Genomic DNA, 57,671 nt, shown 5'->3' with positions numbered 1-57,671 from the left:
ACCTGGAGCGCTACATGCGCGAGGCCGTGAAGGTCAGCAATGACTCGCCCGTGCTGCTGGACCGCTTCCTGAACAACGCCACCGAAGTGGACGTGGACTGCCTGGCCGACGGCGAAACCGTCTTCATCGGCGGCGTCATGGAACACATCGAGCAGGCCGGCGTGCACTCGGGCGATTCGGCTTGCAGCCTGCCCCCGTACTCGCTGTCGGCGGAAGTCATCGCCGAGATCAAGCGCCAGACCACGATGATGGCCAAGGCCCTGAACGTGAGCGGCCTGATGAACGTGCAGTTCGCGATCCAGGGCGGCGACGTCTACGTGCTGGAAGTGAACCCGCGCGCCTCGCGCACGGTGCCCTACGTGTCCAAGGCTACCGGCCTGCAGCTGGCCAAGATCGCCGCGCGCGCCATGGCCGGCCAGACGCTGGCGGCCCAGGGCATCACCAAGGAAGTCGTGCCGCCTTACTTCTCGGTCAAGGAAGCCGTGTTCCCGTTCGTGAAGTTCCCGGGCGTGGACACCATCCTGGGCCCGGAAATGAAGTCGACCGGCGAAGTGATGGGCGTGGGCATGAGCTTCGGCGAAGCCTTCGTGAAGTCGCAGCTGGCCGCGGGCGTGCGCCTGCCGGATTCCGGCACGGTGTTCATCAGCGTGAAGAACCAGGACAAGCCCCTCGCCGTGGAAGTGGCGCGCGGCCTGCACCTGCTGGGCTTCAAGCTGGTCGCCACGCGCGGCACGGCGGCCGAGATCGAAGCCGCCGGCATTCCGGTGCAGCTGGTGAACAAGGTCACCGAAGGCCGTCCGCACATCGTCGACATGGTGAAGAACGGCGAAATCTCGCTGGTCATCAACACCGTCGAAGAGCGCCGCAACGCCATCGCCGACTCGCGCACCATCCGTACCCAGGCGCTGGCCGCCCGCGTGACCTTCTTCACGACCATCGCCGGCGCCCGCGCCGCGGTCGAGGGCATGCAGTTCATGCGCCAAGGCCTGGGCTTGCAGGTTTACCCGCTGCAGGAGCTGCACGCTTCTTTGCGCGGATAAGCCGGCAACCGGTATAAGGGTAGGGCACGCGAGAGCGTGCCCTATTTTTTTCAACGCAACAAAGGGCTTCGGGCAGACATGGATAGAGTCTTTATCACGGGCGCGAGCAGCGGCCTGGGGCGCGCGCTGGCGCAGCGGTATGCCGCCGCGGGCGCGACGCTGGGCCTGCTGGGACGCCGCGAGGAGGCGCTGCGCGAGCTGGCCGAGAGCCTGCCGGGGGAGCACCGCTGCTATGCGGTGGACGTGCGCGACCGCGAGGCTCTGCATGCGGCGGCCCGGGATTTCATTGCGTTCTGCCAGGGGCGGGTGGATGTCGTGATCGCCAGCGCGGGCATCAGCGCCGGGACCTTGACGGAGCACGGCGAGGATTACGAGGTGTTCAAGGCTATCGTCGATACGAATCTGCTGGCGACGGTGTCGACCTTTGAGCCGTTTATCGAGTCGATGCGGGCGGCGAAGTCGGGGCGGCTGGTGGGCATCGCGAGCGTGGCGGGGGTGCGTGGGTTGCCGGGTGCGGGGGCCTACAGCGCTTCGAAGTCGGCGGTGGTGACGTACTGCGAGAGCCTGCGCCTGGAGTTGGCGGGCGAGGGCGTGCGGGTGGTGACGATTGCGCCGGGGTATATCAAGACGGCGATGACGGCGCACAATCCGTATTCGATGCCGTTTCTGATGGAGGCGGACGCCTTTGCGCAGCGCGCGCATGCGGCGATCGGGCGGGGGACTTCGTATACGGTGATTCCGTGGCAGATGGGAGTGGTGGCGAAGTTGATGCGGCTGCTGCCCAATGCCGTTTATGACCGGTTGGCGCGGAATGCGCCGCGTAAGCCGCGCAAGCAGGGCTGAACGTTTGCCTTGCTGGGCTTATTGAAAGGACTCTGGTTCTTTAGACGCCGGCGGCTTCGGGGGCCTGGGGCGAGCGGGTCAACGATTGCGGTCCGGCGCGCCGGCGCCGGACTTCCCCTTCGTCATCTTCGTCCAGGCCTTCGGCCTTCCCTTCAGATTCCCCCGGGCTTATCGACTCCCCGCTCGCCCCAGGCCCCCGAAGCCGCCGGCTCGTGAAGCGCAAGTTTCCTGGCCGCCGTGGCGGGCAGGGTGCTTGGCATTTTTTGCCGCGAGTCTTTGCGGTTCTGAAGATCTTGCGGGGTCGCCCCCAAACCGGCCGCGCGGGCGGCCTTTTGGGGCTTATGGGTGTCTTGCGGTGTCGGGCGTTGGCGGGTGTTACGGCACTACGTCGTTGCCGACTTCGGCGTCCACGTGGCTCACGTCGCCCCAATTCAGGACTTCCCACTTGCGGCCCTGCACGCCGACGCGGTTAATGCTGACGTTGAGCAGCGCGGCGTCGCGCGGGGCGTTCAGCGGGACGCCGGAGGCGTGGCGCCAGATGATGTCGAGCACGCCGCCGTGCGTGAACATCAGGATGCGCTCGTCATCGTGGCGGCTGGCGATGTCATCGACGGTGGAGATCACGCGGGACTGGAACTGGCCCAGGGTTTCGCCGCCGTCCAGCGGGCGCAGCGGGTCACGGCTTTTCCAGGCGGCGGCGGCTTCGGGGGCGAGGACATCGATACGGTCGTGGTCCAGGCCTTCGAGCACGCCGAAGCCGCGCTCGCGGATGCCGGGTTCCACCCGGACGCGCAGGCCCAGCTGTTCGGAGACGGGCACGGCGGTGGCGTGGGCGCGCTGCAGGTCGCTGCTGTAGATCGCGTGGATCGGGGTCTGGCGGGCTTCCTCGCGCATGCGCGAGGCCAGGAGGCTGGCCTGGTTGACGCCGAATTCGTTCAGGGGGATGTCTTGCCAGCCTTGCAGGCGCCGCTGGCGGTTCCAGTCGGTTTCGCCGTGGCGGATGAACCAGATTTCAGTCATTACGGTCTTGATGCGGGGGAATAAGGCTAGATCTGGGCGGACGCCATGGGCGTGCGCGGTTTCCAGATGGTTTGAATGATCGAGCTTAACGCGACCAGCGCGGGTTCGCTAGCGCGTTCGTAGGGCAGGATGAACGCCAGCACCGCGTCGACCCGCGCCTGGCCCCAGACGATGAAGTCGTTGGAGGCGGCGCCGGCCAGCGCGTTTTCCTCGCGCAGCAGCGCGCAGCCCGCGCCAGCGCGCACCAGCGTGTCCAGGTTGGCCTGGTCGTCGTTCTGCATCACGACGCGCGGCGCCAGGCCGTGGCGCTCGAACATGTCGCGCAGCAGCAGGTGGGTGTGGCTGCCGGAGGGGCCGTCCAGCCAGGGCAGTTGCGCCACTTCCTTCCAGCCGCCGCGCTTGAGCACGGCGGCGTGTTCCTTGGGCAGGGCGATGCGGTAGCGCACGCTGCGCAGGGGCTGCCACAGCACGCCGCGCGGCGGGTTGGAGGCGATGGTCAGGGCGGCAGGCAGGCGCCCCGTGCTGACCTGTTCCGCCAGGGTGGCGGCAGGCAGCGTCTGGGTCTTGAGCTCGACCAGGGGCAGACGCTGCGTGACCGCCGAGGCCAGTTCGCCCAGCCGCAGGAAGTCGGGTTTTTCGCTGGGCACGCCCAGCTCCACCGCGCCGTGCAGGCTGCCCTGCAATTGCTGGGCCTCGGACTTGAACTGCGCGCCCAGCACCAGTAGCGATTCCGCCGTGGGCAGCAGCACCTCGCCGGCCTTGGCCAGCGCCAGCCGGCCGCCGCTGCGGTCGAACAGCGCCACTCCCAGGCTCTGCTCCAGCGCCTTGATCTGCGCGGTGACGGCGGGCTGGGTCAGGGAGAGCGCCTCGGCGGCCTTCGTGAGGTTGCCCAGGCGGGCCACGGTCACGAAGGCGCGGATTTGATAGATTTCCATGGCGGCGGATTCAGGCCGCCAGCAAGCGCACCTGGGTAGGCTCCAGGCCTATCGATACCGGCGCGCCCACGGGAAAGGGCGACAGCCCGGCCAGGTGCGACTGGTCGGCCGTCAGGCGCTGTTCGCCGATCTGGACCTGGTAGCGGGTGAATTCACCCAGGAATTCGCTGCTTTCCACGGTGCCCGGCAGCCAGACGTAGCGCGCGTCGCCCAGGCCGTCGGCCATTTCGATCTGCACCGTGTGCGGGCGGAAGCTGGCCGCCAGCCGGGAGGCGGACGGCGCGTCGCCGGAGATCGGCAGGCGCAGGTCGCCCACGCCTTCCACCGCCAGCACCACGCTGCCGCTGGTGCGCTCGCGCACTTCGCCTTCCAGCACGTTCATCGTGCCGACGAAGTTGGCCACGAAACGGTTCACCGGGTAGTCGAACAGCGTGCTGGGCGCGCCGATCTGTTGCACCACGCCGTGGTCCAGCACCGCCATGCGGTCGGCGGTGGTCATGGCTTCTTCCTGGTCGTGCGTGACGAAGATGGTGGTGATGCCCAGCCGGCGTTGCAGGCTGAGCAGGTCCTGGCGCATCTGAACGCGCAGTTTCTTGTCCAGGTTGGACAGGGGTTCGTCCAGCAGTAGCACCTGCGGCTCGATGACGATGGTGCGGGCCAGCGCCACGCGTTGCTGCTGGCCGCCGGACAGTTGGTTGGGACGGCGCTTGGCGTACTGGGACAGGCCCACCAGGTCCAGGGCGGCCTCGACCTTGGCGTGGATCTCGGCGCGCGGCAGCTTGCGCTCCACCAGCCCGAAAGCCACGTTGTCCCAGACCGTCATGTGCGGCCACAGCGCGTAGTTCTGGAACACCATGCCGATGTTGCGGTTCCACGGAGGCGTGGCGCTGATGTCCTTGCCGTCGACCAGGAGCTGGCCCGCGCTATGGCGGTTGAAGCCGGCGATCAGGCGCAGCAGCGTGGACTTTCCCGAGCCCGAGGGGCCGAGCAGGGCGAAGAACTCGCCCGGCTCGATGTGGATGTTCACGTCCTTCAGCACTTCGGTCTTGCCGTAGGACAGCCGGATATTGCGGCATTCGACGCTGACCTTCTTCATTCCGTTTCCCCTTCGTGGCGCGCCGGCCGCTGGCGCGTCTGCGCGCGTTCCACCAGCAGGTGCGAGATATAAGTGCCGATGGCGACCGCGGCCACCGCCAGGACGCCGAGCGCGGCGCCGGGGCCACGGCCCGCGGCGCTCTGCATGTACAGGTAAATGCCGTAGCTCATGGGGGCCTGGCTGTCCTTCGTCACGAGCATGATGGTGGCCGACAGTTCGACGGCCGCCGTCACGAAGCTGGTGACGAAGCCCGCCAGCATGCCGCCGGCCATCAGCGGCACCACCACGCGCCGTATGGTGCTCATGCGGGTTGCGCCCAGCGATTGCGCGGCTTCCTCCAGCGATATGTTTATCTGCTGCAGCGACGCCACGCAAGAGCGCAGGGCATAGGGCAGCCGGCGCACCGAGTAGGCGATCATGATGATGATCCACGACGAGGTCAACAAGGTGCCGGTGCCCGGCAGCTCGATGCCGCGGAACGTGCGCAGGAAACCGATGGCCAGCACGATGCCCGGGATCGCCAGCGCCGCGGAGGCCAGGAAGTCCAGCCACTGGCGGGCGGGCAGCCGGGTGCGCAGCATGAGATAGGCGATGGCGGTGCCCAGGATCACGTCCACGCCCGCGGCCAGGCCGCAGTAGAGCAGGGTGTTGGCAATCATGCCCTGGGATTCGGAGAACACGGCCGAATAGTGCGCCAGGGTGTAGCCGTCGGGCAGCGGCGCGAAGCTCCAGACGCTGGCCAGGGACAGCAGCAGCACGCCCATGTGCGGCGACAGCACCAGCAGCAGCACCAGGATGATCCAGCCGTAGGCCAGCACGCTTTCCGCGGGCCGCAGGCTGCGTTTGTGGATGGAGCTGCCGCCCTTTTGCAGGGTGGAATAGTCCTTGCCCTTGAGCACCCGGGCCGACAGCCACAGCGCCAGGATCGAGAACCCGACCATGATCACGCTGATGACGTAGCCCAGCGGATCCTCCAGGCCCACCTGCGTGATGCGCAGGTAGGCCTGCGGCGCCAGCATGTTGGTGGTGCCCAGGACCAGCGGCGTGCCCAGGTCGTCGAAGACCTTCACGAACACCAGCGAGGCGCCCGCCACGTAGCCCGGCAGCGCCAGCGGGAAGATCACCCGGCGGAACAGGCGGAAGCCGCGCGATCCCAGGTTGAGCGCCGCTTCTTCCATTGCGCCGTCGATATTGCGCAACGCCACCACCAGGTTCATCAGGATGAACGGAAAGTAGTGCAGCGCTTCCACGAAGATCACGCCGTTCAGGCCCTCCATGAAGGGCAGCGTGAAGCCGAACCAGTCCTGCAGCAGCAGGTTGACGCTGCCCGAGCGGCCGAAGATCAGCTGCATGGCGACCGCGCCGACGAAGGGCGGCATGATCAGCGGCAGCACGCCCAGCGTCTGGATCAGGAGCGCGCCGCGGAAGTCGAAGCGCACGGTGAGATAGGCCAGCGGCACCGCGATCAGCGAGGCCAGCAGGGCCGACCAGCCCGCCACGTACAGGCTGTTGAAGAAGGCCTCCTGCATCAGCGGCTGCTTGAAGAAGGCGCCGAAATGGCCCATCGTGAAACTGCCGTCGGCGTTCACGAAGGCACTGTAGAACACCGTTCCGACCGGAATGGCCAGGAACAGCAGCAGAAAGCCGAACACCAGGAGCGCCGTCAGCACAGGGCCGGCGTGCAGGCGCGAATGGCCCGAATAATTCATCGAGAATCCCGAAATCGTCCAGGGAGCAGCCGGCGGCGGGCGGACCAGGTCCGCCCGCCGCCGGCCTGGGGGCTTGCCGTTCAGAGCGCCGCGGCCTGCTTGGCCAGCTTCACGGCTTCTTCATAGTTGGCGCGGGCGCGCCCGTTCCACTCGCCTTCCAGCTGCGTGATCTGCTGGTTTACGGCGGCGTCCTTCTTGTTGCCGGCGAAGATCGCCAGGAAGGCCGGGTCGGCGGCTTTCTTGCCGTCCACCAGCGGCGCCCAGGCCAGCTTGCGAGCCTGGTCCAGCAGTTCCGCCGGCTTGCCGCTCTTGGCCTTGTCGCCCAGCTTGGCTTCGGCGTCGTAGATCGCCTTGGTGGCCGCCTGCAGTTCCTTCAGGCGGAACGTGACGGTCTGGTCGTACAGCGACTGCACCACGTAGTAGCGCGTCTGGGACAGGTCGGCGTTGAACTGCACCTTGCTGCGCTTGGCGATTTCGGCCGGGTCCGGATAGCCCGGCGGGATCTTGCCGGCCAGCGCGGAGTAGGGCAGCACCGGCAGGCGCGAGATCTTGGGCTCCAGCAGCAGTTCCTGGCCCGCCTGGCTGAGCGTGAAGGCGATGAACTTCTTGCCTTCCTCGGTGTTCTTCGCGCCTTCGATCAGGGCGATGTTGGCGGGCACGATGGCGGTTTCGGACGGATAGACGAAATCGACCGGGAACTTGGAGTACTTGCTGGAGAGGCCGAAGAAGTCGATGACCGGGCCGGCGCCGAACTGGCCGTTGTTCACGCCGTCGGGCACGCCGAAGGAGCGCTCGGTGACGGCGCTGCTGTTGCCGGACATGCGCAGCAGCGTGCGCCAGCCTTCGTCCCAGCCCTCGCCCTGGAGGATGGTTTCGACGGTCAGGTGCATCGTGCCGGAGCGCGACGGCGAGGTGATGCCGACGTGGCCGAACCAGTGCGGCGCCAGCAGGTCCTTCCATTCGACCGGCGCGGGAAGCTTGTGCGCGGCGATGTAGCGCGTGTTGTAGATGATGCCGTAGCCGGCCAGCGCCTGCCCCAGGTACATGCCGCCGGGATCGTTGATGGGGTAGTTGCCGATCTTGTCCGGCACGTCCTTGTTCGCCACGTCGGCCGACTTGGCCAGCAGCTTGTCGCGGCCCAGCACCTCGAAGGCGTCGGGCGCGCTGGCCCAGAACACTTCGGGACGCTGGCCGGCGGGCGTTTCGCGCACATAGGCGATGCCCGACACGGTGTTCTTGTTCAGGATTTCCAGCGTAATGCCGGGATTGGCCTTTTCGAACGCGGTCTTGTAGGCCTGGGTCAGGTCCTTGGGGAACGACGTGATCACCGTCACCGTGCCGGCCAGGGCCGGCGCGGCGCAAACGGCCAGCAGCGCCCCTGCGAGGGCTGTGCGCATTGCGTGCATGGTTTGTCTCCGTGGTTTTAGATTTGTCCGGAGACAGTAATGTCTGGTCCGCGATGCGTCCAATCAGAAATTTTGATGCGGCCTATCAGCGGGGCCGGCCGCGGCGTTCGGCGCTAGGCCGTGGCGGACACGCCGCCCTTCATGGCGCGGGCCTGCTGCGCCATGACCTGCGCGATCTGCGCCTGGATCTGCAGGGCCTGCGCATTGAGCGCCTGCAACTGCTGGGCTTTCATTTCGGCAGACATGCCGCTGGCCTTGACCCTGGCGATCTGCTCCATGACGCGCTTGAGCTGCTTCTGCAACTCCTTGATCTGGCGGGTGAATTCGTCGTCGTTGTCGGTTTCTTCGGCCGCCTGCGCGCCGCCCACTTTCATGCCGCCGGGGTTGCTGACGCGGATCCTGCCGTCCTCGTTCGAGACGGACGCTTCCGAGGACTGCCCGTTCCTGGCTTCCTTGTTGGCCTGGATCTTCTCGGCCCAGAGGTCGGCCAGGCTGTTGATCCGGGAGGTGCCGCTGATGGAATTGATCGCCATGGTTGCTCCTGCTGCCTGTAAGGATTTCGGGGTTTCTACCAATACGGCATTCCTGCGCGGAACTTAAGCATTGCCCGCCCTTCGCAGCCCCCTTTACACTGGCGCCCGCTCGCAATCCGTATCCTCCATTCGAATCACATCCCGGGGAATCCATGTCCAATTCCTATTTTCCGCGCTGGCGCCTGGCCGATGACGCCGAGCCCGGCGTCATCATCGCGCCCGACGAAAGGCTGTCCTGGCCCAAGAACGTGGCCATGGGCGCCCAGCACGTGGTCGCCATGTTCGGGTCCACCGTGCTGGCGCCGCTGCTCATGGGCTTCGACCCGAACGTCGCGATCCTGATGTCGGGCATCGGCACGCTGATCTTCTTCCTGTTCGTGGGCGGCCGGGTGCCGAGCTACCTGGGCTCCAGCTTCGCCTTCATCGGCGGCGTGATCGCGGTGACCGGCTACGCCGGCGCCGGCCCGAACGCCAACATCGGCGTGGCGCTGGGCGCCATCATCGCCTGCGGCCTGGCCTACACGCTGATCGGCCTGATCGTATGGTTCGCGAACGCGCGGGCCGGCGGCGGCGCGAACTGGATCGATACGCTGATGCCGCCCGTCGTCACGGGCGCAGTGGTCGCCGTGATCGGCCTGAACCTGGCGCCCATCGCCGCCAAGGGCGCCATGGGGGCGTCGGGCTTCGACAGCGTCATGGCGATGGTCACCATCCTCTGCGTGGGCGGCATCGCCGTGTTTACCAAGGGCATGGTGCAGCGCCTGCTGATTCTCGTGGGCATGATCCTGGCCTGCGTGGTGTACGGCGTCTTCGCCAACGGCCTGGGCATGGGCAAGCCCATCGACTTCGCCGCGGTCTCGGCGGCCGCCTGGTTCGGCCTGCCGCATTTCGCCGCGCCGGTCTTCAAGGCCGAAGCCATGGGCCTGATCGTGCCCGTCGCGATCATCCTGGTGGCCGAGAACCTGGGCCACGTGAAGGCCGTCAGCGCCATGACCGGCCAGGACCTGGACCGCTACCTGGGCCGCGCCTTCGTGGGCGACGGCGTCGCGACCATGGTGTCCGGCGCCGTGGGCGGCACGGGCGTCACCACCTACGCGGAGAACATCGGCGTGATGGCGGTTACCCGCATCTATTCCACGCTGGTGTTCGTGGTGGCCGCCCTGATCGCCATCGTCCTGGGCTTCTCGCCCAAGTTCGGCGCGCTGATCCAGACCATCCCGGGGCCCGTGCTGGGCGGGATGTCGGTCGTGGTGTTCGGCCTGATCGCCATCGCCGGCGCCCGCATCTGGGTGGTGAACCAGGTGGATTTCAGCGACAACCGCAACCTGATCGTGGCCGCGGTCACGCTGGTGCTGGGCGCGGGTGACTTCACCGTCAAGCTGGGCTCGTTCACGCTGGGCGGCATCGGTACCGCGACCTTCGGCGCCATCATCCTCTACGCCTTGCTGCGTCGCAGGAAGTCATAGGCGCGGCGGGGGGAACGCGCCCGCGTTCCCCCCGGCCACGTCCGCGGGCCTAGCCGCGGGTCAGCCGCGAGGCTTGCGGCATGCGGGCCAAGGGCGCCGGCGCCGCCTCGATGACCTGCCCGGACTGCGTCTTGAACACGGCCGTGGCGTCGGCCAGGCGCCGCGCCTGTTCCTCCATCGCCGCCGCGGCGGCGGACGCCTCTTCCACCAGCGCCGCGTTCTGCTGCGTCACTTCGTCCATCTGCGTGATCGCCAGGCTGACCTGGTCGATGCCGCCGGCCTGCTGGGCGGAGGCGGCCGATATCTCGCCCATGATGCCGGCCACGCGCTGCACCGAGGTCACGATCTCCTCCATGGTGCGGCCGGCGGCGGCAACCTGTTCCGAGCCGGCCGCGACGGTATCCACCGAGGTCTCGATCAAGCCCTTGATCTCCTTGGCCGCCTGCGCGGCGCGTTGGGCCAGGGAGCGGACCTCGCCCGCGACCACCGCGAAGCCCTTGCCCTGCTCGCCGGCCCTGGCTGCCTCGACGGCCGCGTTCAGCGCCAGGATGTTGGTCTGGAAGGCGATCCCGTCTATCACCGACACGATGTCGGCGATGCGGCGCGAGCTGTCCGAGATGCCCTGCATGGTGGCCACCACCTGGTCCACGGTCTGGCCGCCGCGCTGCGCCACGTCCATGCTGGCCGCGGCCAGCTGGTTGGCCTGTATGGCGTTCTCCGCGTTCTGCTTGACCGTGACGGCCAGCTCTTCCATGGTCGACGCGGTTTCCTCCAGCGCCGCGGCCTGCTCTTCGGTGCGCGTGGAGAGGTTGGCATTGCCCGCCGCGATCTCCGCCGCGCCCACGTTGATTTCCTCCACGCCCTGGCGCACGGACGTCACGGTGCGGGTCAGCCCCTCCTGCATGCGTCGCAGGGCGGCGAATAGGGCGCCGATCTCGTTGCCCGAGCGGCTTTCCACGCGCGCCGTCAGGTCGCCCGCCGCGATGCGGTCGAAGTGCCGGCCGGCTTCCTGCAGGGGCAGCAGCACCCCGCGGCGGATGAACGTCCAGCACAGGGCCGTCAGCAGCAGCGCGGCCGACATCAGGGCGATCGCCGAGATCCGCGCGGTGGCGTAGGTCCGTTCGGAACTGGCCAGCACGCTGCTGCTGCGTTCCTCGACTCGCGCGAGGAAGGCCTGCATGTCCTTCACGAACAAGGCGTCCGCCTGCGGAATCCGGCTCTCGTCCTGCTGATAGCGGGCCGGGGAGCGCTCTGTCAGGGCCGCGCCCAGCGCGTCCAGTACCGCCCCGTACTCCGTGAAGCGGCCTTGCAGCGCCTGCGCCAGCACCTGGCCGCGCTCGGTCTTGGGCACAGCCATGTAGCGGGTGAAGCGCTCGCGGGCCGTGGCCAGATGGCTGGCGGCGTCCTGCGCGGCCTGGGCGGCGCGGTCCATGGCGCCGGACTGCATGGCCGCCATGCCCGCGCCAAGCGCCAAGCGCGTGCGAAGCAGCGCGGCGTTCGCGTCGTACAAGGGGTCGACCTGCTGCGCCGCGACGTTGTTCAAGTCCTTGATCTCGGTGACGCTGCTTTGGGCGTTCATCCAGCCCACTCCGCTGGCCAGCGTCAGGGCAAGCACGAAGCAGCCCAGCACCAGCAGCATTCCCGTGCGGACTTTCAGTTTTTCCAGCATGAGCATTTCTCCTTACTCAACGCACTCCGTCGCGAGCAGGGCCGGCCCCGGGCTGCCCTCCGCGCGCAGGAGCGGCGGGCGTCGCGCCGGGTGGTTGTGCGATGCGCCCGCCAGAACCGCCAAGATCGCCAGCAACCCGTCCCGCGCAGTCCGCCGTCGCGGGCGGGGATGCCTTTATGAGGGGCGGGAGAAACCGTTCGAGAATAATGTTTTGTATTAATTAGTCATTAATTGAACTATTTTGTTTTTATACCGGTTTTGCGGATTTGCTTCAGGGTTTTTTCTCGGGTCGATGCGATGTCGGGCGGCGATAGAGGTTATCCCCGAGTAGTTTTCCCGCAACAAAAAGGCGCGTGAAATCTTCGGGCGACCGCGATTGCCGCCGCATCTTGCGTGAAAGCAAGGACAGTTGATGGAAATGACGGGTTTTAGCGTGTTACAGCGGCGAAATCCGCCGAAAACGACGTTTTCTCCGGCAGCTTGCAATTCCCGTGGACTTTGCCCACAATATGACCTTGATTGCCCCGGTTCCGACCCGAGCCGGGGTTTTGTTTTGGTCGTCCGCGCCGCACCGTCATTATCGAAGTACCCGGCGGCATCCGCGCGCGGGCCTTTGCGACCTTCACCGAGAACGCTCCGTCGGGGGCGTTTTCTACTTTTGTTTGGGAAACGACATGTCTGCCATTCCTTTGACCGTGCGCGGGGCCGAGCGCTTGCAAGAAGAGCTCCAGCGGCTGAAAACCGTGGAACGTCCCGCCGTGATTAACGCCATCGCCGAGGCGCGCGCGCAGGGCGATCTGTCGGAAAACGCCGAGTACGATGCTGCTCGCGAGCGCCAAGGCTTCATCGAGGGCCGGATTGCTGAGCTTGAAGGCACGCTTTCCAATGCCCACCTGATCGACCCCACCGCCCTTGAGGCCGAAGGCCGCGCCGTGTTTGGCGCAACCGTCGAGATCGAGGACCTGGATTCGGGCGATCGCGTGACGTACCAGATCGTCGGCGACGTTGAAGCCGACATCAAATCGAACCTGATCTCCGTGTCGAGCCCGGTGGCCCGCGCATTGATCGGCAAGAGCGAAGGCGACGTAGTCGAGGTCAAGGCCCCGGCTGGTGTTCGCGAGTATGAAGTCCTGGGCGTTCGTTACATCTGACGCCGAAGTAGTCTGCTGGAAACTGTCAAAACACCATAGTCCGAACCGCGCGTAGCGCGGAATCCGCGGATCAATGCGGGCAGCTGTGGTGGGCCGGGCGCGTAAAGCGCCCGTTTTTGTGCCTGGCGTTTACGGTTTACTATTGCCGGCCCCCTGGGGCCAGCAAGCCGCAGGCGCAGCGTGGGGGCAATATTGCCGCCGTATTTTTTTATTTCGACCGGCGGCTGGTGCCGCTGCGGGCTCCGGCCCGCAGGCTGAGGGCGCTGCCGGCGCGGCGAGGGATGCCGTGGCCGCTGCCGGAGGCCTTCTTGGTGCTGGGGCGCATGGGCTTGCCGTTCTTGTTGAGCTGGTCCGCGGGAACGAAGCGCGTCTTGGGCTTGGGTTCCTCGGTTTCGCTGCGGCGCGGGCGCTTGGCGAGGGTCTTGCCTTCGGCGGCCAGCTTCTTGGGCGTATGGGGCTCGGAAGCGCGGCGTTTGGCCGGGCGTTCGGGTTCCAGGGCGGCCAGCGAGGCGGGCTTGATGTTGCCGGCCAGCGGGCGGAACAGGATCAGGATCTTGCCCAGGTGGTGGACCGGCGCGCACGAGAGCGTGTCGCAGATGGTCGACAGCATGGCTTCGCGGGCTTCGCGGTCGTCGCCGCCGGCGCGCACCTTGATGAGGCCGTGCGAAGTCAGCGCCAGGTCGATTTCCTTGAGCACGGCTTCGGTCAGGCCGTTGTCGCCGATCAGGACGACGGGGCGCAGAGGGTGAGCGGCGGACCGAAGGTCGCTGCGCTCACGAGAGGTAAGTTCTAATATAGGCATGCGTGGAATTGTACGGTAATGGCCAAGAATAAATTCTCCAAAGACTGGATTCACCAGCACATCAATGATCCCTATGTGAAGCTGGCGCAACAGAAGGGCTACCGGGCCCGCGCCGCCTTCAAATTGATCGAGATCCTCGACGCCGAAAAACTGATGCGCCGGGGTGACCTGGTCGTGGACCTGGGCTCGGCGCCCGGCAGCTGGTCCCAGGTCGCGCGCGAGCGCCTGGCGGGGCCGGGCGGCGTCGTGGACGGCCGCATCATCGCGCTGGATCTCCTGCCCATGGAGCCGGTGGCGGGGGTCGAATTCATCCAGGGCGACTTCCGTGAGGATGACGTTTTGAAACAATTGGAAGACATGGTCGGATCGCGCGCGGTAGACCTTGTTATTTCCGACATGGCCCCCAACTTGTCAGGCGTGGGTAGCGCCGATTCGGCGCGTATCCAGCATGTGTGCGAGTTGGCGATGGAATTCGCCTGCGCCCACCTGAAGCCCAACGGGGCGCTGATCGTCAAGGCCTTCCACGGCAGCGGCTTTTCGCAGATCGTGCAGTCCTACAAACAGCGCTTCAAGCGGGTGGTCGAACGCAAGCCGAAGGCGTCTCGGGACAAATCCTCCGAAACCTTTTTGGTTGCGCGCGATCTGAAATAGCCCGGGCCCGCCCGGGCAAGAAAAACCTATCGCCTGCCGAGACAACGACCAGAAAACTTACGAATCAGACGAAATCTAGAGGGGCCCAGGGATGCCAGGACGCAATCTCGCCTGACAGGGTAGAATGGGCTATTGACATACTTGTGACTGTGCCATATGCGGGTGCGCGGTCGCCGGTCGGAATCGAAAGCAGGAGATCGACCTTGAATAATTCATTTTCGAAAGTCGCTGTCTGGATGGTGATAGCCCTCGTGCTATTCACCGTCTTCAAACAGTTCGACGGACGCGCTCAGACGCAGGACGGCGTGACCTACACGCAGTTCATGGACGACGCCAAAGCGGGACGCATCCGCAAGGTCGACGTCCAGGGCGACGTGCTGTACGTCACCCCTGACGCGGGCCGCGCCTACACGCTGACCTCCCCGGGCGACCTCTGGATGGTCTCCGATCTGCTGAAGTACGGCGTCCAGGTGTCGGGCAAGCCGCGCGAAGAGCAATCGCTGCTGATGAGCATCTTCGTCTCGTGGTTCCCCATGCTGCTGCTGATCGGCGTGTGGGTCTTCTTCATGCGGCAGATGCAGGGCGGCGGCAGGGGCGGGGCGTTCAGCTTCGGCAAGTCGCGCGCCCGCATGCTCGACGAGAACACCAACCAGATCACGTTCGCCGACGTCGCCGGCTGCGACGAGGCCAAGGAAGACGTCCAGGAACTGGTCGACTTCCTGCGCGACCCGAGCAAGTTCCAGAAGCTGGGCGGACGCATTCCGCGCGGCGTGCTGATGGTCGGCTCGCCGGGTACCGGCAAGACGCTGCTGGCCAAGGCCATCGCGGGCGAAGCCAAGGTGCCGTTCTTCAGCATCTCCGGCTCGGACTTCGTTGAAATGTTCGTCGGCGTGGGCGCGGCCCGCGTGCGCGACATGTTCGAGAACGCCAAGAAGCATGCTCCCTGCATCATCTTCATCGACGAAATCGACGCCGTCGGTCGCCAGCGCGGCGCCGGCCTGGGCGGCGGCAACGACGAGCGCGAACAGACGCTGAACCAGATGCTGGTGGAAATGGACGGCTTCGAATCCGGCCAGGGCGTCATCGTGATCGCCGCCACCAACCGTCCCGACGTGCTGGATCCGGCGCTGCTGCGTCCGGGCCGCTTCGACCGCCAGGTCGTGGTGCCGCTGCCCGACATCCGCGGCCGCGAGCAGATCCTGAAGGTCCACATGCGCAAGGTGCCGCTCTCGCCCAACGTCGACGCGACCATCCTGGCGCGCGGCTGCCCGGGCTTCTCGGGCGCCGACCTGGCCAACCTGGTCAACGAAGCCGCGCTGTTCGCCGCCCGCCGCAATGGCCGCACGGTGGATATGTCCGACTTCGAGAAGGCCAAGGACAAGATCATCATGGGCGCCGAGCGCCGCTCCATCGTCATGCCCGAAGAGGAACGCAAGAACACCGCGTACCACGAATCCGGCCATGCGATCGTCGCGCGCATGCTGCCCAAGACCGACCCGGTCCACAAGGTCACCATCATCCCGCGCGGCCGCGCGCTGGGCGTGACCATGCAGCTGCCGGAAACCGACCGCTACAGCATGGACAAGGGCCGCCTGCTGTCCACCATCGCCGTGCTGTTCGGCGGCCGCATCGCCGAAGAACTCTTCATGGACCAGATGACGACGGGCGCCTCGAACGACTTCGAACGCGCCACCGCCATCGCCCGCGACATCGTCACGCGCTACGGCATGACCGACGAGCTGGGCCCCATGGTCTACGCCGAGAACGAAGGCGAAGTGTTCCTGGGCCGCAGCGTCACCAAGACGACCCACATGTCGGAAGCCACCATGCAGAAGGTGGACACCGAGATCCGCCGCATCATCGACGAGCAATACGGCGTGGCGCGCAAGATCCTGGAAGACAACCGCGACAAGGTCGAAGTCATGACCGCCGCGCTGCTGGAATGGGAAACCATCGACGCCGACCAGATCAACGACATCATCGAGGGCCGTCCGCCGCGTCCCCCGAAGACGCCTTCGGGGCCGTCGGACACCTCCGACACGCCCCCGACCGGCCTGGCGACAGGTGGCAACACGGCGGCTGCGGTCTGAGGGCTTTCGTCCTGAGTTATGGCAAATAACTTTCTTTGCGGGCGCTTCGAGTTTGATCTCGAGCGCCCGCTTGTCATGGGTATCGTCAATGTCACGCCGGACTCGTTTTCCGACGGCGGCCAGCACGACGATACGGATTCCGCGGTGGCGCATGCGCGCCAGTTGATCGAAGAGGGCGCCCAGATCCTGGACCTGGGCGGCGAATCCACGCGGCCCGGCGCCGATCCCGTCTCCGTGGGCGACGAACTGGCCCGGCTGCTGCCGGTGATCGAGGCGCTGCGCGACTGCGGCGTGCCGCTGTCGATCGACACTTTCAAGCCGGAAGTCATGCGGGCCGTGCTGGACGCGGGCGCCGACATGATCAACGATATCTACGGCTTTCGTCAGCCTGGCGCCGTCGAGGCGGTGGCGCAATCGCGCTGCGGGCTGTGCGTGATGCACATGAAGGGCGAGCCTCGCACCATGCAGGCGACCCCGCCCGAATACACCGACCTGATCGGTGAAATCGGGATTTTTCTGGGAGCTCGCGCGCACAAGCTGCGCGCCGCCTGGGTCGATCCCCGCCGCATCGTGCTCGATCCGGGCTTCGGCTTCGGCAAGACTGGCGACCAGAACTTCCAACTGTTGCGCCGGCTGTCCGGCCTGCGCAGCATCGGCTATCCATTGCTGATCGGCCTGTCGCGCAAAACCATGATCGGCCAGGCGACTGGCCGGCCGGTGAACGACAGGTTGCCCGGCAGCATCGCCGCGGCGCTGGCCTGCGTGGCGCGGGGCGCCTCCATCGTGCGCGTGCACGATGTGGCCGCCACCGTCGACGCACTCAAGGTCTGGCACGCGGCAGAACAAGGAGCAATCACTTCATGATTCGACGCAAGTATTTCGGCACCGATGGCGTGCGCGGCGAGGTTGGCGGTCCGGTGATCAACGCCGAATTCGCCCTGCGCCTGGGCTACGCGGCCGGGCGCGTGCTGGCGCGCGAGCACGCCGTGCGCGGCGGCAGCCGTCCCCAGGTCGTGATCGGCAAGGACACGCGGATCTCCGGCTACATGCTGGAGTCGGCCCTGGAGGCCGGCCTGTCGGCCGCGGGCATCGACGTGCTGCTGGCCGGGCCGGTCCCGACGCCGGCGGTGGCCTACCTGACGCGCGCCTTGCGCCTGGTGGCGGGCATCGTCATCAGCGCCTCGCACAATCCGTACCACGACAACGGCATCAAATTCTTCTCGGCGCAGGGCATGAAGCTGCCCGACGAGATCGAGGCCGACATCGAAGCCGCGCTGGACGAGCCGCTGGGCTGCGTGGCCTCGGAAGGCCTGGGCCGCGCCCGCCGCATGGGCGACGCGCAGGGCCGCTACATCGAGTTCTGCAAGAGCACCTTTCCCAACGACCTGGACCTCAACGGGATGTCCATCGTGGTCGACGCCGCCCACGGCGCCGCCTACAACATCGCGCCGCACGTCTTCCGCGAGCTGGGCGCCGAGGTGCATGCCATCGGCGTGCATCCCGACGGCTTCAACATCAACAAGGGCGTGGGCGCGCTGCATCCCGAGCTGCTGGCCAAGGAAGTGAGCGCGCGCGGCGCCCAGCTGGGCATCGCGCTCGACGGCGACGCGGACCGCCTGCAGATGGTGGACGGCGACGGCCGCATCTACAACGGCGACGAGCTCATGTACGCCATCGTCCGCGAGCGCATGCAGCGCGGCAAGGTGGACGGCGTGGTGGGCACGCTCATGACCAACTTCGGCTTCGAGCGCGAAATGAAGCGCCTGGGCGTGGGCTTCGAACGCGCCAACGTGGGCGACCGCTACGTGCTGGAGCAGATGCAGGCGCGCGGCTGGCTCTACGGCGGCGAAAGCTCCGGCCACCTGCTGTGCCTGGACTGCCACTCCACCGGCGACGGCATCGTGGCCGCGCTGCAGGTCCTGACCGCGCTGCGCCGCAATGCGGTGGGCCTGTCGGAGTGGGTGAGCGACCTGCGCATGTACCCGCAGAAAATGATCAACGTGCCGCTGGCGCCGGGCCTGGACTGGAAAACCCACGCCGGGCTGACCGCGGCGCGCAAGGCCGTCGAGGCGGATCTGGACGGCCGCGGCCGCATCCTCATCCGCGCCTCCGGCACCGAACCGAAGCTGCGCCTGATGGTGGAAGCCGAAGACGAGGCGCTCGCCGTCGCGTCGGCGGAGAAGCTGGCGGCCAGCCTGGGATAAATGGACGCGTCTTGCGTTGAGACAAAGGCCACCCGTCGCCTGATGGGTGGCCTTTCTTTGTCATCAATTAGCATTGGTTTGTAAAGAATTGTCGATATCTGCCCAAAATGAAGGGTTCTTCGCCGAACTAAACTTCATAGTCACGTAACATATTGGTCAAGTCTTTGACATACAGGGCGTCCACACTGACTGGACTCTCTAGGAGCTTCGCGCAATGCTGGAATTAGCACGCATCAATCCGAGCCGTAATGCCGCAGAACCTTGGACCGGCGCCGCCGCCAAGGTGCTGGTGGTGGGCTTGGCGCGCACCGCTGAAGAAATCGAGCAGATTCAACGCCTGCGCTACGAGGTCTTCACGGAGGATATGGGGGCGGTGTTTCCCGATGCGCAGGATGGCGTCGAGCACGACCGCTTCGACCCGTTTTGCGAACACCTGATGGTCCGCGAGCTGGATAGCGGCCGCGTCGTGGGCACGTACCGCATCCTGACGCCCGAGAAGGCGCGGGAGGCGGGCGGATACTATTCGGAGTCCGAGTTCGACCTGTCCGGCCTGGGCCCGATCCGGGACGAGGTGGTCGAAGTCGGCCGCTCCTGCACGCACGCCGACTACCGCGGCGGCGGCGTCATCATGCTGCTGTGGTCCGGCCTGGCCGAATACCTGCGCCGCGGCGGTTACGAATATGTGCTGGGCTGCGCCAGCGTGAGCCTGCGCGACGACGGCGTCACTGCCGCCGAAGTCTGGCGCACGATCTCCAAGCACCTGCCGCAGGGCGACGAGCCGCGGGTCACGCCGCTGCACCGCTACCCCGTGGAAAAGCTGAACAGCACCCTGCCGGCCCGCGTGCCGCCGCTGATCAAGGGCTACCTGAAGCTGGGCGCCAAGGTCTGTGGCGAGCCCGCCTGGGATCCGGACTTCAATGCCGCGGATTTCCCGGTGCTGCTCAAGATGGAACGCATGGACGAGCGTTACCGCCGTCATTTCGGCCTGGATCAGCCGGCCGCCGCGACCGCCCAGCGCTGAGACCGCCATGCGCCGCCTCTTCCGCCGCATGAAGATCAGGCTGATACGGCGGGCGACGCGGCCCCTGCGCATGGAACTCAAGCGGCTCGACCGCGAAACGGATCTTTCACCCTTCTAGCGCTGGCGTGCAAGGCACGGCCGGCCGCGCGGCGGGCGGCTTTGCCGCCCGCGCCGCTTCCTAGAACTCCAGCAGTTCGAACGAAAATCCCACCTTGTTCCATTCGGCTTCTTCGGCGCGCAGCGTGAAGTCGCTCAGGGGGTGCTGGGCCAGCCAGTCGCGGTTGACGCGCACGACGATGGACGTGTCGCGCACGGAGGCGGTCAGCGGCAGCGGTTCGATCTCGTTGCGGCGGCGGAACAGCAGCACCGCCAGGCGCAGGCTCAGAATGGCCTTCCATTGGGGGCGCGAGCGCACCAGCGGTTCAAGCTTGGTCAGCTTGCCCTGATGGCCGAGGGCCAGCAACGCCAGCAGTTGCTGGTCGGCCCGTGAAAAGCCCGGCATGTCGGCGTTTTCCAGCACGTAGGCGGTGTGCTTGTGATACGCGTTGTGGGCGATGGACAGGCCCACTTCGTGCAGGTCCGCGGCCCAGCCCAGCGCCGGACGCAGTTCGGCGCGCTCCGGACCGTCCGGGAACATCGCGTCGAACAACGTGAGGGCCGCGTGGCGCACGCGGCGCGCCTGGTTGAGGTCCACGTGGTAGCGCTTCATGAACTGGCGCACCGATTCGTCGCGCTTGTCGTGCTCGTCGTCGCGGCCGAGCAGGTCGTACAGCACGCCCAGGCGCAGCGCGCCGTCGCCGGTGTGCATGACCTCGATGCCCAATTCGTCGAAGAGGGCGCTCATGATGGCCAGGCCGCCTGGCAGCACGTCCGCGCGTTCGATCTTGATGCCGGGCAGCTCGGAGGGAATGACGCGGCCCGAGCGCACGATGCGGTCTTTCAGCTTGGTCAGGCCGGCGCGCGTGATGCCGCGGTCGGAGAAGCGGCTTTCGGTCAGGATGGCGAACAGCGCCTTGGCCGTGCCGGACGACCCGTAGGCCTCTTTCCAGCCCATCTTGCGGTATTGCTTGGCGATGACTTCGATTTCGCGCCGGGCGGCCAGTTCCGCCTGCTTCATCTGGTGCGCGTCCACCACGCCGTCCGAGAAGAACTGGCGGCTGAAGCTGACGCAGCCCATGTAGAGCGAGGACATCAGCGAGGGTTCGTGCCCCTTGCCGATGATGACCTCGGTGGATCCGCCGCCGATGTCGATGACCAGCCGCTTATTGGGCGAGGGGGGCAGGGTGTGCACCACCCCCGAGAAGATCAGGCGGGCCTCTTCGCGGCCGGCGATGACTTCGATGGGGAAGCCCAGCGCGGCCTCGGCCCGAGGCAGGAAGTCGCGGGTGTTGCGCGCCACGCGGAAGGTGTTGGTGGCGACGGCGCGCACGCGGTTCGGGTGGAAGCTGCGCAGGCGGTCGCCGAAGCGCTCCAGCACCGCGATCGCGCGGTCGATGGCGTCGTCGCCCAGCCGTTTTTCGGCGTCCAGCCCGGCGGCGAGCCGGACGGTTTCCTTGAGGCGATCGATCTGGTAGATCTGGGGCGTACCGTCCTGCTGAACGATGCGTCCGATGGAGAGGCGAAAGCTGTTGGACCCGAGGTCCACCGCGGCCAGAAGTTGATCCATGCGGCTCGTGAAATATTGGCTGTGAGGTGGCCTGATTATAGAGACCCCATGTGACAGCGTTCCGAACCCCGTGTTTTTTCTTACGGAACAGGGGGTTGGGAGAATATATCGGACCGTTATACGTCCCGGTTTTGGCGTACGCTACGTTTTTGGCGTTGTGTCATGGAACCGTCACTTTTTTGCAGTAAAACTCCACGCTCCCCCTACGTATGGAACCCGGTATGCCCTCACGCCCTCCCGCCGAGCCCTTGCTCATGAATCGCGAGCTGTCGCTGCTGAAATTCAATGAACGTGTGCTGGCGATGGCGGAGGATCCGAAAACGCCCCTGCTCGAACGATTGCGCTATGTGTGCATCGTCAGTTCCAACCTGGACGAATTCTTCGAGATCCGGATTTCCAGCCTGAAGGAGCAGCAGCGCCAGTCGCCGAACCTGGTGGGGCCCGACGGCATGACCCCGGACGTGGCGTTCGAGCACGTCCAGCAGGCCGTGCACGAACTGGTCGGGCGCCAATACAACCTGCTGAACGACGAGATCCTTCCCGCCATGCACGCGGAGGGCATCACCCTGCATCACGCGTCCGAATGGAATCCGCAGCAGCAGGAATGGGCGCGCGAAGTGTTCAACCGCGACGTGATGCCGCTGCTGACCCCCATCGGGCTGGATCCGGCGCATCCCTTTCCGCGCGTCTATAACAAAAGCCTGAATTTCATCGTGTCGCTGTCGGGGGCGGACGCGTTCGGCCGCCAGGCCTCGATCGCCGTGGTGCAGGCACCGCGCGCGCTGCCGCGCCTGATCAAGATGCCGCAGGAGCTCTCCGGCCACCCCGAGGGCTACATTCTGCTGACTTCGCTTTTGCGCGCCTTCGTCGGCGAGCTGTTCCCCGGCCTGGAGATGCTGGGTTGTTACCAATGGCGGGTGACGCGCAACAGCGACCTGTTCGTGGACGAAGAGGAAGTCACCAACCTGCGCCACGCCCTGCAGGGCGAACTGTCGCAGCGCAATTTCGGCGCCGCCGTCCGGCTGGAGATCGACAAGCTGACGCCGGTCGAGCTCGAAACCTTCCTGCAGCGCGAGTTCTCCCTGAAGGCCGAGGACACCTACCGCGTGCCCGGCCCGGTGAACCTGTCGCGCCTGATGCAGCTGTGCAATTCGGATTCGCGGCCGGATCTGCTGTTTCCCGACTACCGCGCGCCCGTGCCGGCGCCGTTCGACAAGGTGGGCGACAAGCCCTCCGAGCTGTTCGAGGCCGTGGCCGAGCGGGACCGGCTGCTGCATCACCCCTACCAGTCGTTCCAGCCCGTCATCGATTTCCTGACCGCCGCCGCGCTGGATCCGGACGTCATGGCCATCAAGCAGACCATCTACCGCACCGGCGAGGACTCCGAGCTGATGAAGATCCTGCTGGCCGCGGCGCGCGCCGGCAAGGAAGTGACGGTGGTGGTGGAACTGATGGCGCGGTTCGACGAGCAGACCAACATCAACTGGGCTTCCAAGCTGGAAGAGGTGGGCGCCCACGTGGTGTACGGCGTGGTGGCGCACAAGACGCACGCCAAGATGGCCGTGGTACTGCGCCGCGAGAAAGGGCGCCTGCGCCGCTACGCCCACCTGGGCACCGGCAACTACCATCCGCGCACGGCGCGCCTTTACACCGATTTCGGCCTGCTGACCGCCGATCCCCGGCTGTGCGAGGACATGGACAAGGTGTTCGCGCAACTGACCGGCCTGGGCGCGCGCCGCTCGCTCAAGGCGCTGATGCAGTCGCCATTCACCATGCACGACGGCATGGTCGCCCTGATCCGCGCCGAGGCCCGGGCGGCCAAGGCGGGCAAGCGTTCCCGCATCATGGCCAAAATGAACTCCCTGCTGGAAGAGCAGGTCATCGAAGAGCTCTACAAGGCCGGGCAGGCCGGCGTGAAGATCGACCTGATCGTGCGCGGCGTGTGCGCCCTGCGGGCGGGCGTGCCGGGGCTGTCCGAGAACATCCGGGTGCGCTCCATCGTGGGCCGCTTCCTGGAACATTCCCGGGTCTTCTACTTCTATGCCGACGGCGAGGAAACCGTCTACCTGTCCTCGGCCGACTGGATGGACCGCAATTTCTTCCGCCGCGTGGAAATCGCCTTCCCGATCTACGACAAGACCCTGAAAAAACGAGTGATCGACGAGGCCTTCACCTACGCCCTGCGCGACAACCAGCTCGCCTGGCAGCAGCAGCCCGACGGCGACTACGCCCGCGTCAAGAGCCGCCGCGAACCCTTCAACGTGCATCAGTACCTGATGCAGAAGCTCGGCGTGTAACTCCCGCCGCCCGAAAGGGGCGGCGTTTCGACGCAACGCCCCGATCCACACCAGCTGATCCGTCCCCGCGGATCCGCCTCCGGTGCCCCCCACTCGCCTCCAGCGCCCCGCACACCCATGGCCGACATCCGAGGCAAGGTGCCCCAAAGCCAGGCCGCGCGGATCCGGCTCCGCCGGTCCGCCACCGGCGCCCCCCTGGGGGGGAAGGCGCGCAGCGCCTGCGGGGGGGGGATCATGACTGTCACTATCCTGTCATCTTGGACTTCTAAGATGCGAGGGTCGCTGAAAGACAGGCAGTTCCCAAGCCTGCCAAGACTCCTCCAACGAGCACAGAAGGAACCCAGATGTTCAAACGTGTCTTCAAACAAGTTTCCCTGGGCGTCGCGCTGAGCGCCGCCGTCTTCGCCGTCCAGGCCGCCGATGTGACCGGCGCCGGCGCATCGTTCCCGTACCCGATCTACGCCAAGTGGGCGTCGGACTACAAGGCTGCCACCAACAACGCCGTGAACTACCAGTCGATCGGTTCGGGCGGCGGCCAGCAGCAGATCATCGCCAAGACCGTCGATTTCGGTGCTTCGGATGACCCGATGAAGGCAGCCGACCTGGAAAAGAACGGCCTGCTGCAGTTCCCCGCCGTGATCGGCGGCACCGTTGCCGTGGTCAACATCGACGGCGTGGAGCCGGGCAAGCTGAAGCTGTCGGGCACCGTGCTGGCCGACATCTTCCTGGGCAAGATCAAGAAGTGGGACGACGCCGCCATCAAGGCGCTGAACCCCGACCTCAAGCTGCCGTCGGCCGACATCATCGTCGTGCACCGTTCGGACGGCTCGGGCACCACCTTCGGCTGGACCAACTACCTGTCCAAGGTGTCGGCCGACTGGAAGTCGCAGGTCGGTGAAGGCAAGGCCGTCAAGTGGCCCACCGGCCAGGGCGGCAAGGGCAACGAAGGCGTCGCCGCCTACGTCGGCCAACTGAAGAACTCGATCGGCTACGTCGAATACGCCTACGCCAAGCAGAACAAGCTGGCCTGGACGCAGTTGCAGAACAAGGACGGCAAGTTCGTCCAGCCCGAGCAGAAGGCCTTCGCCGCCGCGGCCGCCAACGCCGACTGGAAGAGCGCGCCCGGCATGGGCGTGGTCCTGACCGACGAGCCGGGCGCCGATTCGTGGCCCGTGACCGCCGCCACCTTCATCCTGGTGCACAAGTCGCAAGACAAGCCGGCCCAGGGCAAGGCTGTGCTGGAGTTCTTCGACTGGGCGTTCAAGAACGGCGCCAAGTCGGCCGAAGCGATGGACTACGTGCCGCTGCCGGAAGCCGTGACCAAGGAAATCCGCGCCGCTTGGGGCGAGGTCAAGGCCGCCGACGGCAAGGCCGTCTGGTAGGATGGGTGTAGCGCGGCAAAGACTCGGCAAGAATGCCGGCCCGGAGCGCGCGCAACCCATCACGACCGCCCTGGCCTTCCCTCCAAGGAAGCCAGGGCCGGCCCGCCCCAACCCCCCGAAGTCTCTCCCTCAGATTTTCCAAGGAAAGTCCATCCATGAGCGCGGTAATGGATAATAGTGTGCCGCTTCCGCCCAGCGTGGCGGACTCCGTGACTACCGGCACGCCTTCGCCTATGAAGCAAAACAACAACGCGCTGATGGATGCGCTATTCAAGAATCTGACACGGCTGTTCGCCTTCCTGGTGTTCATCCTGTTGGCGGCGATCCTGGTGTCCCTGATTTATGGCAGTCGGGAATCGCTGGCCAAATACGGCCTGTCGTTCCTCTGGCTCAACGACTGGGACCCCGTCAACCAGAACTACGGCGCGGTCGTGCCCATCATCGGCACGCTCCTGACCTCGGCCATCGCCCTGATCATCGCCGTGCCCGTGTCGTTCGGCATCGCCATCTTCCTGACCGAACTGTCGCCCACCTGGCTGCGTCGCCCATTGGGCACCGCCATCGAAATGCTGGCGGCCATTCCGTCCATCATCTACGGCATGTGGGGCCTGTTCGTCTTCGTCCCCGTGTTCCAGCAATACGTGCAGCCCTTCCTGATCGCCACGCTGGGCAGCGTGCCCGTGATCGGCGGCATCTTCGCGGGGCCGCCCTTCGGCATCGGCATCTTCACGGCGGGCCTGATTCTCTCGATCATGATCATCCCGTTCATCGCCGCGGTCATGCGCGACGTGTTCGAACTCGTGCCGACGATGCTCAAGGAATCGGCCTACGGCCTGGGCAGCACGACCTGGGAAGTGATGTGGCGCGTGGTCCTGCCGTTCACGAAGTCCGGCGTCATCGGCGGCATCATGCTCGGCCTGGGGCGCGCGCTGGGCGAGACCATGGCCGTCACCTTCGTCATCGGCAACGCCTTCAAGTGGTCCGGCTCGCTGTTCTCGCCCGGCAACTCGATTGCCTCCGCGCTGGCCAATGAATTCAACGAAGCGGGCGGGATCCAGAAAGCGGCGCTCCTGGAACTGGGCCTGATCCTGTTCCTGATCACGACGATCGTGCTGGCGCTGGCCAAGGTGCTGTTGATTCGCCTCTCCGCCAACGAAGGCAAGAAGTCCTGACGCGCCGCGAGCACAAGGAAAAAACATGGCTGTATCCGTACTCAATATGCAGAACGGCATCTACCGCCGGCGCCGCGTGGTCAACCGCATCATGTTGACCGTCTCGCTGGGCACGCTGGCGTTCGGGCTGTTCTGGCTGTTCTGGATCATTCTGACCCTGCTGGTCAAGGGCGCGCCCGCCCTGTCGCTGACCCTGTTCACCGAGATCACCCCGCCGCCCGGACAGGCCGGCGGCCTGATCAACGCCATCTTCGGCAGCGTGGTCATGGCTGGCGTCGGCACGCTGATCGGCACGCCGGTCGGCATCCTGGCCGGCACCTACCTGGCCGAATACGGCCACCGCGGCTGGCTGGCGCCGGCCACGCGCTTCCTGAACGACGTGCTGCTGTCGGCTCCTTCCATCATCATCGGCCTCTTCATCTACGCCGTGTACGTGGCGCAGGTGGGGCACTACTCGGGCTGGGCCGGCGCGCTGGCGCTCTCCATCCTGGTGATCCCGGTGGTGGTGCGCACCACCGACAACATGCTGCTGCTGGTTCCCAACAGCCTGCGCGAAGCCGCCGCGGCGCTGGGCTGCCCCAAGTGGCGCATGATCACCCTGGTGTGCTATCGCGCCGCCAAGACCGGCATCATCACCGGCGTGCTGCTGGCCATCGCCCGCATCTCCGGCGAGACCGCGCCGCTGCTGTTCACCGCGCTGTCCAACCAGTTCATGTCGTTCAACATGAACGCGCCGATGGCCAACCTGCCGGTCGTGATCTACCAATACGCCGCCAGCCCCTTCAAGGACTGGAACAACCTGGCCTGGGCCGGGGCCACGCTGATTACGTTGCTGGTGCTGGGCATCAACATCATTGCCCGCAACATGTTCCGCAAGTAAAGATCGCTATACCGGCGCGCAAGGCGCGCCGGCGCCAAGGGAAACCAAATGGAAAACACCGTTACCGCCGTCAAGAACAAGATCGAGGTCAAGAACCTGAACTTCTACTACGGCAAGTTCCATGCGATCCGCAATGTGAACATGTCGATCCAGGAGAAGAAGGTCACCGCCTTCATCGGCCCGTCGGGCTGCGGCAAGTCCACGCTGCTGCGCACGTTCAACCGCATGTTCGAGCTGTATCCCGGCCAGCGCGCCGAGGGCGAGATCATCCTGGACGGCGAAAACCTGTTGACCGCCAAGACCGACATCTCCCTGATCCGGGCCAAGGTCGGCATGGTGTTCCAGAAGCCCACGCCGTTCCCCATGAGCATCTACGACAACATCGCCTTCGGCGTGCGCCTGTTCGAGCGCTTGTCCAAGGGCGAGATGGACGAGCGCGTGGAATGGGCGCTGAGCAAGGCCGCGCTGTGGAACGAAGTGAAGGACAAGCTGCACCAGAACGGCAACAGCCTGTCGGGCGGCCAGCAGCAGCGCCTGTGCATCGCGCGCGGCGTCGCCATCAAGCCCGAGGTGCTGCTGCTGGACGAGCCGTGCTCCGCGCTGGACCCGATTTCCACCGCCAAGATCGAAGAACTGATCGCCGAACTGAAGAACGACTACACCGTCGTCATCGTGACGCACAACATGCAGCAGGCGGCCCGCTGCTCGGACTTCACCGCCTACATGTACCTGGGCGAGCTGATGGAATTCGGCCAGACCGACCAGATCTTCGTGAAGCCGTCGCGCAAGGAAACGGAAGACTACATCACGGGCCGCTTCGGCTGAGTGGCTGCGGACGTCCGCGGACCGGAAACGGCGCGCCCAGGCGCGCCGTTTGCATTTCAAATACAGGGTAGGCAGCCAGGTGACAGCCTGTGGGCGGGCCCCGGGCGGGACCGCCACGATGACGCTGGCGGGCCAGTATCTGGTATAGTTGCCACCCTTCGGGGCGTAGCGCAGCCTGGTAGCGCATCTGCTTTGGGAGCAGAGGGTCGCGAGTTCGAATCCCGCCGCCCCGACCAATAAAATCAAGGCCTTACAGAGATTGCTCTGTAAGGCCTTTGTTTTACCCTCTTGGCTGCGGCTTACGCTTCAGCGGTGCACTCGATTTCCAGCAGGAACAGCGGGTTGCCCATCGAGGCCTCGATCGTGGTGCGGGCCGGGTAGTTGCCGTCAGGGAAGTAGCTGCGGTAGATCTCGTTCATGCGGGCGAAATCGCTGGCGTTCTTCAGGATGACGTTGGCCTTCACGATTTTGTCCAGGCTCGATCCCGCCGCTTCCAGCAGGGCCTTCACGTTGGCCATCACCTGGTGCATCTGGGCATCGAAGTCGTTCTCGGCGATCTGGCGATCGTCGAAGAAGGCCGGTTGGCCCGACACGAACACGAACCCGTTCGAGCGCACTGCCGGCGACAGGGGCGCGAGAGGGGGCGTCACTTTGTCGGAACGAATGATTTCCTTGGCCATGATTGTCTCCTTAGAGGTAGTTTGGGGGCTGATTGCCCTGAACGTGGCGTTGCCGCGCCGTGGCGGCTACAGGTCGAGCACGAGGCGGTTCGATTTGGCCCCGGAGCAGCAAATCATCATGCGGTCGTTTTTCTGCCGCTCTTCCTTGCTGAGGATGAGATCGCGGTGATCGGGCGTGCCTTCGAGCACGCGGACTTCGCAGCTGCCGCAGACGCCTTCCATGCAGGAATACGGGACGTCGACGCCCAGTTTCATGATGGTGTCGAGTATGGTCGCGCCGGGCGGGACGGTGACGCACTTTTGGGTACGGTTCAGGACGATCTCGAATCCGCCTTCGACGGCGGGGGCCTCGACCGCGCTGAAGTATTCCGCGTGGACGCGTTCGGGCGCGAGATGAGCGGCGGCGGCCTCGAAATCCGCCAGCATGCCTTGCGGGCCGCAGCAATAGAAGTCGGCGTCCTTCCGGCTGTCGGCAATGAGTTGCCGCAAGTCGAGCGGAGGGCGGCCGTGCTGTTCCGCGGCGAAATAGAAGCGCACCCGGGGTTGCAGCGCCTGCAGGCGCGCGGCGAATGCGGCATGTTCGCGGTCGAGGGCGGCGTAGTGCAGTTCCCAGGAGCATCCGAGCTGTTCCAGTCGGCGAACCATGCTGTAGATCGGCGTGATGCCGATGCCGCCGGCGATCAGGACGGAGTGCCTGGCGTCTTCGCGCAGGCTGAAATTGTTGCGGGGGCCGCCGATGGCGATGTCCTGGCCGACCCGCAGTTCCGCGTGGATGTAGCGGGAGCCCCCGCGGCCTGAGGCTTCGTGCTTGACCGCGACGAGATAGCGGCCCTGGTCGCCAGGCGCGTTCACGGTGGAGTAGCTGCGCGTCAATCCGTTGGGCAGGTGGAGATCGATGTGGGCGCCGGGCTCGACGGCGGGAAACTGCTGCTCCCGGACGGGGCGGATATCCAGGAGATAGATGCCTTCGGCTTCCAGCGCGATCGAATGGATGCGCGCCTGGAGCTTGGCGGCCGATGCGGCCTGCGGCGGCGGGTTGCTCATAGCCATGGGAGCGTCTCCTGTTGCCTCGCTGAGAATCGTTGGGGAATGTTGCATGGGCGTGGCCGTAAGGCGTGATTGCCGGCGGTGCAGGCGCATGCCCGCACCGCCGTGGGGATCCGCGTTCCGGGGATCAGGTCGCGGTTGTCGACAGGGGCGTCATGTAGTCGGCATGCTGCTGCATGAATTCGTCGAAGTCGGCGATCGGCGACAGCTTGGCGATCCCGCGCACGCCATAGCTGTCGGCATTGGCCACCGCAGCGGGTTCAACGCCCTGATCCAGTTCCTTGACCAGGCGCATCAGCATGCGCCGCGCCGCCATGATGGGCAGGTCGGACTTGACCAGCCGTTCTTCGGAGCGGTCGACGATGCCGGCGTGGCCGGCCACGCTGAGCATCGATTCCTGGAGGGCGCGGTCCTGTTCGTTGACGCCGAGAATGCCGGTGAAACTGGTGGTCCGTTGCAGGTCTCGATCGATGAGGAAGTCGTTTTCGATGTTGGCCTGGGGCAGATAGGTGTCGATGACGTACCCATGCGGGAGCCGGAACGTGCCTTTGTCGGAACGGGGCGGGAAGCGTTCGCCGGCCGCCACTTCCGCCAGGGTTTCGGGGGGCAGGGGACCGTCGGGCGAATAGACGTAGCCGAAGCCGGTCGTCGTGTAGTCGTCGATCGGCACCCAGGCCCGGCCCGCCAGAATGGGGTCGTTGATGGAGCGCGGCACCGCGCTCCACATGGGCAGCATCCATTGCGTTACGCGCCAGAAGTACTGCCCTTCGTAATTGCGGCGCGAGCCGTACACGAAGCCGTAGTCGGTTTCCCTCACGGTGATCTGGGGCGCGCCATCCTGCGCCAGGCGTTGCCAGTCGGGCGAGTTCTTGGTGACGTTGACCCGGCTGTGCAGAAAGCTGATGTGCGAGGTATCGATCTCGCCTTCGGCGGCCTGCAGCCAGTTGCTCCGGTGCAGCCAGCGCGAACACTTGACCTGCTCGTCGGGCAGCGACACCCATTCCATGCCGGGCAGCGCGGGCTGGCGTTCCTTGGGGCCCATGTACACCCAGACCAGTCCGCCGCTTTCCTGGACCGGATAACTCTTGATGCTGGCCTTCTGCTTGAGCGCAATGAAGTTGTCCGGCGGGACGATGTTGGGGATATCCACGCATTCGCCGTTCACGTCGAATTTCCAGCCGTGATAGACGCAGCGCAGGCCGCATTCTTCATTGCGGCCGAAGTACAGCGGCGCGCGCCGGTGGGGGCAATAGGCGTCCACGATGCCGACCCGGCCTTGGGTGTCGCGAAAGGCGATGAGGTCTTCACAGAGGATGCGGATGCGCACTGGCGCGCAGTCGGGGGCCGGCAGTTCGTCGCTGGTCAGCGCGGGCAGCCAGAAGCGGCGGAACAAGTTACCCATCGGCGTGCCGGGACCGACGGCCGTCAGGATGCGATAAGGGTCTTCGTGCTGGGTCATGACTTATCCTTGGGTTGGCGCAATGAAGGGGGCCCGGGAGTCATCGGGCCGGCGAGCAGGGGATGTCCTGCGGGGGGATGGAGATTTCGCGTCCGGTTCTCGACGATTCCAGGATGGCGAGCGAGGCCAGGACGGTATTGCGGCCGAAGGCGGCATCGCGCAGCGCCGGCTGGGCGCCGGCGATGGCGTCGTAAAGCTCGTCTATGGTGTCGCCCTGGCCATAGGCTCCCCGCCCGGCGTGGGCGGGCACGTCGCGCGGGCCATCGTTGCCATAGACGGTGACGCCGTCCGGGTTGGGGCGCAGGTCGCCCCGTTCGCAGGTGGCGATGAAGATGCCGAAATGCGGTTGCTTGCGGCTGTCTTCCGTTGCCGCATAGCTTTGCGCCACCGGGCCTCCATAACCCAGGCGCTGTGTCTTCAGGGCTGCTTCCTGCTCGGCGGAGAGTCCGGCGAGGAGCTTGCGCGAATTGCCGTGCTTCGGCTGCTTGGGGCGCCCGCTTTCGGCGATCCAGAACTGCAGTTCGTCGCTGTCGAAATGGTCGTAGCCGCTGTAGACGAGGGTGGCGAAGACGCCATTGGACAGCGTGACGAAGGCGGCGCAATGGCCTTCGGTCGGCCGCCGGGCGTCCAGTTGACCCGCCGCCGCGCGCACCGAGACGATGGTGGCGTCGGCGATGATCTTGATCATGTCCAGCTGATGCGGCAGCTGGCTGAAGAGAATGCCGCCGCCCTGCGCCGTGTCGAGCTCTTCGGGACGGCGAGGCCGATAGAGGTAGTCCGTGTAGTTCCAGGCGTTGATCATCGCCAGGCGCCCGACCTCGCCGCTCTGGACGATGTCGCGCATGGTCTTTACGACGGGATCGTGGCTGCGCGAGGTGCCGACGACGAGTTGGACCCGGCAGCGCGCGGCGGCCTCGACCATTTTCCGGGCGTCTTCGTCGTTCAGCGTCAGCGGCTTCTCGACGATGATGTGCTTGCCGCGCTCGGCGGCCAGGACGACGTGCTCGCAGTGGTATTGATGGGGCGAGGCCACGTAGACGGCATCGAGCTCCGTGCCGTCGAGCATTGCTGCCAGATTCTCGTACGTCGGAATTCCGTAGTCCTTGCCGAAGGCGGCGCGGGTCTCGGGATTGGGATCGCAAGCCGCGACGATCGCCGCTTTCGGGTGCTGCTTCATGGCGGGAGCCATGAGCACGGAACCGGCGAACCCCAGTCCGCAGATGCCAAAGCGTAGTCGTTCCATCGAGTAGTCACTCCTGTGCAAGCGCGGTGGGGAGAGGCGCCTTCCGCCCGCGGGGTTTGCGGTGTCCGTTGATCGATCCAGGCTCGCCTCGGTGACGACGGGCGCCGGATCTTTCAACCAAAGTATACTAAATGGAGATTAAGTATACTTTGATTGAAGCGGCCGTCAAGGTGTTTTGCTTACCAGGCGACGGCGTCGGCTTCGCGGCGCAGATCCGCGGCGGCCTCCAGCACGCCTTGCGGGTGCAGGCGAACGGCCTTTATCGAGCCGAAATAGAAGGGGTGCAGGGAATCTGTCACTACGCCGATTCCGGCGGCGCGCAGGCGCTCTACCACGATGGGGGAAAAGCCGGGTTCGCACATGATCTGGCCGTCGCGCGCGATGCTCCAGCGCGGCGCGTCGATGGCTTCGGGCAATCGCATGCCGTCGATCATTGCGTTCGAAATGCACTGCACGCCGGTGGTGGTCTGGCTGACGCCGCCGGGTGAAACGGCGAACAGCACCGGCCTGCCGCGATGGCAGACCAGATAGGGATTGAGGGTGTGCACAGGGCGCTTGCCGGGGGCCAGGCAGTTATGCCGCGCCGGATCTAGGCTGAATTCGCTCAGCCGATTGTTCATCAGCACGCCCGTGGCAGGGTCGACGCAACCGCTGCCGAAAGGTTGGAAGACGCTCTGCAGCATCGCCAGCCCGTTTCCCTCGCGATCGACCAGGACGATGCCCGCGGTATCGCCGGGGTCGTCCGGACGCTGGGGCGGCAATTCGCCGCCAGCCCCGAGTTCCTGCCAGGGCCAGGACGCATCCGGGTCGGCAATGCGATCGTGCAAGGCGGGCAGGATGGCGCGCGCCTGAAGGATCTGCGCCAGGAGCCTGGAATCGCGGCCCTGGTCGAAGCCATCGCGCAGGCGTTGCAGCTGGGCCAGCATGAGGGGGCCCACGGAGTTGGGCGGCATGACCGTGGCGCTGAACGGGCCGTAGTCCTGATGGATGGGCTCGCGCCAATCGGCGGTGATGCGTTGCAGATCGTCCGCCAGCAACAGGCCGCCGGTCTCGCTGGCAAAGCGGCAGAGCGCCTCGGCCACCGGCCCCATGTAGAAGCCCGCTTCGCCTTGCCCGGCAATGCGGTCCAGTGTTACGCCTAGCGCCGCCTGGCGCCAGGGGGCGCCGGCCTCGCGGTCCGCCCGGCCGATCCGGAAAGCCGCGTCGAAACCCGGTTGCTGACGCACCTGGGGATTGGCCAGATGCAGGTTGCGCGCCAGCTCGCTGGAGAAGGGAGCGCCGTCGGCCGCCAGGTCGATGGCGGGTTGCAACAGCGTCGACCAGGGCAGTCGGCCGTGGCGGCGATAGGCCTGGGCCCACAGGCGCACCAGGCCGGGCGTCATCCAGCTGCGCGGTCCCCGGGCGTCGATGGCGCCGTCGAAGCGGGCGGGCGTGGCCTGCGCCGGCGCGATGCCCGAGCCGTTGAGGGCCTGGGTGCGGCCGCTGGCGGCATCGTGGATCAGCATCATGCCGCAGCCACCCAGCGAGGTCGCGTGCGGGAGCACGACAGTGAGCACGGCGGAGGCCGAGATCATGGCGTCCACCAGGCTGCCGCCGCGCTCCAGTTGCGTGGCCGCGGCGCGCGTCGCGAGGTGGTGGCCCGTGGCGACGCCGAAGCGCTGGCCGTAGCGGCTGGCCCGCGGGCGAAGCGGCCCGCTCATGACAGCCTCCGTGATGGGTTGGCGCCGCCGGGCGGCGGCGCGTGAGTCTTGGCCAGGCGGGTATCGGGGACGGCCGGGCCGGCGGCCCGGGTAGCATCGCGGGCGGATGCGAAGGAGCCGTGGGGCACGGTGTTTCCCTGTGAAGCGAGGTTCAGGCGCGTTCGCGCAGGATGCGCAGCTGCGTGGCGGCGCCGGAGGTCAGCAAGGCATGGATGGAGAACTCGTCGCGCAGGCGCTCGGGGTTCATCTCGATCAGCGCGGCGCGCTCATCGGGGTTGAGCGCGTAGCCGTCGCACCAGGCGGCGGGGTCGGCCAGGTAGCGGCGGGCGGCGTCGGGATCGCTGCGCAGTCGATACAGGGCCTCGACCAGGGGAACGCGCTGTGGCGAAAGCTCCGGGTAGATCAGGGCCTCGGGCTGCCGGTCTTCCGTCAGGTCCCACGCCATGACGCTGTAGGTGTGATGCCACGACGGTTCGAAGGTGGCCATGAAGGGCTTCCGATTGCCCATTGCGCCGGCGGCGATCAAGGGGGCGCGCAGCTCCAGGTTGCCGCTGCGGTCCAGCGCCTGTTCGTCCAGCGCCAGCAGGCCGGTGAGATTGCCGGCGCGCATTTGCTCATACAGTTGGCGGTCCGTGTCCACGTCGGGGTGGGAGTAGTGCTCGGTGCCCGGATAATGCGACAGCCCGCCGCTGGCGATCAGCAAGGCGCGCCGCCCCATGCGCGACACCGCGCGCGCCAGCGCCTGGCCGAAGGCATGGCAGCGCAACGCGGACGGCTGCGGCGGGATGTAGGCGTTGACGAAGATCGGCGTCATCGGCACGTCGCGGCCGAAACCCATGAATTCGTACGGGATGGTGAACGCCGTGGGCAGCTTGGCCGACAGGGTATAGGCGAGATCGAAGCTCTCCTCTTCCATCGCCCGCACCAGCCGATAGCCCATGGATGGATCCAGCGTCCACTCGCCGCGGTGCTTGTGCATGCCGTCGGCGCTCGCGGCGGCATGCAGGCAGAACGCGGGGACCGAATGCGTCACGAAGTGGTCGCCGTGGTCGTTCGCAAGCACGATGATGCAATCGGGCTGCAGGGCCCGCAGGCGTTGTCCTGCCTGCTCCATGGACAGGCGCACGCGCCGGACCTGCTCCAGGTCTTCGGTGTCCGGTTGCGACAGGAACTGAGGGGCGTGAGGAACGCAGGCTACGCCCACGATGCCTGGGGTGAGGGGGGGATGCATGGGGATTACCTCGATGGGGAAGTCTGCGGCCGCTGTGTCATTGGTCCACGGTGACGTGGCCGGCCTTGATGATGGAGATCCACTTTTCGCTGTCGGCCCGCATGCGGTCTGCCAGCTGCTGCGGGGTACCTCCCGTGGGAATGAGGCCCAGCTCCAGGAATCGCTTCTGGATTTCCGGTTTGGAAAGAATGCGGTTTACCGACGCATTCAACTGGTCGACGACGCCGTCGGGCGTAGCGGCGGGCGCCATCAGCACGAACCAGCTGGCCATGTCCGTGGCGGGCAGGCCGAAGTCTTTCAGCGTAGGCACGTCGGGGAGCGTGGGGAAGCGGGTCGGTCCGGCGATTGCCAGCAAGCGCACGCGCTGGCTGGCGATCTGCGCCTGGGCAGGCGCCAGGTTCTCGAAGGAATAGTCCACGTCGCCGCTGGCCAGCGCGACCACCGCCGGGCCGCTGCCCTTGTAGGGGATATGGACGCCTTTCAGGCCCGCGACCTGGTTGAACCATTCGCCGGCCAGGTGCAGGGTGCTCGCCGTGCCGGCCGAACCGAAGGAAAGCCGGTTGTTGTTCGAGAGCGGGCCGGCGGCGGCCAGGAAATCCTTGACGTTCTTGGCCGGCACATTGGCGCCCGCCACCAGGAAGGCGGGCACGTCGACCAGGCCGATGACCGGGCGCAGCGAGCGCGCGGCGTCGTAGTTGAGATTCTTGTAGAGGTAGGCGTTGTTGACCACCGATGTCGAGGCCAGCAGCAGGGTGTAGCCGTCGGCCGGCGCGTTGATCACGAAGCGCGTGGCGATCTGCGTGCTGCCGCCCGGCTTGTTCTCGACGATGAAGGGTTGCTGGTATTCATCGTTCAACTGCTGCGCGACCAGGCGCGCGACGATGTCGGAGCCGCCGCCGGCGGCAAAAGGCACCACGATGGTGACGGGACGCGACGGGTAGGACGCCGCATTGGCGACACCCAGGGCACTGGCCAGGAGCCCTGTCGCACAGGCTGCGCGAAGGAAACAGGCTAGTTTGCTGGACTTGCTGGACTTGGTGATGTTCACACTGTCTCCTTGTATATACGAATTGGCCACTACATATACGAAATCATTAAATAGTATACGAAGTGAAAAAAGGATATATGTGGCGTGGTAGCATGTCAAGTGGAATCTGGCCTCGTTGCGCCAGCTAATTTTGGGGAATTGCATGGCACTTGCAGAACGCCTGCGCTCTGCTTCAGACAGCGCGGAAAACCACGCGTCACGTCCTGGCGGCGTCTATGAAACGCTCTTTGAACAGATCGTGACGGGCGAGCTACGCGCAGGGGAACGTCTGTTGATCGACGACCTTGCGGAGCGGTTCGGCGTCAGCAAGATCCCGGTGCGCGAAGCCTTGAAAGCCCTGGAGGCCAAGGGCTGGGTCGAATCGGCGCCGCGCCGCGGCACCTATGTGCGAGGCCTGTCGGTCGCCGAGTTGCACGAGCTCTTCGAACTGCGCCAGATCGTCGAGCCGGAAATCACGGCGATGGCCGCCCATCGGCGCCGCAGCAACCACCTGCAGCAATTGCTGGCGCTGGTGGAGGAAGGGGAGCGGGCGGTCGAGCGCAACGATTTCGTGTGCTGCTCGCGGGTCAACTCGCAATTCCATACCTTGATCGCGCAGGCCGCTGACAATGCGCTGGCGTTCTCGGTCATCCAGGAACTGGAATTTCGGCTGTGCCGTTACTTCTTCGTGGCGGAATGGGACGAGCGCAAGGAGTCGATCCACCAGCACCAGCAGCTCTATGAAGCTATCCGCGACCAGAATGCCGACGAGGCCCGGCGCCTGACGATTGCACATCTGAAGCACACCGAGGCGATGGCGACCCGTTCGATCGCCGCTTTGCCGCCCACCGAGTGGGCGAAGTAGCGCCGAGCGAAACGGGGTTGTCGATCCCGGCCGGGTGCTTGCCTGGCCGGATGAAAAAAGGCCGACATTGCGTCGGCCTTTTGCTGCGGCTTACGCTTCAGCGGTGCACTCGATTTCCAGCAGGAACAACGGGTTGCCCATCGAGGCCTCGATGGTGGTGCGGGCCGGGTAGTTGCCGTCAGGGAAGTAGCTGCGGTAGATCTCGTTCATGCGGGCGAAATCGCTGGCGTTCTTCAGGATGACGTTGGCCTTCACGATTTTGTCCAGGCTCGATCCCGCCGCTTCCAGCAGGGCCTTCACGTTGGCCATCACCTGGTGCATCTGGGCATCGAAGTCGTTCTCGGCGATCTGGCGATCGTCGAAGAAGGCCGGTTGGCCCGACACGAACACGAACCCGTTCGAGCGCACTGCGGGGGACAGGGGCGCGAGAGGGGGCGTCACTTTATCGGAACGAATGATTTCCTTGGCCATGATTATCTCCTTGGGGAATGGATAGTTGGGGTGCTGCTTGTCTTGAACGCGGCGCTATTGCGCCGTGGCGCCGGATTTCTTCACCATTTCCGAAGCATTGGCGATCTCGGCCTTGATGTGGCGCGAGAACTCCTCCGGCGTCGTGCCCAGCGGCACCAGGCCCTGCTCCGCCAGCTGCGCGCGCACGTCCGGCAAGGCGAGGATGCGAGTGAATTGGACGCTGAGTGTCTTGACGACCTCGTCCGGCGTGCCGGCGGGCGCGACCAGCCCATACCAGGAGTTGGACTTGAAGCCGTCCAGTCCGGCCTCCTTGAAGGTCGGCACGTCGGGGGCGGTGTTCAGGCGTTGATCGTTGACGACCGCGATCGCGCGCAGCTTGCCCGAGGCGATATGCGGCAGGACGTCCGGCACGTTGGCGAACATCATGTCCACGTGGCCGCCCAGCAGATCCGTGAGCGCGGCCGCCTGGCCCTTGTACGGGATGTGCAGCACGTCGATGTCGGCCTGCTTCTTCAGCATTTCGATCGCGATGTGGCTGGAGGTGCCGCTGCCGAAAGAGCCGAACGTGACTTTGCCCGGCTGCGCCTTCGCGCGGGCGATGACATCCTGCAGCGTTTTCACGGGCACGTCGGGGTTCGCGACCAGGATATGGGGCGTATACGCCAGGTAGGATACCGGCGCGAAATCCTTCTCCGTGTCGTAGCGCAAATCGGTGTGCAGGCTGGGGTTGATCGCGAAGCTGTTCGCCACCATCCCCAGCACGTAGCCGTCGGGCTGCGCTCGCGCGACGCGTTCGGTGCCGATCACGGTGCCGCCGCCCGGCTTGTTGTCGACGATCACCGATTGCTTGAGGTTGTCGCCGAGTTTTTGGCTCAGGGTCCGGGCCAGGTTGTCGAGCGTGCCGCCGGCGGGGAAGGGGACGACGATGGTGATGGGTTTGCTCGGATACGCTTGCGCGAAGCTGGCGGCAGGCGCCAGCATCAAGGAAGAGAAAGCGATCAGGGCGGTGCGAAGTATTTTCATGCGCATGGCGACATCCTTACTTGATCTGGACTACAAGTTCACCGATAGACTCGATGCGAGCCTTCACGACATCGCCGGCCTCCAGCGAGCGGGGCGGATTCAGCGAGAGCGCGACCCCCGACGGCGTGCCGGTCGCAATGATGTCGCCCGGTTCCAGCGTCATGCCCTGTGAGAGGGTCGCGATGATCGCGGAGACGTCGAACAGCATGTCGGAAGTGTTCGCCGATTGGCGGATTTCCCCGTTGACGTCGAGCTCCAGGCTCAGGTCGTTGGGATTGGGAATCGCGCGCGCCAGGGTGATGACCGGCCCGATCGGGCAGGTGCCGTCCAGCGACTTGCCCTTGAACCACTGCCCATGCAGCGCCTGCAGGTCGCGCGCCGTGATGTCGTTCACGATGGTGTAGCCGAACACGTGGTCGCGGGCATTTTCGGCGCTGATGTCGCGCCCCGCCTTGCCGATCACGATGCCCAGTTCGATCTCATAGTCCAGCAGCTTGGTGTGCTGCGCATGCCGGCTGACGTCGGCTTTGTGGCCGACGACCGCGGTAGGGGGCTTGCTGAAGAGTTCCAGCGCCTTGGGGAAATCGTCGGCGGGACGCCCGCGGGCGAGATTGCCTTCGACGATATGGGCGCGATAGTTGCGCCCGACGCAAAAGATGTTCTTGCGCGGCCGGGGAATCGGCGCCAGGAATTCAAGCTGCCCGGCGTCGAGGGGCGCAGGGCTGGCGGTGGCGGCGGCCTGCTCCAGGATCCGGTCCAGGGCGTCGATGGCGCGATCGCCCATGTCGATGACGTCGGCCACCTGGACGGGCGCGGCCAACTCTGACAGCGGATGTGGCAGAAGCGTCCACGCCTCGGTGAGATCGATCACCTTGGAATCATCGATCAGCGCGCCCAGGCGCGTCGAGCGCCCGTGGACGAATGTAAGCAGTCTCATCTTTACCGGTCCTTCGGTTCGTTGGTTTGGTTATTCATGGAAACGTGGTTCAGGAGTTCTTCAACGTGACTGCGAGCGATACGTTCGGCCTCGCGCGCGTCCCGCTTTTCGATGGCGTCAATGAGCGCCAAGTGTTCGCTGAGAGACTGGCGAGCGCGGCTGAGCCGCTTGATCGTTTTGGTTTTGAGCATGTCGCGGTGGCCGAACAGCTCCCACACTTTTTCCAGCAGTTTGTTGGACGCCAACTGGATCAAGGCCGCGTGAAAATCGACGTTCGCCGCCGAGTACTCGTCGATGAGCACATCCAGGTTTTCATCATTGAACGGCGCGAAAATTTTCCGCAGCGCGTCGACATCTCGCTGTGACGCATTCATCGCGGCCTCTCGCGAGGCAAACCCTTCCAGTTCGACACGCAGCTTCAGCCACTCCACGTACTGCTCGTGCGTCAGGGGGGAAAGCAGTGCGCCACGATGCCGCTCCATTTTCAGGAGGCCTTCCTGCCCCAGCCGGAGCAGTGCCTCCCGGACCGGCGTGCGGCTGACGCCCAGCTTTCGGGCCAACTCTTCCTCGCGCACTCTGACCGGTTCGCTGATGTCGCGGACCAGGGAAAGAACGTGCGCACGCACGGCGCGATAGACGTGGTCCGCGGAATCGGGGGAGTCGAGCATGATCAAGATGAAATTATTCCTAACGAGTTATGCATGCGATTCTATAGAATCGTATGCAATTTAACAATCTCGTATTCGGGTCTTAATTTCGACGTGACCGGTGTTGACGTCCGATATGGCGGGCGCGGCTATGGCCCTAGGGCTTTCGTCATCGATACCCTGATGGCCATCGAGGTTCTGGAAGGCGGCCATCCGCGAGGAGTGTCACGCTTTGCCGCCGATCGAGTGGGGAGTTCATTGAGTCGCGCATCCACGGAAGGTGCGGAGGCGAAATGGGGCGGGCACGCTCGTATAGCCGCTCATGCCTGGGCAGCAGAGCGGGGGCTATGCGCCGGACGCCGCTCCCCTTTGCAATGCCGCCGTGCTTGGGATGTCAATTCTGGGCTTTCAGGCCTGCTTCGTTGATCAGACCTCCCCACCGCTTGCGTTCCTGTGCAAGCAATTCGGCCAATTCCGCGGGGCTGGAACCCTTGGCCGCGGCACCTAGTTCGGCTATTTTCGATTCGACTTCCTTGTCGGCCAAGGCCTCGTTCAGCGCTGCGTTCATCTGCGCGATCACGTTGGCAGGCGTCTTGGCGGGCGCCATCAGCATGTACCACGTGTGCACCTCAAGGTCGATCCCCGACTCCTTGAAAGTCGGCACCGAAGAGAGCACGGGCAGCCGCGCTGAAGACGTCGTGGCAATGCCTTTCAGCTGGCCCGTTTTGATCTGCTGCGCCACGGCAATCGGACTGACGATGACGACGTCCAGGTGGCCGGCCATCGTGTCGGTCACGGCGGGCGCCCCTCCCTTGTAGGGAACAGCCTGCAGGCTTCCTCCTATCTTTCGATTCAGAAGTTCGCCGGCGAGGTGGCCCGTCGACCCCACACCGGAGGTGCCAAAAGAGACCGTGCCCTTCTTCGCGGCATCGATGAATTGCTGCACCCCGTCAGCCGGGAAGTCCTTGCGCGCGGCGAAGACGAGCGCCTCGCCGGCGATCAGGCTCACCGGAGCCAGATCCTTTTCCGGGCTGTATTGCAGCTTGGGATATAAAAACTCGGCATTGACCTGATCGCCGGAAACGCCCAGCAGGAAGGTGTACCCATCCCCCGCAGATCGCGCGACGTAAGAGGATCCGATCGTCCCGCCGGCTCCCGGCCGGTTTTCGACGACGACCGTAGTATGGAGCCGCCTGCCGAGATCCTGGCTCAGAATACGCGCCAAGGTGTCCGTGCTGCCGCCCGCCGCCCAAGGCACGATCAATGTGACGGGGCGCTCTGGCCAGGCGCCAGCCGCGGCCGTGGCCATGGTCATCGAAGAACAGGACAGCCCCAATGCCAGGGCCGCGAATACTTTCCGGAACATGTTTTCCCCTTGATATACGTTTCTGCCTGCGCATCGCATGGCGTGGGTCAGAATCTAGCTGATAGGGTGAGCCGCGCCTACATCGTCGTCACGACTTTCCACTGTCCGAAATTTCGATGGCCGCCGAGCCGCGCTTGCCGAGATTGGCCGAGATCTCGCGCGAAACGTCCCGCAGGGGTTCGAGGTATCGCCGAATGGCGTCTTGCACCTGCAAGGCGGACGAGATCCACGTCATGCCGATTGCGGCGGCAACCCTGCCGTCGTCATAGACCGGCACCGCGAGCGTCGAGGAGATCGGGCGAATGCCTGGCGCCCTGAGGGAATAACCCAGCGCGGCGACCTGATCGAGCTCCGCGGCGAACGTTGCTCCATCCTTGGCGGGCGCATCCTCCGGATCGGTGGAGCCCTCCAGAATTTTCAGGATCGTCGCGCGATCTTGCGGACTGCAGGCCGCGAGATAGACGCGGCCCAGAGCGCGGCTCGCCAGGCTCAAGCGCATGTTTATCGTGGACTGATGCAGCGACAAAGGGGAGTGGGGAATGGTGCTGTAACGCACCACCATTGCGTCATGATCGAATACCGCCAGCGCGACGGGCCATCGATGTTCCTCGGTGAACGCATCCAGGGGACCCGCCCCGGCGTCGACCAGGCGGGGCGTTCCGTGATAGCCGGAACAAAGGGAGGTGACCTCCGAAGCCAGCATGTACGCGCCATATTGCGGAGCGTGGCGGACGATGTTGCGCGACGCCAGCGTCTGCATCAGGCGCACGATGGTCGGCTTTGGCATTCCGGTTGCCTGGTAGAGCCAATGGATGGAGCAGACCGGCTGGCGGTTCATCGCCTGTAGCAGCTCGATGACCCGAATGGCGGCATTGACTGGCTGAACGGATGCCATGGCTGGTCCCTCCCCCTGGTTCAACGTGAGAACGCGGACAAAATACGGGCGCACGCTGCCCGCAGATCGGCGTCGTGCGTGGCAATGGAAATGCGGAACCAGCCCGGCGACCCGAACGCTTCCCCAGCAATCACCGCGACGCCATGGTCCAGCAGGAAGTCATCCACTGGCCGCCCGCCGAGCACTTCGGTGTCGCGGACGCGGACAAATACATAGAATGCGCCGCTGGGCCGGACCACATCGAGCGCCGGGGACGCCGCCAGCAGGCCGCACACCAAGTCGCGGCGCTGCTCATAGATGGCGGCCCGCTGCGCCAGGATCGCCGGATCCATCTGCAAGGCGGCCTGCGCCGCGGCCTGACTGACCGCGCTGGCCCCTCCGGTCACATGGGACTGCAACTTGGTCATGGCCGCGATGACGGCGCGCGGCCCTCCCGCATACCCGATTCTCCAGCCGGTCATGCCGAATGCCTTGGATACGCCGTTGACCACAAGCGTGCGCTCGCGCATCTCGGGCGTGATCGCTCCGAAGGAAATGAACGCCGAGCCATCGAACCGGATGTGCTCATAAATTTCATCGGACATCACCAGAATGTCCGGGTAACGCTCCAGCACTTTTGCAAGCGCGGCGTATTGCTCCCGGCTTGCGCTCGCTCCGCTGGGGTTGTTTGGGTAGTTCAACATGAGCCATCGCGTCCGAGGCGTGATCGCCGCTTCAAGCTGCGCCGCCGTGGGCACAAGGCCATGCTCCGGGCTGGCTTCGATGAAGACCGGGGTGGCGCCGGCCATCCGGGCGATGCTCGGGTAAGACACCCAATACGGGGCGACGATGATGACTTCGTCGCCTGGATTCAGCGTCGCGATCAGCGCGTCGTAAATCACCTGCTTGGCGCCGGTTCCCACCAGGATCTCCGCGCTCGGATCATAGACGAGGGCGTTTTCCTGCTGGAACTTCCGCGCGATCGCCTGGCGTAGCCCTACCGTTCCGGACACGGGCGTGTACTTCGTCTGCCCGTCGCGCGCCGCGGCGAACGCCGCCTCGATCACTTCCGGCGGCGTGGCGAAATCGGGTTCGCCCACCGTCACCGCAACGATGTCGTGACCGGCGGCCTTCAAATCGCGGGCCCGTTGTCCGGCAGCAATGCTCTGCGACGCGGGCACCCCCGCAAGCAGATGGGATTGAATGGTATGGACCATGGTCTTTCATCGTTCCTAGAGTTGGTTTACGCAAAATTATCATAAAAACGAACAAATGGGCGTTTTTAGTGCTTTCCGATTTCGTGTTACGGGATCAACTTATTGATTTATAGAAAAAAATGCGAAAAATTGAGGCTCATGATGGAGGAAAATAGTGCCCATAAAGGCTAGAAAAAGTAGACGAGACTCGCCTAGAATCGCCAAAGTAAATTCCGAACTGAACATTTGTTCGTTTTTTTGGAGATGACCATGGGTCACTATTCGCTAGGTGTCGACATCGGCGGCACCTTCACCGACATCGTCTTGTTGGACGTGCAGTCCGGCGACCACTTCAGCCATAAGGAACTGACGACGCCAGACCAGCCGGAACTGGGCGTCCTGCGAGGCGTACGGATTCTGCTCAAGCGGTGCGCCGTGCAGCCGCAGCAAGTCGTGCGAGTCGTCCACGCCACCACGTTGTTCACGAATGCCCTCATCGAGCGGCGCGGCGCTGTCACGGGCATGATCACGACCGAAGGTTTTCGCGATGTGCTGGAAATCGGCCGCGAGCGCCGCTATGACCTGTACGACAACTTCCTCGATCTCATCGAGCCTCTCGTGCCACGCGAACTCCGACTGGAAGTCGCCGAGCGCACGGAACCCGATGGATCCATATCCCGCCCCCTGGATCAAGGCCAACTCCTGGCGGCCGGGCAAAAGCTCAAGACGCTCGGCGTGGAGTCCATCGCCGTCGCCTTCCTGCACTCCTATTGCAATCCGGAGCATGAAACCGCCGCGGTCCAGATGCTCCAGGCGCAACTGCCCGGCATCGCCATTTCGAGTTCCGCCGCCGTCGTCGCCGAAATCCGGGAATACGAGCGGTTCTCCACCACGGTCGCCAACGCCTACGTCAAACCGCTGGCCGACCGCTACATCTCGTCCCTGGAGGACAGCCTTCGGCAAGAGGGCATCACGGCGCCGCTTTTCCTCATGCAATCGAACGGCGGACTCGTGCATACCAAAGAAGCGAAGCGCCTGCCGGTCCAGTTGCTCGAATCCGGGCCCGCCGCCGGCGCCTTGGTTGCCGCGCAATTCGGCCGGGATGTTTCCGAAACGAAAATCCTGGCGTTCGACATGGGCGGGACCACTGCGAAACTCAGCGTGATCGAGGACGGCGAGCCGCTGGTGGCCTACACATTCGAAGCCGCCCGTCAGAAGCGATTCCGCACGGGCAGCGGCCTGCCCATCAAGATTTCCACGATCGAACTGATCGAAATCGGCGCGGGTGGCGGCAGCATTGCCCACGTGGATCACCTGGGTTTGCTCAAGGTCGGCCCGCGCAGCGCCGGCTCGCAGCCTGGTCCGGCGTGCTATCAGAAAGGCGGCGAGCATCCGACGGTGACCGACGCGAACTTGTGCCTGGGTTACCTGAATCCGGACACGTTTGCCGGCGGCACGATGAAGATCAGCGAAGCCGCTGCCCAAAAGGCCCTCGCCACGGTCGCCAAGACACTCGATATGAATGCGGCGTCGTGCGTGCCCGGCGTCACCGACGTCGTGAACGAGAACATGGCCGCCGCCGCCCGCGTCCATATCGCCGAGCGTGGAGGGGATGCTCGTGAGTATTCTCTGCTCGTCACGGGAGGTGGAGGCCCGCTGCACGGTTACAGCGTCGCCAAGAAGCTGCGCCTTCGCCGCATGCTGTGCCCGCCGTCGGCGGGCGTGGCTTCCGCTTTGGGTCTACTGATCGCGCCGCCCAAGGTCACCCGCGTGACGACATTCTCGAACCGTCTCAGCCAGATCAAGATCGATACGCTCGAACACGCCTACCGGGAGCTGGAAGCATCGGCCATGCAGACCCTCAAGGAAAGCGGCGCATCGAGCACGGCGCTCGTCACCCGTCGGTACGCGGATCTCCGATTCGTCGGCCAAGGCTTCGAATTGGTTACCGAGCTGCCCGCGGGCCCCTACGGGGACTCGACCCCCGACCGGATCCGGGAGCTGTTCGCAGATGAGTACAAACGCGTTTTCGCGATCACTCCCCCCGTCAATGACATAGAGATCGTGAATGTGCGAATCGACGTGTCGGGTGCGGCCGATACCAAACTCGGAAAACAGCGGGACGAGGCCGCGACCGAATCCACGATGCCGGTACGCCGGAAGGCTTATTGCCCCGACCTGGCCAAAACGGTCGACATGCCTGTGCATCAGCGCGCCAATCTGGTTGCGGGCGCGACGGTTGCGGGCCCCGCCATCGTTGAGGAGTCCGTGTCCACCCTCATCGTTGGCAGCCATGGCAGCTTCGAACTACTTGAAAACGGCATCATCGCCGTGGAACTGAATACTGGAGACCGTGCATGAAATTCGATCCCATCACCCTTGAGATTCTGTGGCAGCGCTTGGTATCCGCCGCGGACGAAGCCGGTGCCGCCCTGTTGCGCTCTTCGTTTTCCACCATCGTCCGCGAATCCTATGACTTCGCGTGCATCGTCACCGACACGAAAGGCAGGTCGATTGCCCAGGCCTCGGAGAGCATCCCCTCGTTCATCGGCACGCTTCCCAGGACCGTCAAGCATTTCCTGGCGCACTTCCCGGTCGAGACCTTGAAAGCGGGCGACATCCTCATCACCAACGACCCCTGGATGGGGACGGGCCATCTCCCCGACCTCTCCCTGGCGAAACCCATGTTCGCCGAGGGGCGCTTCATCGGCATGGTGGCCACCACCGCGCACGCCCCCGACATGGGCGGCAAGACCGGCTCCGCCGACGTCCGCGACATCTTCGAGGAGGGCTTGCAAGTCCCGATGATGAAACTGATGGATGCGGGCGTCGCCAACGAAACCCTTATTGCCATGATCCGCAAGAACACGCGGGTCCCGGACCAGGTGATCGGAGACCTTTGGGCCCAGATCGCCGCCCTGCAACTGCTCGAACAGCGCTCCGTCGAGTTGGCGCGAGAGAACCGGTTCGAGACGCTCGACGAACTGGCCGACGAGATCATCGGCCGCACGGAACGGGCGATGCGCGATGCGATCGCGAAGTTTCCGGACGGGCAGTACGAGTACTCGCTCCAGGCCGATGGCCTGAGAGAACCGCTGACGCTGAAGGTCGCGATCGACGTCGACGGCGAGCGCATCAAGGTCGACTATGCGGGCTCTTCCAATCAGGTCGACCGCGGCATCAACGTTGCCCTCTGCTACACCGCCTCGCAAACGGCGTACGCGCTGAAATGCCTGTTGTCGCCGGACCTCCCCAACAACGAAGGGGCCCTGTTGCCCATCGAAGTCACAGCGCCCGAAGGCTCGATCCTCAACCATACTTATCCGCAATCGGGACAGAGTCGCACGCTGGTGGGCCACTTCCTGCCGTTCCTGATTTTCGGCGCATTCGAGACAGCGGCGCCGCACCTCATCATGTCGGGTGCCGGCTCTCCGCTGTGGAGCATGCAGGTCACCGGCCAGGACGACGGCGGACGCACTTTCGTGAACAAGATTTTCTTCAATGGCGGCGTCGGCGCTATGCACAATCGGGATGGCTACGCCTGCCTGAGCTGGCCGAGCAACGTATCGAACGTGCCCATCGAGATGACCGAGCAACAGTCGCCGCTGCGCTACGAATTCAAACGCCTGCGCGGCGGATCCGGCGGCGACGGCGAATACCGGGGCGGCTTGGGCCAGGAGGTCCAGCTGCGGCACGCCGGCGAGCGTCCCGTCGTCATCGGCTTCCATGCCGAACGCACCCAAACGCCGGCGCCGGGCGTCTGCGGCGGTCGGCACGGCAGTACCGGCGTGCTGCAGATCAACGGACGCGCGCTCACCCCCGCAGAGCAGAAGCGGCAACATCGCGTTGAGCCGGGCGACGTCGTCTATCTTGCGACACCGGGCGGAGGGGGGTTTGGAGACCCCGAAAAACGGAATCCGGAACGCCGGCGCAAGGATGAAGTGATAGGATATCTGGCCTGATCAGGCCGCCTGGAACCGCGTCGGCCCGCGCCGACGCGGTTTTCCTCACTGCGCACCTCAATACATGACTCAAGAGCAGAAGAAAACGATAGCGGCCGCCCGGCGGCCTCGCTCAAAGAAAAAACGCGACGAGATTCTGGCGCGAACGGAAGACGACCAGGTCGGTGTTCAGGCCTTTGAGCGCGGACTGGACGTGATCCGCGCATTCGCCAGTGAACAGCGGCCTCTCACCCTGTCCGAGATCGCCGAAATCACCAAGCAACCGCGAGCCTCCACCCGCCGTCTGCTGGGGTCCCTGGTGCGGCTCAAATATGCCGCGACGGATGGCCTGACGTTCCGGTTGATGCCGTCAGTCATGGAGCTCGGGTACGCCTACCTGTCGTCCAGCCAATTCTGGGACCGCGTGCAGCCGTACATGCAGGAAGTCATGTCGGAGCTGAACGAAAGCTCATCTGTCGGCGTACTGGACCTGCCCGACGTCGTGTACGTCGCTCGGGCGCAAGCGCGGCGGATCGTGCAGAACATGGCCATTGGCGTCGGGAGCCGGGTGCCGGCCGCGGTCTCGGCAATGGGGCGCCTGCTGCTCGCCTACGAGCCTCGCCACGTGGTGGAAGCGTATCTGCAAGAGCGGCCGCTTCAGGCGTTTACGGAAAAGACCATCGTCGACCGCGATGCCTTCTACGCCGCCTTGGACAAAGGACGCGAGCAGGGCTGGATATTGGTGGACGAAGAGTTGGAGATCGGCTTGCGTTCATTGGCCGTCCCCTTGCGGGACCGCTCGGGGAAGGTCATCGCAGCCATGAATGTAGGCGCAGTCTCCGCCCGCGCATCCGCAGAACAAATGATCTCGAAATTCCTGCCGGTGCTTCGGGAAGCGGCCAACAAGGCGAATCACGCCTTGTCTTTTGGCTGATTCCGCTCAAGGCGTGGCAACGCAGGCAGGCAAGGGGTAGTCTTCCGCGTTGCATACCATTCCCGGCCGGGTCGAGAAGTCCAGCCGCGGGGGCGAGAAAATGTCCAGCAGCCAGGCCTCCCCATCATTGATGTTCCGGCTCGTATGGATGACTTGCGGCGGAATGACCAGCATCGAAGGGCTGCCCACCTCGCGATGCTCATCCTCGCGCCATTCGCTCAGATTCTTGCCCCACGGATAGCGCAGATGATGTTTCCACGTGCCCAGCAACGCGAAGGACCCCTGCTCGAAATCCATATGCGAATGGGGGCTGAGCTTGGTCGTGTCGCGTGGTGCCGACCGCGGCAACATGATATTGAGCATCAGGTTGCAACTGCGGAAGATGCGCATATTGCTGTCGGGGCGGACATGGGCGGCGACGTCATAGGTTCGCAGCCGATAGCCGTCGGCCGGTTCTGGCCAGGCCATCAGCGGCGCGACGTTGGGCGCGCTCGTTGAGTAGGCGTCCGCGTTGGCCGCCCGAGCCGCCAGATCGGCCGCGCGCGACGAGAACAGCAGGAAAACGGTGCTGGGCTCCGTCAGGATCAGTTCGCTGGGCCCCGGCGGCACGATCGCCAATCGGCCCGTCGCCAGCGCGGCCGACGAATCCGCGGTCTCGATCGACCCCGCGCCATTGATCACGAATACCATGTATTCGTCGGTTTGCCTCGCGTCCCGGGCCAGGCGCGCGCCCGGAAGGGCTTGCACGTAACAGGCGACGAAGTTGGCGCCGCGGGCGATCCATTCCTTGAGCAGGGGCTCGTCGGTTTGCGGCGGGATAGCGGAAAAATCCTTCAGCGAGGGGGTTCCCAAAGTCATTGCAATCTCCGTGATGAAAGGCTTCGGCCTCACGCGCGCATGAGCGCGCGGGCTGCCTGTTTGAGGAGGGACTGATCCGATCCATGCAGGAACCAGCTCGCCCCGAGATCGCTGTAGCGGTGTCTTTCCTCCAGGCTGCTGGCGACCACGCCAACGCGTTTTCCCTGCGCCACGCCTGCCGCGATAGCGTGCTCCGTGGCTTTCAAGACATCAGGGTGTTGACTGTCCGCAAGCCCCATGGACAACGCCAGGTCCGCCCTGCCCACGAAGATGCCGTCGACCCCTTGCGTGGCGGCAATCGCCCGGGCGTTGTCGACCGCCTCTATGCTCTCGATCTGGCACATGATCTGCACGTGCTCGGCGTCCTCAATGGCCGCCAGCATGCCCTTTTCCCCATAACCGGATGACCGCGATCCCCCGCTGTAGCCGCGTACGCCAGCTTTGTAGCGACAGCGGCCCACCACGATGCTCGCATCTTCCGGCGTATCCACATGGGGCACGAGAACGCCCGTCGCCCCTAGGTCCAGCGAGCGCAGAAGCGTCGAAGGCTGGTAGTCGGGAACCCGGACAAAAAGAGGCAGGCCGGCCGCCTTGCCGGCAATCAGCATCGCGTCCAGCGTGCCGAAATCGAACGGCGCGTGTTCCGCGTCCAGCACGGCGAAATCCAGTCCCGCCACCGCGAGGATCTCAACGATATGTGCGCTTGGCGTCTTGATGAATGTGCCGACTTCGACTCTCGAATGGCCGTCGCTCCCGCGTGAAATTGTCATGGGTAGTCCCTGTCGTCGCTGTTGATCGCTGGATGATGGGCCGAGCGGAAGTGGCGGGCAAGCTCAACGCTGAAGCTTTTCGTCAGCCGAAACGTTGCCAGGGGACTAGTGCGTGCTTCGCCGCGCGACCAAGTACATAAGGGAGTAAGCCGTGGAGATGGCGAACCTTGCCACGATCCAAGTCCGCCCCGGGGCCTTGTCCCAATCGGGCAATGTCAACAACTCGTTCCCAATTTCGCGTGCCTGGATGCGGCCGGCTTGCCGGCGCTATTGACATGGGCGTGACGATTGCATCATCCATGTTGAGCGGGGCTGGCGCCACGGAATACAGTGGCGAGGCGAGACAAGGGAATTCCCTTGATCGGGCTTGATTTGTCGAGGCCCTTCAGTATTATTTCCGTAGCGTTTCACCATAAGCTCCACCGCTGGCCTTGCCGTCGACAGTGGTGGCAGAGAGGTGGACACGACGTGAAGCCCATGAAGGTATCGAGTGCCAGTTTCTGCGGGATCGCCTGCGAGACAGGGCAGGGCAAGGCGGGCCCTCTCTGCGACTACGCGGGCTAAGCACGAACAATCCCAAAACATCCCCGCACGCGTGCACGCGTAGACCCTTGGCCTCGGCTAAAGGAATGGCAGCCTTGTCAGTGATCGATCACCCGAAAATGGACGAGCCGGATCAGTAAAGTGAGATTCTCAATCGCAATATTGCGAAGGGGGCGAAAATGCTTGAACTGTGCAAAGGCTGCTATCGCGAGTATGTATACCCAGGGGGAGTCTGCCAGCGTTGTCACACCTTTAAACCGAACAAAAAGCCGGACTGGATAAAGTCACGCAGTGCAGAGGAAAGGTCGGGCGATGTCTTATCTGGCCTTTCTTTTCTCATTGGCGTGGCAGCATTTCTGTATGTCTGGTCTGTCTCGGATAATTTGCTCCTCGGCGCAATTTCAGCGCTTGTCGGCTGGCGGTTTGCTGAATCGAAATTGGGACAAACGTTATTGCGATTTCTGCTGTTCTTCGCGGGGCTGGGCATCGCATGGTTCTTCTTCGAGCTCTCAAAGACCTACAGATAAATCTTGAGGGGCGGCTAAATGAAACGCGCGCAAACTTCATTGTTCGGGCTATCAACTTTTCTGGGCCTGTTTTTTACCCCGTTTGGCCTTTCCCCTGCGTTTGCGCAAAACGAGCAGGATTGCGCCAACGCGGAGCAATTGGCGAGACTTGCCCTCGACGACTTTCCCGGCATGCACGGGAAATTATTGATGGAAATCTCTGATGAAGGAGGGCTTAGAGAGTTGTCAAAGCCTGCGCCGGGCTATAAGAGCTGCCAACTGTTCGTTCAACATTCTCTGCGTGCGGATAGCCCAACTCTCATTTGTGATCTCATGAAATCTTTCGACGTTGCGCCGTTGAAGGGTGTGCAGACGCAGGGGATTATGCAGAATTGGCGCGGCACATTGGATTCGGTGGCATCCGACCTGGGGAAGTGCTTGGGAGTGAAGCCTGTAAAAAGAATCCCATCCAAGATAAAGGATGGGTATGAGGCAGAGCGCTGGTACTTGTTCGCGGACCGTCCGCAACAGTCTCGGTTTGCCGATGTGGTCTTTATTCTTATGCTGGATCAACCCAAGGATGGCATTGCTTTTGACCGGTCCCATCAGGTGAAAGCGCAACTGTGGGTGGAGCGTAGAGATAATAAGAAAATGATAGATGCGCTCTCGAAGCAGCCTCCCAAGAATCCAACGCTCATCGATTTTTTTCAATTCGCAGGGTTGAGATTTGGCGATGGTGTTGCGGATATGAAAAATACCTACGGCGAGCCTTTGAATGTGAATGTCGATAAAGAGGGGGCTACGCATGTCTACAATTATGGCGATAAAAAGGGGGGTATCTATGTGGCCACCAATTCAACCAGCGGAAAAGTGCAATACATCTATCTACGAAGCGAAGACGCGCCATTCTGGTTGCGGCGGCGAGGTGTGGATGACATCAAGATCAATCTGCTTGGTTTGCATAGAAGCGATGTGACCGCTCGACTGGGCCCACCCAAAAGCGTCAATGACGAAGAGCTCCATTGGGACACAATAGTCGACGGGAAAGCGGTATTTCTTTCAATGCGATGCACGGACGAAGATCAAGGGCGTTGCACGCGAATGACTGTAGGGTGGGTCCACTAGGGGGCTGCTGCAAGGCAGGGAATTTCCCGGACGCACAGACCTCAAAAAGGCTACAGGCACGCGGTGTCGTGGGCGATCGCGCGGCTGATTTTTTGCGGCCGCGGCAGGATGCGGGAAGACCTTGGTGGGCCTCGAATGGCTGGAAATCCAATGAAGAGACGGACTTAGCGATTCCAGCCATATATTTCCCGAATTCGGCGGAAGGACGTTTTCTGGAAGGCAGCCGAAGGCAGCGAGTTCGAATCTCGCCGCTCTGTTCAAATCGAATCAAGGGCTTACTGAGCAGTTGCCTTGCATGGCTCCCGGTTTTCGCGGGCTCATCCCAAGCGTCGCGGAGCCTCTTCGCGCATCCGCGCAAGACACCCGTATCATTTTTCCTTTCGTCACATTCAATTTTCAGATGTAATACGGCCCTTGCATGATGTGCCGCCGGGCGGCGCGTCGTGCTGGACGGACGTGTTACTCATTCGATTTTTGGGCCAGGGGGCCGGCAGGGAGTGGTGTTGGGTCGAATAACGGATTGGATTCAGGGCAACGGCAGGCTGCCGGCGAGTCCCCCTCCTGCTGGCCGGACGCCGGCGCCGACGGCGGAATCCTCTGCGACGCCGAAACCCGTGGATCGGTCCAGCCCGCCGCGCGCGCCGCGAGGCCACTCGGAACTGCTGCGTCAGCTGACGGCCCGGTCAGGCAGCAAGCCGCGGGCCGTCGCGGCACCGGCCGAAGCACCGGAGCAAGCATCGGTTCGAGCACCGGCGGAAGAGCGGGCTCAAGCACCGGCGGCCGCAACGCTGCCCGCCGTATCGCGGCAAGCCGCCGAGCCTGGCAAGGCGTCTGCCGCCGCCTCAACGGCGCCCGCGCCCGCACCCGTACCCCCGTCCGTGTCAGCGCCGCGCGCGCCGGCCGGCGCCGGATCGGCCCGCGCGCGGGATATCTCGTCCGCCGCGCCGGCGGTGCCGGCTCCCGGAACGCCCGGCGCGATTTCGCAGCATCTGCTGGCGCGCCTGCGCCGCAATCCCTTGCCGGGCCTGTCCCGCGCGCCGGACGATCCGGACTCGGTCAACGATGCCGACGAGCCCATGGACCCCAACACCCAGGATGTGTGGGAGTTCTTCGTCATGCCGGTGGCGCAGCAGATCCAGCAGCGCTTGCAGGCCAACGCCTTGCTGCCGGTATTCATCGTCGAGAATCCGTTTCCGCGCTATGCCAGGAACCTGCGCAGCGCCCTGGCCAATCTCTGCCCGGCGCTGAACACCTATCAGCTGGATACGCGCGTCACCGCGGAGTTCCAGGACCTGGTGATACGCATGGCGGAGCAGCGCGCCTTCGGCATGATTCTGTTCTGCACGTCGCGCAACCAATTGCCGCGGGAGTTCTTGTCGCTGGTGCGCAGCGACGGCTATCTGAGCATTCCGATGATGAATGCCGAGCGGCTCGCGGAATACGCCGGACGGCGCTTCCCCGGCGCCGACCCGAGCGCGATCACGCCGTCGTGGGCGGCCGCCATCGGGCCGCAGGAACTGCTGTGCGTCAATACGCTGAAAATCGAGCGCGACTGGCTCGCCGGCCTGCGCCAGCTGGCCGACCAACGCAACCAGGTGCAGTCGGCCGGCGCTTCCATCCGCCTCGACGATCTGCAAGGCGTGGAGAGCGCCAAGCGCTGGGCGGGCCAGCTCTTCAACGATCTGCGGCTGGCGATGCGCGGAGAGATCCAGTGGAAGGAGGTGGACCGGGGCGCCTTGTTCGCCGGTCCGCCGGGCACCGGCAAGACGACGCTGGCGCGCGCGATCGCTCTCGATTGCGGCATCGCCTTCACGGCCGTGGCGCCGGTCAAGGACTGGATGGTGGGCAACGGGCTCGACGAGTGCGTCCAGCTGATGTCGGCCACTTTCGCCGCGGCGCGCCAGCAGGCGCCCAGCATCCTTTTCATCGATGAGATCGATACGCTGGGCAACCGGGAGACCTTCCAGGGGCAGAATGCCTCCTGGAACACCGCCTTCCTGAATGCGCTGCTCAGCGAACTCGACGGCTTCGACGACCGGAGCCAGGTGATCGTGATCGGCGCGACCAACCACGCCGACAACGTGGATCCCGCCTTGCAGCGGGCCGGCCGGCTGGACCGCGTGATTCCGATCAGCCGCCCCGACGTGGCGGCGCTGCAAGCCATCTACCTCGCCAAGCTCAAGCCGTACGCCTATGAGATTGCGCCCGAAGCGCTGCGCGATTGCGCCAGCCTGTCCCTGGGCCTGACCGGCGCCGACGTGGAGTTGCTGGTGCGGGGCGCGCGCCGGCGCGCGCGCCTGGACGGCAACCGCGCCATCACCGCGGAGGACCTGCAAGGCGAGATTTTCCGCATTCCGCCGCAGGCGGTCCGCAATCCGCTGCACGGTCCGCAGCTGGCCCGGACGGCATGCCACGAAGCCGGCCATGCCGTGGTCGCCCTGCTGCTGCCCAGCCTGCGCGAACATCTGCAGGTGGCGTCGGTCGTCGCGGACGACCAGGGCGCGTTGGGCTTCGTCGGCATCAAGAGCGCCGACCACAATCAGACCCGCGCCGAATTGCTGGACCGGATCTGCATGGTGCTGGCCGGCCGCGCCGCCGAGGCCCTGGTCTTCGGCGAGGACGAGGTGAGCACGGGGGCAGGCGGCACGGGCACCCACAACGACCTGGCCGTCGCGCGCCGACTGGCCGAAGCCGCGCTCGGCGTGTACGGCTTCAGCACCGCGCATCCCAACTGGCATACGACTCGGCCCGACGAGACCGAGGCGAGGGCGCTGGTGGCCGAGCAGTACGCGCGGGCGGGCGACTTGCTCCGGGCCCGGTACGGCTTGCTCGCCGCGGTGAGCGAGAAACTGCAGGCAGAGCACGTGCTCGACCGATCGGCGCTGCTGACGTTATTTGAGGACGAGGCCGAATGAACTCCGACGTTGCCGATGGCGCCGCTCCCGCGGCGAAATGGCTGGATGAACTGTCCCACTGGTACACCGGCATCGCCGAGAACAGCCATTACCAGGAGAAGGTGTACTGCTATTTCGATTCGGCCGCGGGTAAGCCGGACCTGAATTTCGCCGTCGTGCTCGAACCGACGCCGGCCGCGGCCGACAAGGCGCCCGAGAGCGAGCCGGCCGCCCCGGCAAGGCGCCTTCCGGCGGAAAACACGTCCAAGCGGACCGCCGAGCAATCCGCGACCGTCGAGCGCTCCAACCTCAAGAATCTGTTGCCCACCCGCGCGGAGGGGCGCGGGCGCGTCGCGCTGCGCGCGCTGCCGCCCGCCGTGCGCGCGCCGAAGGATGAGGCGCAGGACGCCAGGCCGGGCGACAACAAGGCCCTGCCCCAGTCGCAGTCGGCCGGCGGGGCCGAGGTCAGCGATTTCAAGAGCAGCGCGGCCCGCAGCTTCTCGATCAACAATACGCCGGTCGACTATGCGTTCCACATGGCCAGCAGTTCGGCCCTGAACGAGGACCTGCTCAAGTTGCTGGTGCGTTCGCCTCCGCCGAAGGACGCGCCCAACTGCGTTTCGCTCGCGGTGAGCCTGTCTCCCGAGACCTTCAAGCAGGATCCCTGCATGCAGACCGAGGCGGGGCGCTACGGCATCCTGCTGCGCGCCGCGCTCATGGCCAAGGTGGCGGGCAGCAAGGGCAATCTGGCGCTCTACATCAATCGCCTGGAAGACCTGCGCGAGATGTTCGGCAGGGCCGAGGAACTGCCGATGCCCGCGATCCAGCGCGCCCGCGTGGTGCGCGCCCTGTGGGACTTGCTGGAAGACGTGCGCGAGACCGCGCCCGTGATTCCCGACAAGTTGCGGCAGCTGCCCGACGAACTGCGGGCGGTGCTGACCGGCCCGGCCCGCATCACGCCGGGCGGCCTCGCCGATCTGGCCTGGTATCGCTGGAACCTGAGCCTGCCGATCTGGATCAGCAAGCACGTCACCCGCCTGACGCGGCTGGGGCACCTGTTTGCCTACGCGGCGTTCGCCTCGCTGCTGCTCCTGTCCCTGCATCCGGCGCTGGCGCCCGCCGCCGGCGGGTTCGCCGATTGGCTGGGCCAGGTCGCCGCCTGGCGCAGCCGCGCGCTGCCGGACGGCGCCACGCTGGCCATGGCGTTCGCGGCCGCGGCGGGCGCCTTCTACGCGTTGACGACGCAGCGGCTCACCATGCCCGAGCGGGTGGCCCTGTCCATCAACGACAAGATCGAGGCGGTCCTGGACAGCGCGATCGCCGACCTGATGAAAGCCAACATGGACGTGCAGATCGGGCGCCTGGGGCGCGGCGAGCCCCCCGGCCTGATTCCGGAAAGTGTGGCACGCAAGCTGGACGACGCCTTCTCCCTCAAGGAACTGGTCAATAGCTACGAGAGCACGGTGCGCGCCCGCCTGCGCCACGTCGCCCACGAGGTGCGGAAGGCCCAGAACATCCGCGTCGAAAGCCATCAACGGGTGCGCAACGCCGCGCTCGGCGTCACGGCGAGCTTCGTGCTGCTGGAGATCGGCAGCCGTATCCAGGACCATCGCGACCTGCAGGCGGGCACCGATGCCATGTCGTACGCCTACTGGCTGCACCGCCAGGGCCCGGGCGCGACCGCGGCCGGCAATCCGGCGGCCGAGGGGGCGCCCACCGCCATCCTCGACTGCGCCCGCAACGAGATCGTCCAGCACCAGCCTTCCAGCTCCGAATGCCTGGACCAGTGGCGCGAAAGCTCCCTGGCCTCGTCCTCGCAGCTGCTGTTCCTGGTATTTTTGATCGCCTTGATCATGTTCGTGGTGCGCGTCATGCGCCGCGCCAGCAATGAAGACGCGTCCTGATCGGCGCGTCCCTTATCATCACCATCCCTCAACGGAGTATTTCCCATCATGAGTCGTGAATCAGCCGAACGCATGACCCGCTATTTTCAATCCTTGCTGGAGAGCGAAGGATTCAATCGCGGCCAGATCGATTGGGACGAGCAGTCCAATACCTCGGACCTGATCTTCAAGGTCGAAGGCCGCAACTACATCCTGATCTCCGATGCGGACGACGAGGATTTCGCGCGCCTGGTGTTCCCCAACTTCTGGCCCCTGGACAGCGACGAGGAGTTCGCCGCCGCCCTGCAGGCCATTTCCCTGGTGAACGGCCGCTGCAAGGGCGTGAAGGTATACGCCTCCAGCAAGAACGACAACATCGTGGCCACCGTGGAATTCCTGATTTCGGCGAGCAATCCGCAATTGAGCGCGGCCTTGTTCATCCGCTACATCCGCATGCTCAACAGCGGCGCCGAGGAGTTCGCCCGTATCATGCGCGAGTTCGCGAACCAGCAGTCCTGATCCGGGACGCGCCAGCCGCCCGGGGACGGGCGGCGCCGCATCCTCCCGACGCCTTCGCGCCCGACATCATCGGC

At 65.0% G+C, this 57,671-nt stretch carries 48 protein-coding genes and 1 tRNA gene (1 of these 49 cut by a window edge); 24 read left to right on the top strand and 25 right to left on the bottom strand.

The annotated features are described in order from the left end of the window. Both carB and ADE01S_RS17175 read left to right on the top strand, forming a co-directional pair. On the top strand, positions 1-1,040 hold the 3' portion of the coding sequence (carB, locus tag ADE01S_RS17180) for a carbamoyl-phosphate synthase large subunit (RefSeq protein WP_062682944.1). 2,200 nt of this gene lie to the left of the window's left edge; the window shows 1,040 of its 3,240 coding nt (coding positions 2,201-3,240); the start codon falls outside the window, past its left edge; the stop codon is at positions 1,038-1,040. A 78-nt stretch (positions 1,041-1,118) separates the two neighbouring features. Continuing rightward, positions 1,119-1,883, top strand: coding sequence for an SDR family oxidoreductase (locus ADE01S_RS17175; RefSeq protein ID WP_062682943.1), 765 nt, complete (start codon positions 1,119-1,121; stop codon positions 1,881-1,883). Between the two features lie 375 nt (positions 1,884-2,258). Here the strand turns inward: ADE01S_RS17175 and ADE01S_RS17170 are convergent, their stop codons facing one another. From ADE01S_RS17170 to ADE01S_RS17145, 6 genes are all read right to left on the bottom strand, one after another. Next, complete coding sequence (locus tag ADE01S_RS17170) at positions 2,259-2,903, bottom strand: histidine phosphatase family protein (RefSeq protein ID WP_062682942.1); 645 nt, start codon at positions 2,901-2,903, stop codon at positions 2,259-2,261. Positions 2,904-2,929: 26 nt separating this feature from the next. Then, entirely contained in the window at positions 2,930-3,838 is a 909-nt protein-coding gene (locus tag ADE01S_RS17165; protein ID WP_062682941.1) for a LysR family transcriptional regulator, read from the bottom strand. Positions 3,839-3,848: 10 nt separating this feature from the next. Next, positions 3,849-4,934, bottom strand: a complete 1,086-nt coding sequence (locus ADE01S_RS17160) for an ABC transporter ATP-binding protein (protein ID WP_062682940.1) — start codon at positions 4,932-4,934, stop codon at positions 3,849-3,851. Next, entirely contained in the window at positions 4,931-6,643 is a 1,713-nt protein-coding gene (locus ADE01S_RS17155; RefSeq protein WP_062682939.1) for an ABC transporter permease, read from the bottom strand. Before ADE01S_RS17155 ends, ADE01S_RS17160 begins: the two co-directional genes overlap by 4 nt. A gap of 80 nt (positions 6,644-6,723) precedes the next feature. Then, a complete protein-coding gene (locus ADE01S_RS17150; RefSeq protein ID WP_062682938.1) occupies positions 6,724-8,049 on the bottom strand; it encodes an ABC transporter substrate-binding protein in 1,326 nt (441 codons plus the stop codon). 113 nt (positions 8,050-8,162) lie between these two features. Further along, complete coding sequence (locus ADE01S_RS17145) at positions 8,163-8,582, bottom strand: FlxA-like family protein (protein ID WP_062682937.1); 420 nt, start codon at positions 8,580-8,582, stop codon at positions 8,163-8,165. A gap of 152 nt (positions 8,583-8,734) precedes the next feature. On the opposite strand from ADE01S_RS17145, the gene ADE01S_RS17140 reads away from it, so the two are divergent. Next, entirely contained in the window at positions 8,735-10,048 is a 1,314-nt protein-coding gene (locus tag ADE01S_RS17140; RefSeq protein WP_062682936.1) for a solute carrier family 23 protein, read from the top strand. A gap of 49 nt (positions 10,049-10,097) precedes the next feature. Here ADE01S_RS17140 and ADE01S_RS17135 read toward each other — a convergent pair whose 3' ends face one another. Further along, positions 10,098-11,717 carry a methyl-accepting chemotaxis protein gene (locus ADE01S_RS17135; protein ID WP_082775829.1) on the bottom strand — a complete coding sequence of 540 codons (1,620 nt, stop codon included), beginning with the start codon at positions 11,715-11,717 and terminating at the stop codon, positions 10,098-10,100. Positions 11,718-12,391: 674 nt separating this feature from the next. Here ADE01S_RS17135 and greA point away from each other — a divergent pair. Next, entirely contained in the window at positions 12,392-12,868 is a 477-nt protein-coding gene (greA, locus tag ADE01S_RS17130; RefSeq protein WP_062682934.1) for a transcription elongation factor GreA, read from the top strand. 208 nt (positions 12,869-13,076) lie between these two features. On the opposite strand, the gene ADE01S_RS17125 is transcribed toward greA, so the two are convergent. After that, positions 13,077-13,670 carry a YhbY family RNA-binding protein gene (locus tag ADE01S_RS17125; RefSeq protein WP_062682933.1) on the bottom strand — a complete coding sequence of 198 codons (594 nt, stop codon included), beginning with the start codon at positions 13,668-13,670 and terminating at the stop codon, positions 13,077-13,079. An 18-nt stretch (positions 13,671-13,688) separates the two neighbouring features. Between ADE01S_RS17125 and ADE01S_RS17120 the strand changes: the two genes are divergently transcribed. From ADE01S_RS17120 to ADE01S_RS17100, 5 genes are all read left to right on the top strand, one after another. After that, entirely contained in the window at positions 13,689-14,321 is a 633-nt protein-coding gene (locus ADE01S_RS17120; protein ID WP_062682932.1) for an RlmE family RNA methyltransferase, read from the top strand. A gap of 203 nt (positions 14,322-14,524) precedes the next feature. Beyond that, positions 14,525-16,411, top strand: coding sequence for an ATP-dependent zinc metalloprotease FtsH (ftsH, locus tag ADE01S_RS17115; protein WP_062682931.1), 1,887 nt, complete (start codon positions 14,525-14,527; stop codon positions 16,409-16,411). 18 nt (positions 16,412-16,429) lie between these two features. After that, entirely contained in the window at positions 16,430-17,275 is an 846-nt protein-coding gene (folP, locus tag ADE01S_RS17110; protein WP_062682930.1) for a dihydropteroate synthase, read from the top strand. After that, on the top strand, positions 17,272-18,615 hold the full coding sequence (gene glmM / locus ADE01S_RS17105; protein WP_062682929.1) for a phosphoglucosamine mutase: 1,344 nt from the start codon (positions 17,272-17,274) through the stop codon (positions 18,613-18,615). Before folP ends, glmM begins: the two co-directional genes overlap by 4 nt. A 214-nt stretch (positions 18,616-18,829) precedes the next feature. Next, the gene (locus tag ADE01S_RS17100) at positions 18,830-19,636 is read left to right on the top strand and encodes a GNAT family N-acetyltransferase (protein WP_062682928.1); all 807 of its coding nucleotides are present in this window, start codon (positions 18,830-18,832) and stop codon (positions 19,634-19,636) included. A gap of 178 nt (positions 19,637-19,814) precedes the next feature. On the opposite strand, the gene ppx is transcribed toward ADE01S_RS17100, so the two are convergent. Next, a complete protein-coding gene (ppx, locus tag ADE01S_RS17095) occupies positions 19,815-21,302 on the bottom strand; it encodes an exopolyphosphatase (protein ID WP_062682927.1) in 1,488 nt (495 codons plus the stop codon). A 221-nt stretch (positions 21,303-21,523) separates the two neighbouring features. On the opposite strand from ppx, the gene ppk1 reads away from it, so the two are divergent. From ppk1 to ADE01S_RS17065, 6 genes are all read left to right on the top strand, one after another. Further along, the gene (gene ppk1, locus ADE01S_RS17090) at positions 21,524-23,599 is read left to right on the top strand and encodes a polyphosphate kinase 1 (RefSeq protein ID WP_062682926.1); all 2,076 of its coding nucleotides are present in this window, start codon (positions 21,524-21,526) and stop codon (positions 23,597-23,599) included. A gap of 344 nt (positions 23,600-23,943) precedes the next feature. Further along, positions 23,944-24,981, top strand: a complete 1,038-nt coding sequence (pstS, locus tag ADE01S_RS17085; RefSeq protein ID WP_062682925.1) for a phosphate ABC transporter substrate-binding protein PstS — start codon at positions 23,944-23,946, stop codon at positions 24,979-24,981. A 155-nt stretch (positions 24,982-25,136) separates the two neighbouring features. Further along, positions 25,137-26,153, top strand: coding sequence for a phosphate ABC transporter permease subunit PstC (gene pstC / locus ADE01S_RS17080; protein ID WP_062682924.1), 1,017 nt, complete (start codon positions 25,137-25,139; stop codon positions 26,151-26,153). 25 nt (positions 26,154-26,178) lie between these two features. Next, a complete protein-coding gene (pstA, locus tag ADE01S_RS17075; protein ID WP_075873369.1) occupies positions 26,179-27,033 on the top strand; it encodes a phosphate ABC transporter permease PstA in 855 nt (284 codons plus the stop codon). A gap of 48 nt (positions 27,034-27,081) precedes the next feature. Continuing rightward, positions 27,082-27,858 carry a phosphate ABC transporter ATP-binding protein PstB gene (gene pstB / locus ADE01S_RS17070; protein WP_062682922.1) on the top strand — a complete coding sequence of 259 codons (777 nt, stop codon included), beginning with the start codon at positions 27,082-27,084 and terminating at the stop codon, positions 27,856-27,858. Positions 27,859-28,017: 159 nt separating this feature from the next. Continuing rightward, a tRNA-Pro gene (locus ADE01S_RS17065) sits at positions 28,018-28,094 on the top strand. 63 nt (positions 28,095-28,157) lie between these two features. Here the strand turns inward: ADE01S_RS17065 and ADE01S_RS17060 are convergent. The 7 genes from ADE01S_RS17060 to ADE01S_RS17030 all read right to left on the bottom strand — a co-directional run bounded on the left by ADE01S_RS17060 (position 28,158) and on the right by ADE01S_RS17030 (position 36,266). Further along, positions 28,158-28,538: a RidA family protein gene (locus ADE01S_RS17060; protein WP_062682914.1), complete on the bottom strand. Its 381-nt coding sequence runs from the start codon at positions 28,536-28,538 to the stop codon at positions 28,158-28,160. A 66-nt stretch (positions 28,539-28,604) separates the two neighbouring features. Beyond that, on the bottom strand, positions 28,605-29,588 hold the full coding sequence (locus tag ADE01S_RS17055) for a PDR/VanB family oxidoreductase (RefSeq protein ID WP_062682921.1): 984 nt from the start codon (positions 29,586-29,588) through the stop codon (positions 28,605-28,607). Between the two features lie 124 nt (positions 29,589-29,712). Beyond that, a complete protein-coding gene (locus ADE01S_RS17050) occupies positions 29,713-31,044 on the bottom strand; it encodes a Rieske 2Fe-2S domain-containing protein (RefSeq protein WP_062682920.1) in 1,332 nt (443 codons plus the stop codon). Positions 31,045-31,084: 40 nt separating this feature from the next. Further along, the gene (locus ADE01S_RS17045; RefSeq protein WP_062682919.1) at positions 31,085-32,287 is read right to left on the bottom strand and encodes a Gfo/Idh/MocA family protein; all 1,203 of its coding nucleotides are present in this window, start codon (positions 32,285-32,287) and stop codon (positions 31,085-31,087) included. A gap of 179 nt (positions 32,288-32,466) precedes the next feature. Next, complete coding sequence (locus tag ADE01S_RS17040) at positions 32,467-33,987, bottom strand: gamma-glutamyltransferase family protein (protein ID WP_062682918.1); 1,521 nt, start codon at positions 33,985-33,987, stop codon at positions 32,467-32,469. Between the two features lie 151 nt (positions 33,988-34,138). Beyond that, positions 34,139-35,218, bottom strand: a complete 1,080-nt coding sequence (locus tag ADE01S_RS17035; RefSeq protein WP_082775828.1) for a DODA-type extradiol aromatic ring-opening family dioxygenase — start codon at positions 35,216-35,218, stop codon at positions 34,139-34,141. Between the two features lie 37 nt (positions 35,219-35,255). Next, complete coding sequence (locus tag ADE01S_RS17030) at positions 35,256-36,266, bottom strand: Bug family tripartite tricarboxylate transporter substrate binding protein (RefSeq protein WP_062682916.1); 1,011 nt, start codon at positions 36,264-36,266, stop codon at positions 35,256-35,258. Between the two features lie 142 nt (positions 36,267-36,408). Here ADE01S_RS17030 and ADE01S_RS17025 point away from each other — a divergent pair, with 142 nt between their 5' ends. Beyond that, positions 36,409-37,110: a GntR family transcriptional regulator gene (locus ADE01S_RS17025; RefSeq protein ID WP_075873368.1), complete on the top strand. Its 702-nt coding sequence runs from the start codon at positions 36,409-36,411 to the stop codon at positions 37,108-37,110. 90 nt (positions 37,111-37,200) lie between these two features. Here the strand turns inward: ADE01S_RS17025 and ADE01S_RS17020 are convergent, their stop codons facing one another. From ADE01S_RS17020 to ADE01S_RS16990, 7 genes are all read right to left on the bottom strand, one after another. Next, on the bottom strand, positions 37,201-37,581 hold the full coding sequence (locus ADE01S_RS17020; RefSeq protein WP_062682914.1) for a RidA family protein: 381 nt from the start codon (positions 37,579-37,581) through the stop codon (positions 37,201-37,203). Between the two features lie 54 nt (positions 37,582-37,635). Continuing rightward, positions 37,636-38,604: a Bug family tripartite tricarboxylate transporter substrate binding protein gene (locus tag ADE01S_RS17015; RefSeq protein ID WP_075873372.1), complete on the bottom strand. Its 969-nt coding sequence runs from the start codon at positions 38,602-38,604 to the stop codon at positions 37,636-37,638. A 16-nt stretch (positions 38,605-38,620) separates the two neighbouring features. Next, positions 38,621-39,541, bottom strand: a complete 921-nt coding sequence (locus ADE01S_RS17010; protein ID WP_062682912.1) for a fumarylacetoacetate hydrolase family protein — start codon at positions 39,539-39,541, stop codon at positions 38,621-38,623. Between the two features lie 2 nt (positions 39,542-39,543). Then, complete coding sequence (locus ADE01S_RS17005) at positions 39,544-40,209, bottom strand: GntR family transcriptional regulator (RefSeq protein WP_062682956.1); 666 nt, start codon at positions 40,207-40,209, stop codon at positions 39,544-39,546. A gap of 373 nt (positions 40,210-40,582) precedes the next feature. Continuing rightward, on the bottom strand, positions 40,583-41,554 hold the full coding sequence (locus tag ADE01S_RS17000) for a Bug family tripartite tricarboxylate transporter substrate binding protein (protein ID WP_062682911.1): 972 nt from the start codon (positions 41,552-41,554) through the stop codon (positions 40,583-40,585). A gap of 88 nt (positions 41,555-41,642) precedes the next feature. Then, a complete protein-coding gene (locus ADE01S_RS16995) occupies positions 41,643-42,449 on the bottom strand; it encodes a DNA-binding transcriptional regulator (protein WP_062682910.1) in 807 nt (268 codons plus the stop codon). Positions 42,450-42,469: 20 nt separating this feature from the next. Continuing rightward, entirely contained in the window at positions 42,470-43,645 is a 1,176-nt protein-coding gene (locus tag ADE01S_RS16990) for a pyridoxal phosphate-dependent aminotransferase (RefSeq protein WP_062682909.1), read from the bottom strand. A 249-nt stretch (positions 43,646-43,894) separates the two neighbouring features. On the opposite strand from ADE01S_RS16990, the gene ADE01S_RS16985 reads away from it, so the two are divergent. The 3 genes from ADE01S_RS16985 (at position 43,895) to ADE01S_RS16975 (ending at position 48,499) form a co-directional block, all read left to right on the top strand. Beyond that, positions 43,895-45,985 carry a hydantoinase/oxoprolinase family protein gene (locus ADE01S_RS16985; protein WP_062682908.1) on the top strand — a complete coding sequence of 697 codons (2,091 nt, stop codon included), beginning with the start codon at positions 43,895-43,897 and terminating at the stop codon, positions 45,983-45,985. Continuing rightward, the gene (locus tag ADE01S_RS16980; protein WP_062682907.1) at positions 45,982-47,586 is read left to right on the top strand and encodes a hydantoinase B/oxoprolinase family protein; all 1,605 of its coding nucleotides are present in this window, start codon (positions 45,982-45,984) and stop codon (positions 47,584-47,586) included. The genes ADE01S_RS16985 and ADE01S_RS16980 overlap by 4 nt, the downstream gene beginning before the upstream one ends. 64 nt (positions 47,587-47,650) lie before the next feature. Beyond that, positions 47,651-48,499 (top strand): IclR family transcriptional regulator domain-containing protein, encoded by an 849-nt coding sequence (locus ADE01S_RS16975; protein WP_062682906.1) that lies wholly within the window; start codon positions 47,651-47,653, stop codon positions 48,497-48,499. A gap of 6 nt (positions 48,500-48,505) precedes the next feature. On the opposite strand, the gene ADE01S_RS16970 is transcribed toward ADE01S_RS16975, so the two are convergent. Then, positions 48,506-49,357 (bottom strand): cupin domain-containing protein, encoded by an 852-nt coding sequence (locus ADE01S_RS16970; protein WP_062682905.1) that lies wholly within the window; start codon positions 49,355-49,357, stop codon positions 48,506-48,508. Between the two features lie 29 nt (positions 49,358-49,386). After that, a complete protein-coding gene (locus tag ADE01S_RS16965) occupies positions 49,387-50,127 on the bottom strand; it encodes an HpcH/HpaI aldolase family protein (protein ID WP_062682904.1) in 741 nt (246 codons plus the stop codon). Positions 50,128-50,849: 722 nt separating this feature from the next. On the opposite strand from ADE01S_RS16965, the gene ADE01S_RS31600 reads away from it, so the two are divergent. The 5 genes from ADE01S_RS31600 (at position 50,850) to ADE01S_RS16950 (ending at position 57,597) form a co-directional block, all read left to right on the top strand. Continuing rightward, positions 50,850-51,197 (top strand): hypothetical protein, encoded by a 348-nt coding sequence (locus tag ADE01S_RS31600; RefSeq protein ID WP_131828737.1) that lies wholly within the window; start codon positions 50,850-50,852, stop codon positions 51,195-51,197. An 18-nt stretch (positions 51,198-51,215) separates the two neighbouring features. After that, a complete protein-coding gene (locus ADE01S_RS31595; protein ID WP_131828736.1) occupies positions 51,216-52,301 on the top strand; it encodes a hypothetical protein in 1,086 nt (361 codons plus the stop codon). A gap of 878 nt (positions 52,302-53,179) precedes the next feature. Beyond that, on the top strand, positions 53,180-55,216 hold the full coding sequence (locus ADE01S_RS16960; protein WP_062682903.1) for an AAA family ATPase: 2,037 nt from the start codon (positions 53,180-53,182) through the stop codon (positions 55,214-55,216). After that, the gene (locus ADE01S_RS16955; RefSeq protein ID WP_062682902.1) at positions 55,213-57,099 is read left to right on the top strand and encodes a hypothetical protein; all 1,887 of its coding nucleotides are present in this window, start codon (positions 55,213-55,215) and stop codon (positions 57,097-57,099) included. Before ADE01S_RS16960 ends, ADE01S_RS16955 begins: the two co-directional genes overlap by 4 nt. A gap of 48 nt (positions 57,100-57,147) precedes the next feature. After that, entirely contained in the window at positions 57,148-57,597 is a 450-nt protein-coding gene (locus tag ADE01S_RS16950; protein WP_123787026.1) for a YbjN domain-containing protein, read from the top strand. Positions 57,598-57,671 lie beyond the last annotated feature (74 nt).

The sequence above is a fragment of the Achromobacter denitrificans NBRC 15125 genome (assembly GCF_001571365.1).
GTDB lineage: Bacteria > Pseudomonadota > Gammaproteobacteria > Burkholderiales > Burkholderiaceae_B > Achromobacter > Achromobacter denitrificans.
The sequence above is the reverse complement of the archived record's forward strand: the minus strand, read 5'-3'. Positions and strand labels throughout refer to the sequence as shown.

Coding starts and splice junctions, on each gene's coding strand:
- ADE01S_RS17175 (WP_062682943.1), top strand. CDS start 1,119: ATGGATAGAGTCTTTATCACGGGCGCGAGCAGCGGCCTGGGGCGCGCG.
- ADE01S_RS17170 (WP_062682942.1), bottom strand. CDS start 2,903: ATGACTGAAATCTGGTTCATCCGCCACGGCGAAACCGACTGGAACCGC.
- ADE01S_RS17165 (WP_062682941.1), bottom strand. CDS start 3,838: ATGGAAATCTATCAAATCCGCGCCTTCGTGACCGTGGCCCGCCTGGGC.
- ADE01S_RS17160 (WP_062682940.1), bottom strand. CDS start 4,934: ATGAAGAAGGTCAGCGTCGAATGCCGCAATATCCGGCTGTCCTACGGC.
- ADE01S_RS17155 (WP_062682939.1), bottom strand. CDS start 6,643: ATGAATTATTCGGGCCATTCGCGCCTGCACGCCGGCCCTGTGCTGACG.
- ADE01S_RS17150 (WP_062682938.1), bottom strand. CDS start 8,049: ATGCACGCAATGCGCACAGCCCTCGCAGGGGCGCTGCTGGCCGTTTGC.
- ADE01S_RS17145 (WP_062682937.1), bottom strand. CDS start 8,582: ATGGCGATCAATTCCATCAGCGGCACCTCCCGGATCAACAGCCTGGCC.
- ADE01S_RS17140 (WP_062682936.1), top strand. CDS start 8,735: ATGTCCAATTCCTATTTTCCGCGCTGGCGCCTGGCCGATGACGCCGAG.
- ADE01S_RS17135 (WP_082775829.1), bottom strand. CDS start 11,717: ATGCTGGAAAAACTGAAAGTCCGCACGGGAATGCTGCTGGTGCTGGGC.
- greA (WP_062682934.1), top strand. CDS start 12,392: ATGTCTGCCATTCCTTTGACCGTGCGCGGGGCCGAGCGCTTGCAAGAA.
- ADE01S_RS17125 (WP_062682933.1), bottom strand. CDS start 13,670: ATGCCTATATTAGAACTTACCTCTCGTGAGCGCAGCGACCTTCGGTCC.
- ADE01S_RS17120 (WP_062682932.1), top strand. CDS start 13,689: ATGGCCAAGAATAAATTCTCCAAAGACTGGATTCACCAGCACATCAAT.
- folP (WP_062682930.1), top strand. CDS start 16,430: ATGGCAAATAACTTTCTTTGCGGGCGCTTCGAGTTTGATCTCGAGCGC.
- glmM (WP_062682929.1), top strand. CDS start 17,272: ATGATTCGACGCAAGTATTTCGGCACCGATGGCGTGCGCGGCGAGGTT.
- ADE01S_RS17100 (WP_062682928.1), top strand. CDS start 18,830: ATGCTGGAATTAGCACGCATCAATCCGAGCCGTAATGCCGCAGAACCT.
- ppx (WP_062682927.1), bottom strand. CDS start 21,302: ATGGATCAACTTCTGGCCGCGGTGGACCTCGGGTCCAACAGCTTTCGC.
- ppk1 (WP_062682926.1), top strand. CDS start 21,524: ATGCCCTCACGCCCTCCCGCCGAGCCCTTGCTCATGAATCGCGAGCTG.
- pstS (WP_062682925.1), top strand. CDS start 23,944: ATGTTCAAACGTGTCTTCAAACAAGTTTCCCTGGGCGTCGCGCTGAGC.
- pstC (WP_062682924.1), top strand. CDS start 25,137: ATGAGCGCGGTAATGGATAATAGTGTGCCGCTTCCGCCCAGCGTGGCG.
- pstA (WP_075873369.1), top strand. CDS start 26,179: ATGGCTGTATCCGTACTCAATATGCAGAACGGCATCTACCGCCGGCGC.
- pstB (WP_062682922.1), top strand. CDS start 27,082: ATGGAAAACACCGTTACCGCCGTCAAGAACAAGATCGAGGTCAAGAAC.
- ADE01S_RS17060 (WP_062682914.1), bottom strand. CDS start 28,538: ATGGCCAAGGAAATCATTCGTTCCGACAAAGTGACGCCCCCTCTCGCG.
- ADE01S_RS17055 (WP_062682921.1), bottom strand. CDS start 29,588: ATGGCTATGAGCAACCCGCCGCCGCAGGCCGCATCGGCCGCCAAGCTC.
- ADE01S_RS17050 (WP_062682920.1), bottom strand. CDS start 31,044: ATGACCCAGCACGAAGACCCTTATCGCATCCTGACGGCCGTCGGTCCC.
- ADE01S_RS17045 (WP_062682919.1), bottom strand. CDS start 32,287: ATGGAACGACTACGCTTTGGCATCTGCGGACTGGGGTTCGCCGGTTCC.
- ADE01S_RS17040 (WP_062682918.1), bottom strand. CDS start 33,987: ATGAGCGGGCCGCTTCGCCCGCGGGCCAGCCGCTACGGCCAGCGCTTC.
- ADE01S_RS17035 (WP_082775828.1), bottom strand. CDS start 35,218: ATGCATCCCCCCCTCACCCCAGGCATCGTGGGCGTAGCCTGCGTTCCT.
- ADE01S_RS17025 (WP_075873368.1), top strand. CDS start 36,409: ATGGCACTTGCAGAACGCCTGCGCTCTGCTTCAGACAGCGCGGAAAAC.
- ADE01S_RS17020 (WP_062682914.1), bottom strand. CDS start 37,581: ATGGCCAAGGAAATCATTCGTTCCGATAAAGTGACGCCCCCTCTCGCG.
- ADE01S_RS17015 (WP_075873372.1), bottom strand. CDS start 38,604: ATGAAAATACTTCGCACCGCCCTGATCGCTTTCTCTTCCTTGATGCTG.
- ADE01S_RS17010 (WP_062682912.1), bottom strand. CDS start 39,541: ATGAGACTGCTTACATTCGTCCACGGGCGCTCGACGCGCCTGGGCGCG.
- ADE01S_RS17005 (WP_062682956.1), bottom strand. CDS start 40,209: ATGCTCGACTCCCCCGATTCCGCGGACCACGTCTATCGCGCCGTGCGT.
- ADE01S_RS17000 (WP_062682911.1), bottom strand. CDS start 41,554: ATGTTCCGGAAAGTATTCGCGGCCCTGGCATTGGGGCTGTCCTGTTCT.
- ADE01S_RS16995 (WP_062682910.1), bottom strand. CDS start 42,449: ATGGCATCCGTTCAGCCAGTCAATGCCGCCATTCGGGTCATCGAGCTG.
- ADE01S_RS16990 (WP_062682909.1), bottom strand. CDS start 43,645: ATGGTCCATACCATTCAATCCCATCTGCTTGCGGGGGTGCCCGCGTCG.
- ADE01S_RS16985 (WP_062682908.1), top strand. CDS start 43,895: ATGGGTCACTATTCGCTAGGTGTCGACATCGGCGGCACCTTCACCGAC.
- ADE01S_RS16980 (WP_062682907.1), top strand. CDS start 45,982: ATGAAATTCGATCCCATCACCCTTGAGATTCTGTGGCAGCGCTTGGTA.
- ADE01S_RS16975 (WP_062682906.1), top strand. CDS start 47,651: ATGACTCAAGAGCAGAAGAAAACGATAGCGGCCGCCCGGCGGCCTCGC.
- ADE01S_RS16970 (WP_062682905.1), bottom strand. CDS start 49,357: ATGACTTTGGGAACCCCCTCGCTGAAGGATTTTTCCGCTATCCCGCCG.
- ADE01S_RS16965 (WP_062682904.1), bottom strand. CDS start 50,127: ATGACAATTTCACGCGGGAGCGACGGCCATTCGAGAGTCGAAGTCGGC.
- ADE01S_RS31600 (WP_131828737.1), top strand. CDS start 50,850: ATGCTTGAACTGTGCAAAGGCTGCTATCGCGAGTATGTATACCCAGGG.
- ADE01S_RS31595 (WP_131828736.1), top strand. CDS start 51,216: ATGAAACGCGCGCAAACTTCATTGTTCGGGCTATCAACTTTTCTGGGC.
- ADE01S_RS16955 (WP_062682902.1), top strand. CDS start 55,213: ATGAACTCCGACGTTGCCGATGGCGCCGCTCCCGCGGCGAAATGGCTG.
- ADE01S_RS16950 (WP_123787026.1), top strand. CDS start 57,148: ATGAGTCGTGAATCAGCCGAACGCATGACCCGCTATTTTCAATCCTTG.